We start from the raw sequence: 55,607 nt of genomic DNA, 5'->3' as shown, positions 1-55,607 counted from the left end.
TATTATGCCATCAATTTTAGAATCTTTTATTAATGGCAAAGCTGCTCCAACACCCATTCTAACTGCTTTTCCCATTCTCCTTAAAATATTTAATGGAATGTTTTCGTATTTAGGTTCAACAACAGACAGAATATTATTTACGGAAATATTTAATTTTTCTAAATCAACATCAGAGTATGTTTGCTGTGGTGATATGCATGTTGATTTATGAATATACATAATAAAATTATTTTTTAGAAAAAATAAGTGAACTGCAATTACCACCAAAACCAAAGGAGTTAGTCATAATATTGTCAAATGAATGCTTTTTGTATTCCAATTGTGGCGTTAAACCTGTGCTTTCAATGGGTGTGCTGAAATTGAGGCTTGGATAAATTTCCTGATTGTATAATGCCATTATACTAAAAACAGATTCAATTGCAGCAGCAGCACCTAAACAATGTCCGATTTTAGACTTTGTTGAGGCAAATGGTGGTACTGTTTCAAAAATTCTAAGCAATGCTTTACTTTCAACTTCGTCGTTATTTTCAGTACCTGTTCCGTGTGTGTTTACATAACCAATTTGTGAAGGAGAAAGATTGGCTGTTGTTAAAGCTCCTTTCATTGCTAAAAATGGTCCATCACCATTATCCGATAAAGATGAGGGATGAAAAGCATCATTGGAGTTATAATACCCGGAAAGCACAGCATAAATATTTTTATTTAAAGCATCGGATTCTTTTTCCATAACAACAAACCCTGAGCCTTCGCCAAGATTTAGCCCATTTCTATCTTTGTCAAATGGTTTACAGCTTTGAGGAGCTAAAATTCCCAATGAATTAAAACCGTTAATAGTGAATTTAGCAAGACTGTCAACACCGCCAACTATTGCACGTTTTGCGTAACCGTTGTTAATTAATCGTGCAGCAAACATTATGGCGTTGGCAGAGGAGGAGCAGGCGGTATTAATTGTATTGCAAACACCTTTGATTCCAAGTATGTTTTGTAAAAATAAAGTGGTTGATCCGCAATCATAAGAAGCTACAAATTCTGATGCATTCTCTTTAGAATTTGCATCCTGAAATAATTCATCAGTAAGACACATTCCGCCAACTGTATTTGCAACAATTAATGCTGTGTCGTAAGATGCAATTTGTGATTTTTCTAATTTGCTATTGTAAACAGCTTCATTTAATGCATGTAATGCAAGTAATGAGGTTCGTGTAACTCCTTTGAGGTTAATGTTTAAACGACTTTTTAATTGTTCGTTTTCAATCTTTATTTCTCCGAATTTTAGCAAGTCGGAATAAACAGTTTTAAATAATTGAAGTGAAGATAAGCCACATTTTGCTTTTACAAGAGCATTATGATTGGCTTCAACCGAATCGCCAAGTGCACTAATAACACCAAATCCTGTTATTACAATCCGGCTCATTAATAAAAATTATTTTGTACGGTGTTCCTGAATATAATCTAACATTGAATTAATGTCAGTTAAAACTTTTCTGCCGTCTTTAGGGTCCTGAATTTTTATTCCATATTCTCTTTCGAGCAAAACAATTAATTCAATAGAGTCAATCGAATCTAAGCCTAATCCATCACCAAAAAGTGGTTGATCGTCTTTAATGTCATCAGGAGTCATTTCAAGTAAGTTTAAGTACTTAATGATATGATTCTTTAACTGAAGTTTTAATTCTTCTCTTTCCATTATATCAAATTTTTTCTTTTTAAACCAATAAAAGCTATTATCTGAAAAACTACGATACTTGAAAGCAAAGGTAAAATATTTATTATTATATCATTTATTTTCTTGCTTTCTAAAAATAATGCATAGTATGACTGTAAACTCCAGTAAAATGGAGAACATTTTATTATAAACTGAAACGAATGTGGCATTGCAAAAGAGGGGACAAATACACCGCCAATGGCAGCAAGAATTACAATAGACACTGCTCCGAATCCACTCGATTGTTCCTGAGTTTCGGCAAATACTCCAATGCACAAAGCATAGCTTATGGCTGTCATTCCGCAGATTGTTGAAACCAGAAAAACTCCGAATATGTTTGACGGCATATTTAACGGAGGAAGATTTATCAGAGGAAAAACCCACACACCAATTGAAAAAATAAGCATTACTAAAACTAAAACAACTAATAAATAAATTATTTGTTTTGAGATTAAGCTGGCTAAATAACTTGTTGGTAATACTTTTAAACGAATAAAACTACCGCTTAATTTTTCTTTAACTATGTTACCTCCCAATGAAATAACCATAAAAAACATTGCAAAAACTGTCCATGCAGGAATATTATGCTGTGTTGCATTCGGAATAACATTATTATTGTCGTAGCCTGAAATTTTCTCTTTTATTGAAAGACCTTTTTGCATCATTTCACTTTCAAATTCAGCAGGTATTTCTTTGCCGTTTATTGAAAAGAATAATGATCTCACCATTAATTTATTCTCGGTAAATAGCAGCAAGCTTTGTAACGCACTTCTTATAGAATATCTATAACTTTCCTGAAGCACAGGGTTAAAAATTATTTCAAGAGAATCGCCTTTAATTATTGTGTTATTTATGGTTGAGTCTGTTTTTAATCCAAATTCTGTTAGTGCTTTTTTTGTCGAATTGTCTATTTTATTATTCAGATTAGTAGAATAGTTTTCTGGAATAATTAACGAAACCATTGCATCAACTTTTTTCATTTCAGTATTAATGTTACATTCATTAACAGTATTACTAATACTGATAATTTTAAACATATGTGTTTTTTGCAACGATTCAATTATCTCATTAGCTGTTTTCCCATTATCCTTATTGCACAAAATAAGAGTAATTTTTTTGTCGTTTAGTAGTTCAAATGTATTATTTTGTATACTTGTTATAACAACAACCAGAGCAATTGGCATAATAAACATAAGAGAGATCCCAACTCTGTCACGAATCAGCAAGCGAAATTCTTTTAATATTGATGCCCAGAATTTAAACATTAGTCTCTGTATGCTTTTCCTGTTAATTTTAAAAATAATCCTTCCAGATTTAAAACGTTATGTTCTTTAATAAGAATATCAAGACTGTTGTTAGCAATAATTTTTCCTTCATCAATTAACGCAATTCTATCACACAAGTCTTCAGCTTCATTAAGCAAATGTGAAGTATAAATTAAGGTTGTACCCTCAGAATTTAATTTTTTAAGATAATTTATAATAGCATGTCGTGTTTGTACATCTACTCCAACAGTTGGCTCGTCAAGAAATAATATTCTTGGTTTGTGAATTACTCCGATAGCAAGATTTACTCTGCGTTTCATTCCCCCTGAGAATTTTTTAACAGCAATTTTTCTGAAGTCTTTTAAACCAAGTATCTCAAGAAGCTCTTCAGTTTTAAGTTTAATTTCTTTTTTTTCTAATCCTGACCAGGCTCCAAAGAATTCTAAATTATCAATAATAGAAAGTTCTTCATAGAAGGCAAAATCCTGTGGAACAAATCCGAATAACCTTTTTACACCATTTTTGCGTTTTATTTTTCTTCCAAAAATATTTACACTGCCGGTTGTGTTTTGTAAAAGACCAGTCATTAAATAAAGTAATGTTGTTTTTCCTGCACCATTTGGTCCGAACAAGCCAAATCTTTCACCTTCGTTTATTGTTAAATTAATATCTGATAAGCATAAAGATGTTTGTCCTTTATAGCTGAAATCTAGATTATTAATTTGAACTGCTAACATATAATTTTATCGCCAGTTTATTTTTGATAAAGCAACAAAAGCTTTTTTTTCTATTTCCGCAACTTCCATTAAATAATTTCCCATATCGTTAAAATCCTGTTGAGACGTTATTCGACCTTTAAAAATACCAGCAGCCTGAACTGCAGATGAGCGCCATAAGTCACCCGCTTTTGTAAATTGTTCTGAGATTTTTAATAGTTCATCTTTTGGGTGAAATTGATATGCCTGTTGAAGAAAGGCAGCATAAATAAAACGAAAACCACCACCACCTGTTCCAATTTCTTCCTGCATTCTGACAAGTTGAGCTAAATATATTCCTGCTGTTTTAACTCCGAGTTTATCTCTCCATTTTGTTATTTTCCTTGCTGTATATTTAATTCCGCTGACTCCTGCTATTCCGCCGGGAATGTGTAACATGTCGCGAACATTTCTTTTAATTCCCTTTGTTATTGCAAATCTTATCTGATCATCTGTTACTTCTGTTTTTATTTTTGGATAATACAATTGTCCTTTTGGTGCGAGTGCGCCTTTAGCAAAACGAACCCTTTGTAATTCGTATGTACTAAGAGTTGTAGTATTATCCATTACCGGATCACTAATTAAATAATTGTCATCTTCTTTACCAAAAACAACTATGTTATGAGCGTTAAAATGGAATCGATATTCTTTAGGGAAGTATGTTAGGAAATAAACTCCAACCTGACATCCAACCGGCTGACCTGATTTTAAACAATCATCCAAAAAAACTTGAGCTTCTTCTGTAGATTTAAATTTTCTTCTTGTTACATCAATGGCTAAAGATTTGCATGTGCGTTTAAAAATTAATCCTGGCATTGTTCTGTAAGAAAATGCAGGTCCATTGTTGACTTTTAGGAGAGGTATATAAATAAAGAATAAACCAGATCCGATTCCAAAGGCTAGAGGTTCTGTAATTTTTTTTAAACCTTCGTGTCGTAACAAATTAGAAGTTACGCCATTTTCGCAGTGTGCAGATTGTATGTGCTCAAAGTTAATCTGCATTCAGACTTGGGTTTTTAAGTTCATTAATATTTACTTCAAAAAGCTGTGCGTATTTCTGCAATTTACTTTCTGGCAATTTGTTAAATGTTGTTGGTTTTAAATGTCGTTTTACCTGCCACTTCCAGAATCCGGTATAAGATGAAACAAGAGTTAAATCCATTAACTTTTTTTCCATATAGAAAAGTATCGGGCTTGCTTCTTTATTTTTTACAGCTTCAAACGCTTCTTTTAACCTTGTTTCAATATCTTTCCATGCAACATCAAGAGCTGTAGCTTTTACTTCCCATCCTCTGCTTTGTGTTGTGGTATACTTTCCTGATTCATCAGTTACATAGCATACTTCTGTAGTAAATTTATCTAAATGGCTGGGATCTTGTGGTAAGTCTTTTTTCTCCATTTAACAAACTGTCAATAAACCATACATGTATGAAAATCTTGCACTCTCAGGAACAGTTAAAAATATTTTATTCCCTTTTACCAGTTTACCACTATTGAAAAGTTCCTCAATCATTAAATAAATTGAGCCAGCTCCAACATTTCCAACATACGAAAGATTGGTAAACCATTTTTCTTGTGGTATGTGCATGCCATTCATGTCAAGCATTTCAGCCATTTTAGATCTGAAAAATTCACTGGACATATGAGGCAAGAAATAGTCTATATCTTCTGGTTTAAGATTATTCTTTTCGAATAATGATTTAATTTTGTCAAAACCAAAAGAAACAATTTTATTGCTTAGTAATTTTACATCTTGTTTTATACTAAGAATAGAATTGTCAATTAATTCGCTACTGGAATAATCCATATAGCTTTTTAAAGTTCCGTCTTCATTTTTTTCAGCAGCCATATACATACAAGGCTCAGCAAGATGAGCATATGAAACTCCGTCTAAAAATTCAATTTTAAGGCTTAATCCGGTTTCATTTTTCTTATTTGTAAGCTGAACTGCAGCCGCACCATCAGATAACATCCAGCGCAAAAAATCTTTGTCAAATGTTATGTATGGGTTTTTTTCAGCTTCTATTAATTTTTGTGTTTCTTCTTCAAAAACGTCAGAACGAAGTATTCTTGATAATCTTTCGGAACCTGTAGCAACAGCATTTGTAGCTTCTCCTAATTTTACCGACATCCATGCATATTTTAATGCATGCATTCCTGAGCAACAAACTCCAGAAGGAGAAACAACTTCAATTGCGCTGCATTCGGGTAACCAACCGTGAACCATTACTCCGTGTGATGGCATCATCTGGTCTGGTGTTGATGTTCCGCATGAAATAAGATCTATTTTTTTTAATTCTTCTACTTTGTTATCGAATAAGCTTCGAATTGCCAAAGCAGTCATTTGTGAGTTTGTATGCGTAAGAACTCCATTTTTATCAATTGCATAATATCTGCGTTTTATACCATTATTTCGCAAAACAATGCATTTTGATTTTGATACTTTTTTATTTATTAAACCTAAATAATCTTCCATTTCGTCATTTGAAACAGGATTATTTGGCAGAAACTTGGACGCTTTGTTTATGTAGACTTCGTTGATCATACTAAAATTTAATAATTTACAGAAAGATAATGAGCTTTTTGTTTTTTAATTTTATTTAAAAGAAATGGTTTGAAAAATAATATATAAATTAATAATAAAAAAGGTGATAAAACAAATAATACTATTATTAAATAATACTTAAAAAGATTTATCCAGAGTTTACGGTTCTTTTTCTTAAGAATTGCTTTAGCCCATATTTCGAACATCATATGTCCGCGAGACTCAATAAACAGTAAATCAGAGTGTATTTCAACAGCTTTTGTCCTGATAAGTTCTTTTTGCAACTTTTCAAGATTGTTATTTGAAAAATATTCTAAAACTAAAAATCCAATGGCTTTTGCCGATTCGATGTCTTTTTCTGAAATTCCGGGTTTTGGAAAAAATCCTAACCACTTATCCATTTTGCCTGTAAACATCCAGTATTGAACAGTAATAGCACTAACTAGATTTTGATGCCTGTCTCGTAAAACAATATTCCCCACCAGTTTTGCACCAGCAGATTTTAAAAGTATTTTTATCTCATCCTGAGACATTACCCACATATTTCTCGAGCCAATTAAAGTAATAACAGGGGTATTGTTAAGTCTTTTTTTGAATTCGTAATTATGAAGAATTGAAGTTGCCGGAATACTTGGTGATAAATACCATGGCTGGTATGCAAATACAATTAAATCATAAGATTCTCTTTTAAAATTTGGTTCTTGTAATTTAACAGGAATACCTGCAACACTTTCCGGCATTGCATCAAAAAATTGTTTGCTGGTCCACGGAAATGGAAAATCAGTGATGGGTTTTATTTCATAAAATTCAACATTATTTCCACTTTCAATAAATGGCAATGAAAAATTATCGACAATCTTTTTTAATTGACCAGACTGAGAATAATATACTATTAAAATATTTTTACACATTATTATTTACAGGTCGCTTACTTTTAATGCTTTGGATGTTTTACTGTAATCTGTTACAGCTAATTTTAGTTCATTTGTAAAATTACTATAAGATTGTCTGATAATAACTACGTCTTCATCAATTTTGCTGTTATATTGTAATATTGCAGGACAATTTTCCTGAATGGCTAATCTTAGGAAACGGTATTCGGCATTTTGTTTTTCTTTGGATATGGCTGCTTCTAAAAGTTTTCTGCCTTCCAAAAATAAACTTAATTTATTACTTATTGCACTAACAAGTCCGGCTTTTCTCATTAACAATGCACCAATATATGCTTTTTTCTCTGCAATTTGTGAAGCCGAAATCTGGCTAATTTGTTTATTTATTTTAACAGTATCAATAGATGAAAAGGCAGAATAGTAATCGGATTTATAATTTGTCGGATTATTATTTTTAATTTCATAATTATTGAAATTAAACAAAAGAAAATATATAATTGTGCAGAAATACATTAAAATATTTTAACTATTGCAAAAATAAGAATTAATGAAGAGAAAAACTCAGCTTAAAAACTGTTTTTAACAGGGTTGGCGTAAAGTTTTAAAAATAAGTTGCTTATGTCGTTAGCGTTACCTTCAATACATTTTAAGTTTCTGTCCTGATAAGTCAAAAATGTACTTTTTTCTGATTCGGTATATTTATCTTTGAATAATTGTGTGCCTTCTAATAAGTCGTAAGCAATATAGTTATTGGGCCATAATTTAAAATTTGCTGCTACTTCTTTATCGATATATTGTCCCATATCTTTAAAAAATTCAGCATTTGACTCATTCGAAAAACTATCAATGGCTTCTGAGGATAATGGTTTACCAAAAGCTAAGTGAATTCTTCCTTTGCTTTGTTTAATTCCTTTAATTACACTAACAGTATCTTCACCTGGTTTCTTTTCATATTTTTCGTTTTGTGAAGAATAATAAAGTTCTTTTACTTTTTCGGCATCACATGTTTCATATTCATATGACATTGAAATAGGAACAACATTTAGTTCTTTTACATTTTCCTGAACTGATTTTTCTCCACTTAAATTCAACATTTTAAGCAAAGCAATTTCAGTTTTGTCATTGCCGTCTTTTGTACGTCCGTTTCTTTGTGCAATCCAAACTGAGACTTTTTTCTGTAAAAGCACATATCTGATGTAAGATGAAAGTACAGAAGAATTCTTTAATATATCTCTTGGATTTCCACCACGTTTAACAATGAACATTTTGTTAGCTCTGCCAAGTTCTGATATTAATGGAACGTCCATCAGGTTGCTTCCAAATGCAATTTCAGTAGTTGGAAAATTATGTTCGAAAAGAATTTTTTGCAAAATAGCAGAATCAAGAATAATATCTCTATGATTAGAAATAAATAGGTAAGATGTTGTTGGAGAAAGATTTTCGATTCCACTACATGATAAGCCGTTTGAGGTAATATCTAAAATTACTTTAATTACTTTGAGCATGAATGAAGTCTGAAAATCGTTTGAAGTATGTGTGTTGCTAAGTAATTTGAAAATGTCCTGATGACTGCTTTTTGGAAAATATAAATCTAATACCTGAGTAAAAAATGGATTTGTAATCAAGCCGTTCAATACAGCATTTATTTCACTGTCATGAAACGGTCTTATTTCCTCAAAATCCTCTAGATACATATAAATTGTAACTGTTGTAAGAGCGCAAAGATAGAAAATAGAATGATAATTTGTAAATACATTATTACTAAAAGCTAATATTCAATTTTCATGACGTTATAAGTTTAAGATAATCAATGTGAAGTAATTTGTAAAGGAAACCTGGTATTGCAAAAAGTTGATATTTGGCATTTATTTCTATTTCTATTATTTTTGCACTGTCAAATTTCCTCTCACCATAAAGGATGTTTGAATTATAAAGAATGAGGCAAGAGAACAGGCTCTGTGAACCTCTGGCAACCGTCCAGCAATGGAAAAGGTGCCAAAACCTGCCCTAAGGGAATAATAATTTAAACGGTAAAAAAATGAAAAAACACGTGCAAGAAATTATTAAAGAACGAATACTCGTGCTTGATGGAGCTATGGGTACTATGATTCAGCGCTATAAGCTGACAGAAGAAGATTATCGCGGACAAAGATTTCAAAATCATTCATCTTCTTTAAAGGGGAATAATGATTTGTTGGTATTAACTAAACCAGCAGTTATTCAGGAAATTCATGAAAAATACCTTGAAGCAGGAGCTGATATTATTGAAACAAATACTTTTAATGCTCAAAGAGTTTCTCTTTCAGACTATAAAATGGAAAGTCTGGCTTATGAAATAAATTTTGAAGCCGCAAAAATTGCAAAAAACGCAACAGCAAAATATAATTTACCAGATAAACCCAGATTTGTTGCAGGTTCAATAGGACCGACAAATAAAACAGCTTCACTTTCACCTGATGTAAATAATCCTGCTGCCAGAAATGTTACATATGATGAATTAGTTATAGCATATTCAGAACAAATTAACGGATTGATTGATGGTGGTGTAGATTTAATTCTTATTGAAACAATTTTTGATACTCTTAATGCTAAAGCTGCGCTTTATGCAACCGAAGAAGTTTTCAGAGAAAAAAATATTCGTTTGCCGATTATGATTTCTGTAACTATTACAGATAATGCAGGGCGAACACTTTCAGGTCAAACACTTGAGGCATTTATTATTTCTATGTCTCACGCAAACTTGTTTTCTATCGGACTAAATTGTGCTTTTGGTGCAAAACAGATAGAACCTTATTTAGAAGAGCTTTCTCAGAAAGCATCATGTTATGTTAGTGTTTACCCAAATGCAGGATTACCAAATCAGTTTGGCGAATATGACGAGAGTGCTGCAGAAATGGCAAAAACTATAACAACTTTTGCAAAAAAAGGACTTTTAAATATTGTTGGAGGTTGTTGTGGAACTACTCCTCAGCATATAAATGCAATTGCAAATGCAGTTAAAGAATATTCACCACGTATTGTCCCTGTATTTGAACCATTAACTAAATTAAGTGGACTGGAAGCTTTAACAATTCGCAAAGAATCAAATTTTATAAATATTGGTGAACGCACAAATGTATCCGGTTCAATGAAATTTGCAAAGTTGATTCGTGAACATAAATATGAAGACGCATTATTAGTAGCGCGTCAACAAATTGAAAATGGAGCACAAGTGTTTGATGTTAGTTTAGACGATGGAATGATTGATGCAGAAACAGAAATGCCATTATTTTTGCGTTGGGTAAGCTCTGATCCTGATGTTGCAAAAGCTCCGATAATGATTGATTCTTCAAAATGGACTGTATTAGAAAATAGTTTAAAATCTGTGCAGGGTAAGGTTATTGTAAATTCAATAAGTTTAAAAGAAGGAGAGGAAGCATTTCTGGAAAGAGCCGCAAAGATTCGTCAATACGGTGCTTCTGCAATTGTTATGGCTTTTGATGAAGAAGGGCAAGCTACAACTTATCAAAGAAAAATTGATGTTTGCAAACGTGCATACGAATTACTTGTTAATAAAATTAATTTTCCACCAGAGGATATTATTTTTGATGCTAATATTTTAACAATAGGTACAGGATTAGCTGAACATAACAATTTTGCTATTGAATTTCTTGATGCAATAAAGTGGATAAAAGAAAATTTACCTTATGCCAAGACAAGTGGGGGAATTAGCAATCTTTCATTTGCATTCAGAGGAAATGAAGCAATAAGACAAGTTCTACATTCGGTGTTTTTATATCATGCAATAAAGGCAGGTTTGGATATGGGAATTGTTAATGCCGGTGCGCTTCCTGTATATGATCAGATTGATGAAAAAATAAAAAACTTAGCTGAGGATTTAATTTTTAATCGCAGAGACGATTCTACTGAGCGTATATTAGAGGCTGCTTTAAATCTTAAATCGGAACTTATTTCTGATACATCTGTAAATGAGTGGAGAACTCTTTCAGTTGAAGAAAGGCTTGCCCATGCTCTTATAAAAGGAATTGCCGATTTTATTGATGAGGATATTGAAGAAATGCTAAAAATTCTTTCGAAGCCTATTGATATTATTGAAGGTCCGTTAATGAACGGAATGAGTAAGGTTGGTGAACTATTTGGGTCCGGTCAGATGTTTTTGCCACAGGTAATGAAAAGTGCCCGTGTTATGAAAAAAGCTGTTGCCTTATTGCAACCTTTGTTAGAACAACAAAGTTTATCTGCAAGCAGTTCAAAAGCCGGGAAAATATTAATAGCAACAGTTAAAGGTGATGTGCATGACATTGGGAAGAATATTGCAGGAATTATTTTGGCTTGTAACAATTATGAAATAATTGATTTGGGAATTATGGTTCCTCGGGAAACAATACTTAATGAAGCCGAAAGATTAAATGTAGATATGGTTGGATTAAGCGGATTAATAACTCCTTCATTAGATGAAATGATTTATGTTGCAAAAGGGATGGAAGAAAGAGGAATGAAAATTCCGCTTTTGATTGGTGGCGCAACAACGTCCAAAATACATACTGCAGTTAAAATTGCAGAAGCATATTCGGGTGCAGTAGTTCATGTGAAGGATGCTTCATTAAGTGCAGGAATAGTTTCTGATTTACTAAGTACTGAAAGAAAAGAAGATTATTTAAGAAAACTTTATTCTGAATATGAAGAGTTAAAAACAAATCACTTAAAGAGGCAAGAAAATAAAAAAGAAATATCAGAACAGGAAGCATTGGATAATAAATTCAGGTATGATGTTACAAAGGCAGATATTGTAAAGCCATCGTTTTTAGGAGTAAAAGTTATTAAAAACATATCCATTAAAGAGTTGATTCCTTTAATCAGCTGGGCTTATTTTTTCCACCAATGGCAGTTAAAAGGTGCATATCCTGCTTTGCTTAATGATACAGAAAAAGGGAAAGAAGCAAAAAAATTACTAAAAGATGCAGAAACCTTTTTAAATAAAATTGCTGATGAGGGTTTATTAAGTGCAGATGCTGTTTTGGGATTTTTTCCTGCTTATTCTGAATGTAACAATGTTTACTTTAATTCTTCTGACAAGATTCATGAAATTGAATTTCCTCGTAACAAAGAACCAAAAGATGATAGTCAACCAAATCTTTGTCTTTCAGATTATATTGCACCAAAAGAATTAAATGTAACAGATTATATAGGAATGTTTGTCACTACAGCAGGGATGGGTGCTGATAAAATTGAGAAACAATATAAAGAAGCAGGTGATGAATATTCTGCACTCATGATTAGAATACTTGCTGATAGGTTAGCTGAGGCACTTGCCGAATATCTTCACGAAAAAGTTAGAAAAGAATTATGGGCATATTCTCCAAATGAAAATGTAAATATTGAAGAAATGCTCAAGGAAAAATATCGCGGAATAAGACCAGCACCAGGATATCCAAGTTGTCCGGATCATAAATTAAAGGAAGTAATATTTAATGAGTTAAATGTTACAGAGAATATAGGTGCTTTTCTTACTGAAAGTTATTCCATGTTTCCTACTGCTACGGTTTCCGGGTTTTATTTTGCTCATCCAGAAGCAAGATATTTTGGAACTTAAATATATATTTATATATTTGTATTATAACCAAAAATCAATATTATGAAAAATCTTACAAAATCAATGTTTTCATTAAGCCTAATAGCTTTATTTTTTGTTGCAGTTTCATGCGGCGGTGGTAAAGGTGATACAAAAGACGGTGCAGTAGTTCTTTCAGATAAAGGAAAATTGCTTACATCCATTAATTGGAAACTTGATCCAAATGCTACTTTAAAGGGTACTACAGATGTAATTAAGGATACAACAAGCATTACTGCTGATATTCAATTACAGGGTGATGTAAAGAAAATGGCTGATTTTTTAAGCGAAACAGTTGTGTTTGGTATTGATCAGACTGACCCTACAAAATTATCCTATTCAAGAACAATTGGAGAAGGTTTTTTATCTTCATCAGTACTTGGTTTTTGGAATTTTAACGAAGATGAATCTTCTATTATTATGAGAGAGTGGGATAACCAGTTAGGAAAAGAAAAAGCACCTGTAACATATAAAATTGTAGAATTATCAGCTGAGAAATTAGTTATTCAAAAAGAAGGCGATGCTTCACCAAATATTTATTTTCCAAAAAAATAAATTCATGTGAAAATAATTAAAGAGGAAGAATTATTTAATTCTTCCTCTTTTTTGTTAAATTTGGTTTAAAATTTAGTGAATATGAAAACATTAATTGCTTTTGTTGTTTTATTAATATGTTCAGTTAATCTTTTTGGACAGTCTAAAGCAAAAATTGGAATGAGCATGGATGAAGTGCAAAAGTTATATCCTAAAACTGAATCCGGGTCATACCAAAATACTATTACGCTTTCATTCATGGATACACTTTACGGTATTTCTGGTGAATGGGGCTACCGTTTTGAAAACAATAAATTAAACTGGATGCATTTTGATAAATACATTAATGAAATTAATCAGGCAAATTTTGACCTTTGTTTAAAAGCTACAAAGCAAATAATAAAAGATTATTCAAAAGTGTTTAATTCACCTGATACTTTAATTACAGGCACAACTTCTTTTGTTGATCCCTACAAAAAGCATCATTATGGATATGATGTTATGGAAGCCAGATGGAATAATTATAACGGAATGAAAATTAAAGTAGAATTTACTTTTTTTGGAGGAAAAGGAGATTATCAGTTTATTGTTATAATAAATTACTTTGATAAGGATTATCCTTATTTTGATTAAAATAAAGTATTATTTAATTACTTAGAAACAGCAAAGTTATTTTTCAGATTTTGGTATTCAATTAAATCACATTTTAAACTACCAACAATTAAATCGAATTGAATTCTTACGGGTAGAAAATTTTTATCGTTAGAAATCCATATTGTAACGTCATTCTCAGTATCAAAAATTCTTCCGGGTTCAACAACAGGGCAAAATTTTAAACAATTAATTTTTCCCATTTTTGTTTTTATAGTTTCTGTTCCTTTATAGCGAATCTCTAAAGTAAAAATACCATCATCAAAATAAGTGTCAATTTTTAATATGTCGCCTTGTTTTAAATCGCTAAACATAGCCCGACGTGCATAATAAAATGCAGAAAGAATATCTACTGTGTTTTCGGGAACTTTTACTTTCCCCTTTCTTTTTGTAATAACAAAATTTTCTTTACGATTAAAAAGAACTTCGTCGTAATATTTATATGTATCTTCTGTGATATCTCTAATAGCTTTTACAGGTAGACCATTATTTGCATCAATAAAAGTTTCATATACGTCTCGAACTTTAAAAAGCTTGTCGGTTACACCTACAGATTTTCCGATTGCTTTAGCGTGATGAATTTTTTTTCCGCTAACTTCGAGTTCTTCCATTGCAAGACTGGCAACACCTCCATCAATAAAACCAAAATGAACAAGATATTTTAATTGTTCACCTGATTTATAGGCAGTATTTGGTATTTCTTCGTTTTTTACTTGTGCATTGAGAAAAGCGGGAACGAAAAAAATTATAATAAATAATACTCTTTTTAACATATCCACAATTTTTAGCGGTTAAATTTTCAAATCGCATGCCGTAAATATACCAATTTTATTTAATTTATGAAGTAGGTGTAGTTAATTGGTGGTTAATGGCAGATAATTAAATTGTTGTAAGAATGATGGTGTTGTTAATTAAGACTAGAAAAATTTCTTGGTCGATTTTATTGCAACAAAATCTTTAAGATAAAAAGGTTCAAAATATGCAGTGTCGGCAAACTGATTTTTATTATAAAGTTCATTAGCTAATAATGCAACTGCTTGTGCAGAAGGTTCTATGTTTCCTGTAAAGGTGGCATTTGGCGAAGTAATAATATTTTTACATTTTTCAACTCCTGAGCCAAAGAAAATAATATTTTTTTCTTTCAATTCATCTTGAAAGCTGTATTCGTCAATAATCATTGCAGAAACAGGTTTAATCTCTTCAAGAGTTGTTGTATATAGTGCAGTATAAACTTCCATTCTTCTTGCATCTAACAATGGGCAGAGAAGTGTTTTGGAAAATTTTTTTGTTTCAGGATATAAAAGCAAATACTGTTGAGTCAAAGCCTTTAAAGTATCAACAGTAATAGTCGGAAGATTTAAACCATAGCAAAGTCCCTTAACTACAGAAACTCCAATTCTTAATCCGGTATAAGAACCAGGACCTATGCTTACAGCAATTGCATTTAATGATGTAATTTCAAAATTATTTTCTGCAAGCAAATCATTTATCATTACTGTTAATAAGCGTGAATGTGCATTTTGTTCGCTATTTTCTTTGGAGCAAATTATTTTATTGTCCGACCACAATGCAATTGAACAATTAGTAGTTGAAGTTTCTATAGCTAAAATATTTGGCATAGTTCTAATCAAATCTTTTTATTGATTCGATGTTAAGTTATTTGTCTCCTGAGAAAAGCATTTCAGCTGGAACCTTTTTAACGCGATCTTTATCTTTCAGCTTTTTGCTTATTATGCTGTAAGGAGCAGAAACTACTTCATCATTTTCTTTAATACCTGATAAAATTTGTATGAAGTTATTATCCTGAATTCCGGTTTTTATTTCAACCATCTCTACTGTTCCGGATTTACTGTCAAAACGAAATACATATTCTTTAAAGTCATTGTCAGCTTTCTTTACAACATCTTCTTCATTTTCTTTTTTGGGTTTATTAAAACCTGTTTTATTTAAACTGGAATCAATTCTTGTTGTAACCGATTGAATAGGTACTGTAAGTGTATTTCTTTCAATTTGAGTCTGTATGTCAACTGTGGCTGACATACCAGGACGAAATGGGTAAAATTTAGGATTATCTTTTGGAATAAGATTTAAATATGATTCTGCTAAGATCCTGATTTTTACTTCAAAATTTGTAACCTGATCTGTTGTTATTCCTGTAGTGCTACCTGTAGTGTTTGACGAATTTGCTATAGAAGTAACAATACCTTTAAATTTCTGATCGGGATATGCATCTATTTCAATTGATGAAGTGTCAAACATACTAACGTGTACAATATCATTTTCATTAACATTTACTTTAACTTCCATAATGTTTAAATTTGCAATACGAAGTAGTTCAGTTCCTGTCATCTGCATTGTTCCAACAACTCTTTCTCCATATTCCACACTCAACTTTGAAACAGTTCCTGACATTGGCGCATATATGCTTGTTTTAGTCAGATTTTCATTTGCTTCCTTTAATGATGCATCACCACTTTTTACATTAAAATCGGCACCAACAACTGTTTGTTTCGCTGCTTCAACATCTGCTTTACCCATGTTATAAGCTGCAAGTGCATTGTCGTAGTCTGCCTGAGAAATAGCTCCCTGTTCAAAAAGTTTTTTATTTCTGTTATATGTTAATTCGGTTTGAGTAAGTTGTGCTTCAACCTGAGCAAGACGTGCTTTGCTGTTAGCTAAGTTTGCTTTTGCAGAGTTTAACGAAGCTTCCATTCTTTCAAGACTGGAAATGTAAGTGTCAGGTTTTATCTTTAATAGCAAATCACCTTTTTTAACTTCGTCGCCTTCTTTAACATTAAGCTCAACAATTTCGCCCGACACATCAGAACTTATCTTAACCTCAGTTTCTGGTTGAATTTTACCATTTGCAGTTATTATTTCAACAATACTGCGCTTTGATGCTTTGTCGGTTGTTATTTCGTATTCAATACTATTTCCAAACCAGCCAAGTCTTTTTCCTACAAATGCTATAACAATTAGTACAATTACAGCTATAAGTAGTATTCGGAAAGTTTTTTTCCGGTTAATCATAATAATTTTATTTAAAGTTTTATTGGAATGCCACGATAAAAATCAAGAATTTTAATTCTGAAAACATATTCGTATTTTGCTTTAATAAGCTCTGAACGCGCTTTAGCAAGATTGTTTTTAGCAAGATTAAAATCAACAGTATTTATCATTCCAACATCAAATTTTTGCTGTATATAACGAAATGATTCCTGTGAAGCTGTAACAGATTTTTTTGCTGCTAAATATTTTTTTATTGAAGCAGTTGCGTCTGCATATGCCTGCTGAATTTCTTTTTGTAATTGTTTCTCGGCAAGGTCGTATGAGTATTTGGAGTTTAACGCATTTATTTTAGCTGAGCTAACAGAATAGTTTGTTTGCCAATTGTTAAATATAGGAATACTTAAACCAAATGAAATACTTTTGCTGACATTATCTTTTAACTGATCGTTAAAAGATGGTGTAACGTAATTGTAAGTATAGGTAGGTGAATAAACATCAAACTGATTCCCAGAACCATCTAATGCAAATCCTGTAACAACAGGCGTGCCTAAACTCATTCCTGTTACAGATTGTCTTTGTGATGAATAGCCTGTTGAGTAAACTCCACTTAAAGTTAATCTGGGACTTCTGTAACCTCTTGCTATTGCAAGTCCTTTTTCTGCACTTTTCATTCTTAACTCTGCACTTTTTATCTGAGGAAGTTTTTGAATTGCTTCCTGAAAGATTTCTTCAGGTGTTGTAAATGAAAAACTAGTTTCAGGCTCAGGGATTAATGGTTTTTCAATATTAAAACTATCTGTAAATCCAAGTTCCAGCAACTGATTTAATGTAAGGTAAGACATTGAAAGCTGATTTTCTGCACTTACAAGTTGCATTTCATCTGAGGCTAGTTGTGATTGCATTTCAAGATAATTTCCCTGAGCAATACTTCCTGCTTCATATAATTTTTTATTTCTTTCTGCTTGTTCTTTTGAGAGTTCAACCTGATTCTGGGCAACGTAAACAAGTTCGTCACTAAATAATATTTGCAAGAATGCAGAAGCAATATTTAGTGAAATATCATTCTTTGCTTTTTGTAAATCTTCTAATCCAGCCTGAAAGTTAAGTGAGCTTTGTTTTAAAGTGTTAATATTCTGAAAACCATTAAAAAGTGTAATCGAACTTGATAACGAAAAATTATTTGAACTAACATTATTTTCAGCAAATTGATTTGTAAGAGGGTCAATTGAACGACCAAGTGAATAATTCTGACCGGCAGAACCATTAAGATTTGGAAGAAAAGACATTTTACTTTTCAGGTAAGAAGCATTAGCATTTTTTGAAGAAAGTTCCTGAATTTTAATCTGAATATTATTTTCAATTGCATAATTAATACACTTTTCTAAAGACCATTTTTCCTGAGCACTTGTATTAGTGTAAATAATAATTATCAATAAAATAGCTAATGGCTTGATAATATACATATAATGAATTTTATAATTCATAAAGATAAACACAATAGTTTTAAAAATTATTCAAACTTGTTTTAGATTAGTTTTTTTAACAAATGGACACATATAATATTTTGAATTTTAAACATTAGATTTTAATATTTTTATAATTTAGCATTATAAATAATTAATATTATGAGAGCTATTATTTTGTTACTTTTTGTAAGTTTTACAATGTTTTCATGTCAGTCAACAAAAACTGAAACTGTAGATGTTGCAAAATCTAAAGCTGAAATTCTACAGGTTGAGAAGGATTTTCAAAAAATGGCAACGGAAAAGGGAATAAGAGAAGCCTTTCTTTTTTATGCCGCTGATAATGTTGCCATGAGCAGGTTCAATTTGATTTACAAGGGGAAAAAACAGGTGAATTTGTATTTTGATTATGTTAAAATAAATGATGCGCAATTAACATGGTCTCCTGATTTTGTTGATGTTTCTTCATCTGGTGATTTGGGTTATACATATGGAAAATATACATATACACATAAAGATTCTACCGGTAAGGTAATTGAAAGTAAGGGTGCTTTTCATACCGTTTGGAAAAAACAGGCTGATGGTAACTGGAAATTTGTTTGGGATTAGTTTTAATTAATCTCAATATTTTTAACCGCGTTATCTATTCTGTTTATAATTTCCTCTTTTCCCAACAACTCAACTATTTCAAACATTCCAGGACCTGATGTTGTTCCAACTACAGCAATTCTGAAAGGAGTCATTACTTGTCCTAAGCCAATGTTTTTCAACTCAAAATGAGTTTTTACTTTTTCTTCTAATGAATGAACTTCTAAAGTTTCTGCTGATGCAATAATTTCTTTTAGTTCATTAAGTATTGCTGGTGTTTCAGGTTTCCAGCGTTTTTTTATTGCCTCTGCGTCATAATTTTCAGGAGCTTTAAAAAAGAACATACTTTCTTTTAAAATATCTTTTACAAAAGTTGCACGATCTTTAAGTAGCTCACAAATTTTTTCGATAAGAGAAATTTCTGCATTAATACCTTCCTTTTCAAGTTCCGGTTTTAGCATTAAAGCAAGTTCGCTATTACTTTTTATTTTTAAGTATTGATGATTGAACCATTTTGTTTTGTCCGGGTCGAAACGTGAACCAGCTTTTCCAACCCTCTCAAGTACAAAAATTTCACATAATTGTTCTAGTGAAAAAATTTCCTGTTCTGTACCTGGATTCCATCCCAATAGCGATATCATATTAACAAAAGCTTCGGGAAAATATCCCCATTCACGATAACCAGAATAAATTTCTCCCTCGGCAGTTTTCCAGTCCGTTGGAAAAACAGGAAATCCAAGTTTATCTCCGTCTCTTTTGCTTAGCTTTCCTTTACCGTCCGGTTTTAAAATTAATGGTAAATGTGCAAATTCAGGCATAGTGTTATCCCATCCAAAAGCACGATATAACAACACATGCAATGGCAATGACGGTAACCATTCTTCGCCACGAATAACGTGAGAAATCTCCATTAAATGATCGTCAACAATATTTGCTAAATGGTAAGTCGGCATTCCGTCAGATTTGTATAAAACTTTATCGTCAAGAGTATTTGTGTTGACTTCAACTTTGCCACGAATAATATCATTCATGTGAATAATTTCGTTTTCGGGCATTTTAAAACGAATAACATAATGCACGCCTGAGGTTAAAAGTTCTTTAACTTCGTTTTCAGGAAGCGTTAAACTATTCCGCATATTTTTGCGGGTAAAAACATCGTATTGAAATTGTTGCTTTTGTGCTTCTTTTTCTTTTCTGATATTATCAAGTTCTTCCGGTGTGTCAAAAGCATAGTAAGCACTTCCGCAGTTTATCAAAGTGTCGGCATATTGGTGGTAAATTTCTTTACGATCAGATTGTCGATATGGTCCGTATTCGCCACCTTTTACTACATCTTCGTCGAAATTTATTCCGCACCATTTTAGCGATTCAATTATATATTCCTCGGCTCCGGGAACATATCTTGTCTGGTCAGTATCTTCAATGCGAAGTATTAATTTACCGTTATTTTTTTTTGCAAACAGATAATTAAATAAAGCAGTACGAACACCACCAACATGTAATGGACCTGTTGGGCTAGGAGCAAAACGAACACGAACTGGACGACTCATAAAAATTAATTTTTTGCAAAAATAGCTAAAGTTTTTGCGAATAAATAAAATCGGGAAACGTCAATTTGGCATTATTTCGAATATAAACAAGACGGAATGTCTTTGCATGTGTTTAATAAACAGACATAATAACATGTTTTTATGTTTGCATTTTATTTGAAATAAATTATTGAAAAATTTTAGTAAAAAGCTTAACAAAATACAATTATGAATTTTAATAATTTTACGATAAAATCACAGGAAGTAATCCAGCAGTCGCAGTTGCTGGCAAAAGAACATAATCATCAATTTATAGAAAATGCACATGTTTTAAAAAGCATTTTTGATACTGATGAAAATGTTTTGCCCTTTATTCTTAACAAATTAAACGTAAATATTCCGGTTTTTAAACAGGTATTGGAAAGCATCATAAAAAGTTTTCCGAAAGTACATGGAGGCGAAACATTATTTTCTGCAACAGCTGCTGCCATGCTAAGTGATTCTGTAATTTTGGCAAAAGAAATGAAAGATGAGTATATCTCAATTGAACATCTTTTAATGGCTATGAGTAAGTTAAAATCAGAGATTTCTCAATTGTTAAAAGATAATGGTATAACAAAAGAAAGCTTAAGAAATGTAATTTCTGAGCTTCGCAAAGGAAAAACAGCCGACTCGCAAACAGCTGATGAAAATTATAATTCATTGTCACGATATGCTAAAAACCTCAACCAACTTGCGAATGAAGGTAAGCTCGATCCGGTTATTGGCAGGGGCGAAGAGATTAGAAGAATTTTACAGATATTATCAAGAAGGACAAAAAATAATCCCATTCTTATTGGTGAGCCGGGTACAGGTAAAACTGCTATAGCCGAAGGATTGGCAAACCGTATTGTTAAAGGAGATGTTCCAGAGAACCTGAAAAATAAAAATATTTATTCTTTGGATATGGGAGCTTTAATTGCAGGAGCAAAATATAAAGGTGAATTTGAAGACAGGCTAAAGTCATTAATAAAAGAAGTGATTTCGGCAGAAGGAGAAATTATTTTATTTATTGATGAAATTCATACACTTGTTGGCGCAGGTGGGGGCGAAGGCGCAATGGATGCAGCAAATATACTTAAGCCGGCTCTTGCACGTGGAGATTTACGTGCTGTTGGCGCAACAACACTAAACGAATACCAAAAATATTTCGAAAAAGATAAGGCACTTGAACGAAGGTTTCAGAAGGTTATGGTAAATGAACCTAATAGGGAGAGTGCAATCTCAATCTTAAGAGGAATTAAGGAAAAATATGAAACACATCACAAGGTCAGGATTCAGGATAGTGCAATAATCGCTGCTGTTGAATTATCACAGCGATATATTACAGATAGGTTTTTGCCAGATAAAGCAATAGACCTTATAGATGAAGCTGCATCAAAATTAAGAATGGAAATTAATTCCAAACCCGAAGAACTTGATTCGTTAGACAGACGAATAATGCAGAATGAAATAGAAATTGAAGCTATAAAAAGAGAAAATGATAAAGCAAAATTAAAAGAGTTGCAAAAAGAACTTGCCGACTTAAAAGATAATAGGGACAGCGTTTTTGCAAAATGGAAAAATGAAAAAGAGCTTGTTGAGAACATACAAGCAACAAAGAACAAGATAGAGTTACTAAAAAATGAATCGGAAAAAGCTGAACGTGATGGCAATTACAGTTTAGTTGCAGAAATTAGATACGGAAAAATTCCGAAGGAGGAATCTTATCTTAACAATATGCAGGAAAATTTAACGATTAATAAAGATAATTTTCTAATAAAGGAAGAAGTTACTGTTGAAGATATTGCTGAAGTTGTTGCTAAATGGACTGGAATACCGGTTTCGAAAATGCTGAAGAGCGAGAAAGAAAAATTACTCTTTCTTGAATCGGAATTGCATAAGAGAATAGTTGGTCAGGAAGAAGCTATACAGGTTGTGGCTGACGCAGTAAGGCGTTCAAGAGCTAATTTGCAGGACAGCAGGCGACCAATTGGAACATTTTTGTTTCTTGGAACTACCGGTGTCGGTAAAACCGAGCTGGCAAAAACACTGGCAGAATATTTATTTAATGATGATAATGCAATAACCAGAATAGATATGAGCGAGTATCAGGAAAAGCATTCGGTAAGCAGGCTCATAGGAGCACCTCCGGGATATGTTGGTTACGACGAGGGAGGACAGTTAACCGAAGCTGTAAGAAGAAAACCTTATTCTGTTATATTGCTGGATGAAATAGAAAAAGCTCACCCTGATGTTTTTAATATTTTGTTACAGGTTCTTGATGAGGGGAGGCTTACTGATAACAAAGGGCGTTTAGCCGATTTCAGAAATACAATAATAATAATGACGTCAAATTTAGGCTCAACTATTATTCAGGAAAGGTTTGAAAGTATTGGAAATAAAAACAAAGATGCATTTGCTGAGGAAACAAAAACAGAGATAATGACATTGCTTAAGAAAACTATAAGGCCAGAATTTTTGAACAGAATTGATGAAATAACAATGTTTACACCATTAGATATTAACGAGGTAAACGAGATTGTGAGAATTCAGATAAAATATCTGGTCGATTCATTGGCAAAAAAAGAGATCAATATATATTTTTCAGATGAGGTAATTTTATTCCTTGCAAAAGCAGGTTATAACCCACAGTTTGGAGCACGACCAATAAAAAGAATTATACAGAAAGAAGTATTAAATAATCTTTCAAAAGAAATAATATCGGGTAAAATAAATACAGGAAGCAGAATTAACGTTACGGTTGAAAACAATAAATTAATTTTTAATGTAAATTAATTGCCTTATTATCTGGCTCGTGTTTTCACGAACCAGATAATAAACACAAAAGAATGAACCAATAAAGTTTCATTGAAAAATAACAATGTGTAATCATATTAAAATATTAGTGGTATAACTTTCAAATAGTTTTGTGAGATTTAGGCTAGAATGATTCGTGAGAGCACGAAGCTGAGAACACATTATTAAAGTTATTCTTTTACCCTAATTTTTTATAAATTTTGTAAAATAAACTTTAGTACTTGTGTTTATTTTAATTGTATATAACCCAAAAGGATAATCTTTAATATTAATTTCCAATAACTGATTTTTTGGAATAATCGTATTTATAAACTTTCCTTCATTAGAGTAAATTTCAATATTTCTGGTGTGCTCAGGTAAATTAATCCAAATCACATTATCTGCAGGATTTGGGAAGCTTAATAATTTTTGAATTTGTACAATGTTCTGTAGTGATAACGAAGAAACAAAAGTGTTATGTGTAGAATTTGTTACAACAGCAGGGTTATAATCAAAAAAGATATATGCTTTATTCTCAACAATAGTAGAATCTGTCAAGTTAGGTTTCGGTTCAATACTATATTTAACAAAACCTTGGCTGCCAAAATTGTTTACATTACTATCAGGTAACAGAATGTTATAAAAAGTAAAAACTATTTCATTATTGTTGTTTATCTCCCAAATAACAGGGTGGCTACTAGTTAAAACCTGAAATGTTTCGATATTAAAATTTGTGTTAATAGTATCACGAATTATAACTTTAAAGGCAGTATCTGTACCTGTATTTTGGAACCGAATAGTGTAACTTAATTTAGTGTTATGCAAAACCAATCCTTTTTGACCAATTCCCATTGGTGACACTATTTTATCATTAGGGTCATAAGAACCTGTTACAATTTGAAAAAGTGTGTCGTAATTATTTGCAATATTACTGTCTGGCAATAATGGTGTTATCCATGCATTAGAAATTAATGTGTCGCCAAAGTGAAGTGTATCTGCTGGCATATGAAAATTTACTCTAATTATATGACTTGTTCCAGGTCCTAATAAAATGTTATTCCAGGTAAGGGCATTTCCAGTTTGAATTATAGGAGTTTCGGAACTATTGTTAAATGAAATTAAAGAATCATGCGCGAAATTTAAATTAACTGTTTCAGTAACTGTTCCCCAATTTTTAACAGATAACCAATAGTCAGTGTCAAAACCTGGTCTAACTGGTGAGCCGCTTATATAAACAGCTTTATCATGAGTATTTAATTTTGATTTAAGAGCAAAGTTAAGTGTATCTATTTTTTGTGATAAACTGTCAAGTGAAATATGATAGTCATACACATTGTTAGTAGAATACCAGTATGGTTGTGGAAGATATGAAACTGAATAATTTCCGGTATCAGCGGATGCAAAATAATAAGTTCCATCATTATTTGAAACAGCATATTCTGGACCTGGTAACAACTTAACCATTTGACCTTTTATTCCTTGTTCGTTATTATCGCATATCCCGTTATTGTTTAGGTCATTAAAAACCTTTCCTGAAATAGAAGGAAAAACTAGTTTTATAACCCAAATATCACGGTTTCCATGGTTAGAATAAACATCACCATCAAAAGAATTGGTTAAACCAGCCAATACCATTTCCTTTTCAGAAATTAAAACTGGTAAAAAGAAGCCATCGGTTAAACCACCACCAAAGCATTTCTGCAATTTAAGGTTTAATAAAGAATCTGTTTTTAAAATCCAACAATCATAGTTTCCACCATGAAATCCTGTAACATCTCCATTTATTGAATTAGTTCCACCAGTTGCAATATAGCCATGATCTTGGGTGCTATTTATAGACACACAACCATCAAAATTAAACCCACCAAAACATTTTTGATTAGTAATATTACCTATAGAATCTGTTAGTAAAATTGTTACATCAAAATCTCCATGGTTACCCCAAATATCACCGTTAGTAGAGTTTGTAGATAAACCAACTAGATATTTTTTATTTGATAATTCTTTTACGTATAGGGTTCTATCATCACCAGTTCCACCAATACATTTCTGCCATTGAATATTTCCAATGGAATCAGTTTTTACAAGCCAACCATCATAATATCCATGAAACTGTGTAACCTGACCATTATTTGACATAGTCCATCCGGCAATAATATATCCTTTGTCGCTTGTTTGTTGGACTCCAGTTGCTACATCAGAAAAACTTCCACCAAAACATTTCTGCCATTGAATATTACCTGCTAAATCTAATTTAACCATCCATAAATCATCATCACCGTGATTTCCTGAAATATCTCCATTATTTAATTGAACATTTCCAACAAAAACATATCCACCATCAGTTAATTGAATAATATCATGGGCTTGATCACTTCCTGTACCTCCAAAACATTTTTGCCATTGAATATTGCCTATAGAATCTAATTTAACTATCCAACAGTCTGAATTCATACTATGGTTTCCTGAAATATCGCCATCATTTGAACTAGTATAACCTGCAATAATAAATCCATGATCATTTGTTACACATATAGATCCTGGAAAATCATAATTACTTCCACCAAAACTTTTTTCCCACTCTAAACTTCCCAATGAATTTAATTTAATTACCCATATATCTTCATAACCCATACTTGTTGATATATCTCCATTTGTAGAGTTGGTGCTGCCAACAATGACGAAACCACCATCCCAACATTTTTTAATAGAATAAGGCTCTTCTGTTGAACTTCCTCCAAAAGAATTTTGCCATTGAATAACAGGCTGAGAAAAAAGATTGTTAAAAATAAAAAGTATAACAATAGTAAGAAAGCTATATCTTAGTTTCATAAATAATGTAATTAACACAAAGTTATTAAATGTTTTGTGCTTTTATATATTATTAAGCTATTTTTTTGTTTTTAAAATTAAGGGAATGTTTTTTAGATATCAGAATATTCATAAATAACAATAAGTCTTTAACCAACAGTTCTCCAGATTTTTGTATATTTGTTTAATTAGTTACCATAAGTGGTTATAAGGGTGACATGAATAGAAGTTAGCCATGCTTCGAGGGCCTCATCATGACCATCTTTAGGTGTTTTTATAAAATCGTTATAATTTTGAGGCAACCTTTTGTAAATATTGTGTTCTTATATTGAAAATAAATAAAATGCTTCCTGAGGAACTGCTAATAGAACAGTGTAGAAAAGGAAAGCAGGCTGCGCAAGAAGAACTGTATGATCGTTTTTCTGCAGCTATGCTTAGCGTTTGCACACGTTATAGCGGAAATAAAACAGAGGCAGAGGATTTATTGCAGGAGGGTTTTATTAAAATTTTCAAATATATTTATGACTTTAAAGCAAAAAATGAAGGTTCTCTTGCTGCATGGATAAAGAGAATAATGGTAAATACTGCTTTAAGTTATTTAAGAGAAAAAAAGCGTTTTTCGTTCATTGAAGATATTGAAACAGTTCCAATTCAGGATCACGAGGATGTTTTATTTGATGAAAATGAAATAGTCTCACCTGGCAGCCAGGAGCTTATGAAAATGATTTCTGAATTACCAGAGGGTTATAAGTTAGTGTTTAACCTTTACGTAATTGAAAATTATGGACATAAGGAAATTGCCGACATGCTTGGCATTTCTGAAGGAACTTCAAAATCGCAACTTTCTAAAGCAAGAGCATTTTTGCAAAGAAAAGTTGTTGAATGGGAAACACGAAAAAAAAAACTTTTAGTAGCAGTATAAAATAGAAAATAAGATATGGAAGAGAATAAACATCCGGTAGATAACCTTTTTTCGAAAGGAATTGAGGGTTTCCAAATGGAACCTTCGCCGGAAATTAAAAGGAAAGTCTTCGCTTCGCCATCGGCAATTAAGCCTATTAAGCCATGGTTTATAGGAATTAACTGGATGTTGATTACAGTTTCTGTTATTGCAACAGCTTCTTTTATTATTTATTTTGGATTTAATAACAATATACAATCTAATAATACTGCAGAATTAAATAAAAATAATATTACAAATTCAGCTATTGAAATTACTAATACACAAAATACAAATTCAAATATTGAGAATGAAAATGCTATAAAACAAGAGAATAAAAAAGTGGTTGTTGCCCTTAGCCAAAGTCCAGAGCATGTCGATGGGGGAGTCAAAGGGTCAGCCACAGAAAACAATGAAAATGATGTTAAAATTAGCAAAGCAAATAACAACATAAAGAATATTAATGAAACTGTAAAATATGAAAATATAAATACGATTGCTCCTGAGCCTATCGACAAGCTAAAAACAAATTATAAAACTGAAAATAAAAATATAGAAAATAAACAAATTGCAGAAAATAACAATAAAGAAATAAGTAAGGATAAAATAACTACTAATTCAGTTGCAGAGAAGAGTAATACAGATAAGCAAGTTGTTGAAAATAACAGTTCTGATTTAGCAAACAACTCAGCAAATACAAAAGATAAATTTGAGTTAAGCCTTAGTTCCAGCAGCCAGATTGAATTTCAAATTGAAAAAAGTTCTATCTTACTTTTTATGGAAAGAAAAACAATTTTACTTTTATCGCAACAAATTGCTGAATGTATGAAGTTGCTTTCAGAAAAACCTGCTCATTTTAATAAAGGATTATGGTATGCAGAAATAAAAGTCGGAGCTTTTGATTCTAAATATAAAGTTAAATCAAAAAGTGATGAATTTAAACCTGCCGCTGATGCAAAACAGGAAATGTTAAAGCCATCAATTGGTTATGATTTTGGAACTAATGTAGTTTATCAACGAAATAAATTAATTTTTAAAGCCGGATTAAATTATAATAATTATGGTGAGAAATTGTCTGGAAACCTATTTTTAACAAATCCATATAACAGTGAGCAGATAAATTTTGTAAACAATCCTTATGATGTAATAGTTAATGGTAATTATTATAACTACGATACTTTAGGGAGCTATTATCATTATACTTATGTTCAAACAGACCAGATCATTAAAGTTGATTCTGTTCTTGCCTGGCATGTTCAGAAAGTTTTGGTTGATATGTACGATACAACAAATGTTACAAAATTTGACACTTTACCAAAAACAACAATATACAATAACATTAAATATTTTGAAGTCCCATTATCTTTTGGTTATGTTTTTCCTATGAGAAGATTTAATATTGCTGTAAATGCAAACATAGCTCCCGGTTACTTCATAGCAGTTAGCGGTTCACAAATGAATACTGAGAATTATCCTGCACTTGAACCTTATTCAAAAACAACAATACAGAAATTTACACTTTCAGCTGGAGTTTCTTTTGAATTGGGTTATATGATAAATGAAAGTTTAACATTAATTGCAGAACCTTATTACAAAAGATCACTTTTACCAATGTATTCAAGTAAAAGCAATATTAATCAATCTAATCAAAACTTTGGTTTTAGAATAGGGATAAGAAAATTATTATAATAGAATAATTATGAAAAAATATTTTATTGCAATATTATTTGCAGCTATTAGTATCCTTTCAAGTGCCCAGTGTACAGTCGGCTTTCAAGCAGTAACTAGTCCATCCGGAAATGTTGATTTTGTTTCAACTTCAACAATTAATGACTCTTTAGATTATCCAATAAATTATACTTGGAGTTTTGGTGATGGAAGTTCTGGAACAGGAGCAACCCTAACACATTTTTATAATAATACTAATGGAATATATTCAGTATGTGTAACAATGCAAACAGCTAATGGTTGTACGAGTACATTTTGTGATTCTGTTGTGTTTAACCCTATAAGTCAATGTCAGTCTTCATTTGATTCATTGCAAACTACAACAAACACTTTTTCGTTTACGTCAACTTCTTTAGCAGATAGTGGAAATGTAATTGTTAGTTATTTGTGGGATTTTGGTGATAGTACAACATCTTCATTACAAAATCCAATTCATATTTATCCAAGTCATGGGTATTATAATGTCTGCTTAACTATTGTTACATCTGGGGGATGTGTAAATACAAGTTGCGGACTAATTCAAGTACTTCCTGCTACCCTTTGTCAGCCTAATTTTATTTCAACTTTAGATAGTTTGAGTGTTCCTGCAAATAGTACATTTATTTTTACAGACCAATCCCTTCCTGGCATTAATGATTCAATTATTGCTTGGAACTGGTTTTTTTATGGAGAATCACCTTATATATATTCTGATTTGCAAAATCCTGCAATAACTTTTACAAATCCAGGTTCTCATTTAGTTTGTTTAACAATAAATACGTTTAGTGGATGTGCAAGCACATATTGTGATTCGATATTTATAAATCAAATAACTCAATGTCAGGCAAATTTTTATTCTTATCTTGATTCTATCACTGTTCCACCAATCTCTCCATATGTTTTTATAGATCAATCAATTCTGGCAAATAATGATACGATAATTAGCTGGAGCTGGACATTCTCGGGAGGAAATCCATCAACATCATCATTGCAAAATCCTTCAGTTGTTTTTGCAAATCAAGGTTCTTATGAGGCTTGTCTAACAATAGTTACTTCAACAGGGTGCACAAGTACATTTTGCGATTCAATATATGTAACTGGTGGTTGCCAATTGTCAGTGAATCTAAATACTCAAAGCCCAACTACAATAGGAGGCAACGATGGCTTTATTGAGACTTCTGTTGCAGGCGGAACGCCACCGTATTCTTATTCCTGGAGTAACGGACAAACTACAGCTAATATTTATAATCTGTCAAGTGGTGTATATACATTAAATATTATTGATGCAAATAGTTGTAATTTCACATATTCAACTCAGCTGTATGAGCCTTACGATACGTTAGGTGGTTCGATAGTCGATACTTTAACAACAGGCATTATAGATTCATGTCTTAACTTTGTTCCAGATAGTTTTTATATTGCAAACGTTGTTATTGACTCAATAAATAATATTGCAACAATAACATGGACATTTACTAATGGGGGATTAACCTCTTCGATAACTGTTCAATATACATATTATTATTCGGGCAATAATGCAGTTTTACTTACTCTAAATTGCGGAGCTAAAACTCTTGTTACTTATATGAGTTTTATTAATATTACTGCATCGGTAGGTGTATCTGATAATATTGAAGAAAAACTAGAAATAAACGTATATCCTGTTCCGTTCAACGATAAATTAAATATCGTATTTAATTCTAAAAAATCGGGAATCGTTAGCCTAAATGTGATTGATGTTATGGGAAGGGATTTAGTTATGAAACAATTTTCAGTAAGTTCAGGAGATAATAATATTGAATTAAATACTTCAGAGTTTCATTCAGGCATTTATATTCTAAATATAGAAAGTGATGGAAAAGTATTCCATAAACAGATAGTTAAATAACCAAATTCTATATAAGATTAAAACCCGGAGGCAATTGCTTTCGGGTTTTTTTCTTGTCATTCAGAACTCCGCTCAAGCAGAGTGAAGAATCTAGACACGTATCCAGATCCTTCGTCCACCGCTGCGGATGCTCAGGATGACAAAAGAGGATTATAATATTTAGAGTATTGTGAAAAACATAAAAAGAAGTAAAAATTATATTGAATATTAGTATTTTATACTATTTTTACTAAATTATTTAAAAATATAAGGCAACCATTTTAAAATTATGTGTCTTTAAGACATAAATAACCATTAAAAATCAAAAATATGAAAAAGCTCTTTACAATTTTTTTATTTGCAATTGCAAGCTTGGCTGCTAGTGCACAATGCGGTGTTGGCTTTCAGTCAATGGCTAGTCCCGCTGGTAGTGTAGACTTTTATGCTTCGGTGTCAGTAAATGACAGTATTTCTTACCCAATTACTTATACCTGGTCATTTGGTGATGGTACCACAGCAACAAGTACTAACTCTAATATTTCTCATCAATATGGTGCAATGGGTGGAGGAGTTTATGTTGCCTGTGTAACAATTCAAACAGCTACCGGATGTACCAGTAATTTTTGCGATTCAGTAAATACTACAGCACAATCAGGTTGCTATGCAAGTTATTTTGCTATGGCAGATTCTGTAAATACTTTAAATTATACTATTTCTTTTGTAGATAATTCTACACCTGATAATGGTGAAACAATAACCAGTTATACATGGGATTTTGGAGATAGTACTGCAAATTCAACCCTTCAAAATCCAGTTCATACATATGCTGCACCTGGAAATTATTGGGTATGCTTATACATTGCAACATCAAGTGGTTGTGTAAGTACTTCCTGTGGTGAAGTTATAGTTGGAACTCCATGTCAGCTATATGTTAACTTAAACTCTTATAGTCCTTCAACAATTGGTGGAGCTGATGGATATATCGAATCAAATGTTTATGGCGGTACACCTCCTTATTTTTATAACTGGAGCACTGGACAAACTACAGTCAATATTTATTATTTAACAAGTGGTAATTATACTTTGAATGTAGTTGATGCTAATGGTTGTGCAAATTCATTTACAACTCAACTTTATGAACCTTATGATACACTTGGTGGTGTTATAGTAGATACTTTAACTGCAAGTATTATTGATACATGTCTAAACTTTGTTCCTACTACTTACTATGCTTCTTCAGTAATTGTAGATTCAATTGGAAATACAGTAACTGTTGTTTGGACATTTACCGGTGGAGGACAGACATCTACAATTGTTGCAACATATACTTATACTTATAATGGAAATAATATAGTTGTTCTTTCATTAAATTGTGGTACAAAAGCAATTGTAACATATCAGACAATAATTCATATTGGTAGTACTACAGAAGTTCCTGTTTATGGATTTGAACAGGGGTTGTTTGCTTATCCTGTTCCTCTTGGCAATAAATTGAATGTCGATTTTACAAGTCAAAAATCTGAAGATGTAATTATTACAATAATGGATGCTTCGGGCAGACTTGTGTTAAGTAAAAAAATAAATTCAAAATCTGGAATTAACAGTACCGAGGTTAATACTTCGCAATTACCTTCAGGAATTTATATTTTAAATGTTCAAAACTCTGATGGTGTAGTTAGAAAACAAATAGTTAAATAATTATTTCTGCGCTCTTTGTAAAAAACCCGAAAACGAAAGTTTTCGGGTTTTTTGCTGGTTGTAAAAGTTCATAATTTTTAGGACAACGTATTTTTTTATTACGTTACTTTGCATGTAATAAGAGAAATGTATTCTTTTTTGGAAATGGCAGAGATAGAATTGTTATTAAATTTTTCGTGGGTAATTACATTCGTTTTTATTCTTACTGTTTTAATAGTACCAATAAGAGCTAAGGCATTTTTTACATTAACTGCAGTTGTTTTAAATGCGCTAATTACAAGCTGGTTAGCTGTCTCCGCCTTGAGTGGAGTTTCGATCGATTATCTTATAAATGCAGGCTCGTTTTTAGGAAATATTCCCATTCGGGTTGATGGATTATCAGCATGGTTCATAATAATAATAAATTTAACCTCTGTTACGGGTGTTATTTATGGAACGGGTTATTTAAAAGCATATTCAAATTCATCATCAAAACTTAGTTTACATTGGGTTCTTTTTATCTTATTTCATCTTTCTATGATTTGGGTTTGTTTGTTGCAAAATGGAATAGCCTTTCTTATAGCATGGGAAATAATGTCATTATCATCCCTATTGTTGGTAATTTTTGATCATAATAATCAAAAAACATTAAAGGCGGGTATTAATTATCTGGTTCAGATGCATATTTCTGTAGTGCTTTTAACCGTTGGTTTTATAATGGTTTTTTTTAAAACCGGCTCATTTGATTTTGAGGCAATCGGAACTTATTTAAATTCAAATAATAACATCTTGCTGTTTATTATTTTCTTTTTAGGATTTGGTTTAAAGTCGGGGTTTATTCCTTTGCATAGTTGGTTACCGCATGCACATCCTGCTGCTCCTTCTCATATCTCAGGTGTAATGTCGGGAGTTATTGTTAAACTTGGTATTTATGGTATATTAAGAGTAATAACATTTTTAAAATTTGATTTCTTATTAATCGGAGAAATTGTTTTAACAGTTTCGGTTTTAACCGGATTATATGGAATTTTAAATGCAGCGGTAAATCGTGATTTTAAAAGAATGCTAGCTTATTGTACAATTGAAAATATAGGAATTATTGGAATCGGAATCGGAATAGGATTGATGGGTTTAGGTAATGGAAATGCAATGGTTTATTATTTAGGTTTTGGAGGTGCGTTACTGCATGTGTTAAATCATTCGTTATTTAAATCTCTGTTGTTTTATTCTGCAGGTTCGGTGTATCAGCAAACCCATACCCGAAATATGGATAAATTAGGCGGACTTATTAAAACTATGCCTAAAACTGCTGTAATATTTCTTATTGGTGCTATTGCAATTGGAGGAATACCACCTTTTAACGGATTTATTTCTGAATTTATAATTTACAACGGTTTAATAGAGGGTATAAAATCTAATAGTCTGACTCAAATTATTTTATTTGTTTTAGCATTTGCAGGGCTAAGTATTATTGGAGGAATTTCGATATTAACTTTTACTAAAACATTTGGCACAATATTTCTTGGAACTGAAAGAGAAAAGCTGCAACACAAGCCAAAAGAAGTTTCATTTCTAATGCTTTTTCCACAGTATTTAATTATTATTATAATTCTAACAGTTGCTTTTATTCCACAGTTTTATATAGGTACAATAGGTAAAATATTAAATAATTTTATGTTTAGCAATAATGTAACAATAGATTATAATTTGTTGCTAAGTTATTCCAATACTATTTTTAATATAAGTATGTATTCGTTACTTTTGATTGGAATTATTGTGTTTTTATGGGTAATTCGTTTAGTTATATCAAAAAAACATGCAAAAGTTTTTCAGCCAACATGGGGATGTGCCTATGTTGCTCCTAATAGCAAAATGCAATATTCAGGAAAGTCATATTCAAAAACAATAGGCAAAATATTTAACTTCTTTTTAATAGAAAAGAATAATTACAAAGAACTAAACAGAGGCGAAATATTTCCCGAAAAAAGAAAATATGAATCTAATTATTTTGATTATTTTGAATTTCGTTTTTTTGATAATATTTCACATAGATTAGTGTATACGGCTAATTACTTTAAGTTTATACAAAATGGTCGTGTGCAATCTTATGTTATTTATGGTATTTTGTTTATATTGGCAATCTTTTTAATAACAGCGTTAGATATAATATAATGAATTTGATAATTTCATTCATATTAGTTATAATCTGTGCAATAATTGCAGTACCTTTTTTAAAGGTTAAATGGAAGGGGGTAGTTGTGTTTTCTGCAATTGTAATTAATGTTATATTGTCAGGTTATTTTGCAGTTAATTCTCTTTTAGGGCTAAACTATGATTTTCTTTTTTCAGGAAGTTATATAACCGGATTAATACACATTAAAATAGATGCGCTTTCAGCATGGTTTATAATAATACTTAATCTTATTTTTATTACCGGTGGTTTTTATGGTTTGTTTTACATGAAATCATATAAAAACATGCAGAATAAATTGTCAATACATTGTATTGCTTTTATTTTACTTTATGGTGCACTTATAAGTGTTTGTGTAATTCAGAATAGCATTGCTTTTCTTATTGCATGGGAAATATTGGCTTTGTCGGCATTTCTTACAATTATTTTCGAAAATGAGAAAATGGCAACAATACAAGCCGGTATTAATTATTTAATTCAGTCTCACATCTCCATAGTTTTTTTAATGATTGGTTTTATGTGGGTTGCACATAAAACAGGAAGTTACGATTTTAGTGCAATAACTCAATATGCTAGTGCCAATAATGGAAATGCCTCAATTGTTTTATTCTTATGTTTTTTTGTTTCTTTTGCAATAAAAGCAGGACTTGTTCCATTTCATACTTGGTTACCCTATGCACATCCTGCAGCACCGTCACATATTTCAGGAATTATGTCGGGTGTTATTGTTAAGATTGGAATTTATGGCATTCTTAGAATGTTACTTTTAATTAAACCGGATTTTATAACAATTGGTTATTTTATATTATTTATTTCTATTGTTTCCGGATTATATGGTGTAATGTTAGCAATCATTCAGCACAACTTAAAAAAGTTATTGGCATATCACAGTATTGAAAATATCGGAATAATTGGAATCGGAATAGGTATAGGATGTGTAGGAATTGGTTCGGGTAATCAAATAATAGCATCTTTAGGTTTTGCAGGAGCAATGCTTCATACGTTAAATCATGCTTTATTTAAATCTGTGTTATTTTATACCGCTGGTAATGTGTATCAGGCAACACATACTTTAAATATTGAACATTTGGGTGGTTTAATTAAAAAAATGCCACAGACAACAATATTGTTTTTAATTTCAGCTATTGCAATTTGCGGAATTCCTCCGTTTAACGGGTTTATTTCAGAGTTTTTAATTTATACAGGCTTATATCAATGGTTAAAAGATGCAGGACTTTTTTCATCAATTACAGTTGTTGTTTCTGTGTTAAGCCTGGTAATGATAGGCGGTCTGGCAATGCTGTGTTTTACTAAAGCATTTGGAATAATATTTTTGGGAAATGCACGTAAAACATTTACACATGAAATAAAAGAAGTTTCCTTTCTACAGTTATTGCCGATTTATACAATTACTTTTTTAATAATTTGTATAGGATTGTTTCCTAAATTGTTTTTAACCTTATTATATAAACCTGTCGCATTATTTACAAATATTGATTCTGTTTCAGTAACTCCGTTTTATGGACAAGCATTTGATATAATGCAACCAATAAGTATTGTAATGTGGATATTTGTTATATTAATATTTGTTGTATATGTTGTTAGACAATTAATAACCGGTAAAAGAGTTTCGCCAATTCAGCCGACTTGGGGTTGTGGTTATGTTGCTCCAACATCAAAACTACAATATACGGCAAGCTCCTATGTTAAGTCTTACAATAAAATATTTGGAATGTTTTTAATTAATTCTAAGAAAGAAACTGAGATTCATGGAATATTTCCTGATAAAGCTCACTTAGAAACTCATCCATATGATAAAATTGAAAAATGGCTTATTGATAATCCAATAAGAGCCTATAAATCTTTTATGGGAAGATTTCTTTTTCTTCAGAACGGGAAATTACAGTTTTATCTTTTATATGGGATAATATTTATTGTTTCAATAATATGTGTGCCTTTATTTTATGAAAAATTTTGTCAGTTAATTGATTTTTTAAAACGGTTATAGATATGCTTAGTTTATTGTTAATATTAATTGCAGCATTCTTTTTTACGGGTATAATAATACGTACCAAGAGCATTGCATCAGGAAGAAAAGGACCCGGAATATTTCAACCAATAAAAGATGTAAATCGGTTGTTTAAAAAGGGAGCTGTATATAGCGAAACCACAAGCTTTGTTTTTCAGATTGCTCCGACTATTTATTTCGCATCTGTTGTTATGGCAATGCTTGTTGTTCCATTTGGTCATTCAAAGGGGTTAATAAGTTTTAATGGTGATTTTATTTTCTTTGCATATGTATTGGCATTGGGTAAGTTTTTTAGTATAATATCTGCAATGGATACAGGAAGTAGTTTTGAGGGAATGGGAGCCAGTCGCGAAGCATTATTTTCAATGTTTGCAGAACCAGCTTTTTTTGTTTTAATGGGGTCCTTAGCACTTCTAACAGGGCAAACTTCATTTCAGGAAATATTTCAGGATTTACATTTAGGTTCATATATAAGTTATGCGCTTACCACACTTGCAACATTTGTTTTGGTAATGATTGCAATGATTGAAAATAGTCGCATGCCTATTGATGATCCCAAAACGCATCTAGAGCTTACAATGGTTCATGAAGTAATGATACTTGATAATAGTGGGTTTGATTTAGGACTAATATTAACAACTGGTTATTTAAAGTTTGCAATTTATGGAGCATTAATAGTAAACCTTTTTATTGGTAGTATTGATTATCAGTATGCAATTCCAATGTTCTTTGTTATACAGTTTTTAATGGCTGTGTCAATTGGTTTAATTGAATCTTTTATGGCAAGATTCAGAATGAATCATAATGCTCAGTTTATAGTTGTACTTACTTCTGTAAGTTTATTAATCTTTTTTGGTGTGTTATTAATGTTAGGAAAGTTTATTTAATAAAAAAGAAAATGATACATGTATTTTTAATCATCTTTTTAATTTCACTCTTCTATATGGCAATAGCCAATCGTATGCTAACATATATAAGGGTTATTGCTTTGCAAGGGGTATTGCTTTTCTTTGTTGTTTTTTTACAACTTAAAGAAATTAGTACGTTAAACCTTGTTCTGATACTTTTAGAAACAATAATTTTTAAATCTTTGGCCGTTCCTATGTTCTTAAGGTACATATTAAAACGAAATAAAATAACACGCGAAGCAGAACCATTTTTGCCAAATTTTGTGTCGTTAATTATTATTACTGTAATTGTTGTTGTAACAATATTACTTTCGCATTCAATTAAAGATGTAAATCTTGATAAAATATTTTTCGTGGTTGCTTTATCTACCTTGTTTACAGGGTTATATTTTATTGCATCACGACGCAAAATTATTACACATGTAATGGGTTATCTCGTTATTGAGAATGGAGTATTTGTACTGTCACTTGCAGTTGGAAATGAAATGCCAATGCTTGTTAATCTGGGTATAATGTTAGACATTTTTGCCAGTGTTTTAATTCTTGGGATATTTTTAAATAAAATTGGCGATGTGTTTAAAGAAGTAGATGTAGATCAGTTAACTAATTTAAAAGATTATTAAAAATAAATTAAAGAGAAATGATATTAATATATTTGATAGGAGCTTTTTTGATTGTAATTGGTCTTTTTGTTAATAGAAACAAAATTATTAATTATAGTCTCTTAGGGTTTTTTATTTTGTTGCAATGGACCTTTACAATTTATTCTCTTTATCATTTTCGAACAACAGAGTTAGATTATTTTAGTTTTGATTCGCTTGGTATATTGTTACTTGTAACATTGAGTATAGTTGCTATTCCTGCAGCAATTCACAGTTTTATTTACATCGAAAACCACCCCGATAATCCGGAAACACGATCAATATATTTTGCTGCATTAGTCGGATTATTAACAGCAACTGGTGTTGGTTATCTTTCAAATCATATAGCTGTAACTTGGATATTTACAGAAATAACCACATTATGTGCGTCTGCCTTAATATATCATCATCGCACAAAACTTGCATTAGAAGGGACTTGGAAATATGTTTTTATTTGTGCAATTAGTATTACGTTTGTGTTTATTGGAATTTTGTTTTTAAGTTTATCATTGACACATGCCGGATCTGATGATTTATCATTTAAAAATTTATATGCAAATAGTGCAAAATTAAATCCTTTCTGGTTGAGGTTATCTTTCTTATTTATTTTTACAGGATTTACAGCAAAGTTAGGTTTAGTGCCAATGTTTACTGCTGGTATTGATGCTAAAGATAAAGCTCCCGCACCAGCAGGTGCTTTACTTGCAAGCGTTTTGATGAATTTAGGATTTGTTGGAATATTTCGTTTTTATATTGTTATTGCAAACACACCTTTACATCATTGGGCAAATGTTGTTATTGGAATTGCAGCGTTTTTATCTTTATTTGTAGCAACAGTTTATATGATAAAAGTAAAAAATCTGAAACGAATGTTTGCATACTCTGGTATTGAGCATATGGGATTGGTAATGTTAGGTGTAGCAGCAGGCGGCATTGGTTATTATGCAGCAATTTTACATGTTATTTTACATGCATTTGTTAAGTCTGCTGTATTCTTCCAATATAATCAGATATACAGAATTTATCAGAATAAAAGTATTTATCATATAGGGAATTATTTTAAGTACAATACCACAGGAGCAATTGTGATATTATTAGCATTTATAAGCACTTCGGCAATGCCACCTTCTGGTTTGTTTGTAAGTGAATTTCTAATTTTCAGATCTTTATTTGAAGCAAATCAGGTTTTGGTTTTAATTGCTGTATTATTATTGCTAACGATGATTATATGGGCTTTTGGTAAAAATATTTTCAAAATATTGTTTATTCCTCCAGTCGATTTTGATGACAGTAATTTACCAAAAATTAGCCCTTGGGAATCTTCTACACAGTTTATTTTATTGGCAGGTGCTGTATATTTAGGGTTAAATCCTCCAGCTGAATTTGTTCAACTTATAAAAGAAAGTATAATGTTATTACCACATTAATATGAATTACATTACAATATTTAATAATCAGACAATCCCTGTTTCATCAATTCCCGAAGTAGATTACAATACTTTACTTGAAACAAATATTAATTTGGTTTCGGGTAAATCAGAAAGGCATTGTGTAAATTATTATGGCTATAATATTGGCAATAAAATAAAATTAATTTGCTGTATTGCAGACGATAATACTCATGAAATATTCGTGTCTTCAAGCAAAGTTCAACAAAATGAAAAATTAAATTCCTTTACTGCAAAACTTTTATGTTTCGAAAAATTTGAAAGAGAAATTCACGAGAATTTTGGTATTGGTTATCACGATCATCCTTGGTTAAAGCCGGTTCGATATTCTCATAACCGTTTTGACAAATCAAAACAAATTGCAAATTATCCGTTTTATTCAATTGATAGTGATGAGTTGCATGAAGTTGGGGTTGGTCCAATTCATGCCGGAATAATCGAACCCGGTCATTTTAGGTTTATTTGTAATGGTGAACAAATTTTGCATCTTGAGATTCAATTAGGTTTTCAGCATCGAGGAATTGAAGATTTATTTATTCATAAGAAAAATATATTGCAACGTGCAACAATTGCTGAAAATATTGCAGGAGATACAGTAGTTGGTCATACCACCGCTTTTTCGCACGTTTGGGAAAGTTTATGTGGTTATAAAACAAAAAGTGATGTAGAATTTGGAAGAACAATAGCTCTGGAATTAGAAAGAATCGCTGTACATACAGGTGATATTAGTGCTGTATGCACAGATATTGCATATCAATTGGGTAGCTCTGTCTTTGGCAGATTAAGAACACCTATAATAAATTATTTTCAGGAGTGGGGCGGTAATCGTTTGGGAAAAGGATTAATAAGACCTGGCAGAAATCAGTTTTCTTTTAATAAGTTGTTAGGAGAAAGGTTAAAAGAAGTATTAGATAAATTCGAACCCGATTTTACCGAAATGAATGAAGAGCTTTTTAGTTTGCCAAGTGCTTTGTCCCGTTTTGAACGCACAGGAGTTGTTTCATTTGAAGATGTCTCATCGATAGGAGCAGTTGGAATGGCAGCCAGAATGAGTGGGCTAAATAGAGATGTCAGACTTTCACATCCGTATGGTTTATATTCCGAGTTAAATCATGAACCAATAATAAAGCATCATGGCGATGTTTATTCTCGTGTGCAAATTAGAAAACATGAGGTTTGGCAATCAATTAAACATATTAGAAATTTACTTAACAATATTCCTGAAGAGATTTCAACTGATACAGAATTAAATAAACCAAAACAGGATTCTTTTACAATTTCATTGGTTGAGGGTTGGAGAGGAGAAATTTGTCACTGTGCAATTACAGATTCTTCAGGTGATTTGTTACATTATAAGGTAAAAGACCCTTCTTTCCATAACTGGCTTGCATTAGCATTAGCTGTAAGGAATAATGAAATCTCTGATTTTCCGGTTTGTAACAAAAGTTTTAATTTGTCATATTGTGGACACGATTTATAATTGAATAATTATGCTTAACAATGTAAAAATATTATATCACCAAGGGAAACAGTTTATTCCTGATGTTACAACTGTTAATGTTCCTGGCATTTTTAGGGGCCGCCCAATAATTAGTCCAGAAAAAGTTGATGAAAATAAATTGGCTGAGATTTGTCCAACCTCTGCAATAAATAAAAATCCTGTCAGTATTGATCTTGGTAAATGTACTTTCTGTGGTGAGTGTGCGAGGGTATTTTCAAATAAAATTTCTTTTACTAAAGATTATAAGTTATCTGCTAACAAAAGAGAAAATTTAATAATAAAAGAAGGAGTGGATAAACCTATTGAATTAAATTCGGAATTAATTCGAAAAGAAATTCACAAGATGTTCGGGGGTTCACTAAAACTGCGGCAAATTTCTGCAGCAGGTGATAATAGTTGCGAAGCCGAATTAAATGCAGCCGGAAATGTTAATTTTGATATGGGTCGCTTTGGAATTGAATTTGTTGCCTCTCCACGTCATGCAGATGGGATTGTTATTACCGGTCCAATTTCAGAAAATATGGCAGAACCTGTGCAAATTTGTTATGATGCAACACCTTCTCCCAAAATTATTATACTTGCCGGAACTGATGCAATAAGTGGCGGAATATTTTCTGATAGTCGTGCTATAAACAGAAGTTTTCTTGAAAAATATCCAATTGATTTATATGTTCCTGGAAACCCAGTTCATCCGCTTACTTTTATAAATGGGGTTTTGAGTTTAATTGCAAAGAGGAAGGGGAATTAGAACAGTTGACAACCATTTGCGCAAGTTTTAAACTTGTCAAATATTATCAATCTTAATAAATTATTCGAAAAATTATACAAAAAATTTAAGAATAGTGAACTAAATCACAGACTTGAGCCTTTCATTGTTTTTTATTCTGTTAATCATTTATAAACCTCAATTAATCAATCAAATTAAAAATAGTAGCTATCTTAAATTTAAAACCGTACCTTTGCAAACTTTTTTAGGAACACATTATTAGTTAAAAAACATGCCAGACATTAGAAATATTGCAATAATTGCACACGTTGACCACGGAAAAACAACATTAGTTGACAGAATACTTAATCAGGTTAAATTGTTCAGAGACAATCAGAATATGGGTGATTTAATTCTCGATTCCAATGATTTAGAACGCGAAAGAGGAATCACAATTCTTGCAAAAAATGTATCTGTTCGCTATAAAGGAATAAAAATTAACATTATTGATACTCCGGGACATGCCGATTTTGGTGGAGAAGTTGAAAGAGTTATAAATATGGCAGATGGAGTATTGCTATTAGTTGATGCGTTTGAAGGTCCGATGCCTCAAACACGTTTTGTATTGCAAAAGGCTATGGAAATTGGTTTAAAACCAATAGTTGTGGTTAATAAAGTTGATAAGCCAAATTGTCATCCAGATGTTGTTCACGAACAAGTATTTGATTTGATGGTAAGCCTTGATGCAAACGAAGAACAACTAAGTTTTCCAACTGTTTTTGGTTCATCAAAACAAGGATGGATGGGTCCTGATTGGAAAAATCCAACAACAGATATTAGTTATTTGTTAGATACAATAATTGATTATGTGAAAGCTCCTGTTTTTGAAGAAGGTCCTTTACAGATGCAGATAACATCGCTTGATTATTCTTCATATGTTGGTAGAATTGCTGTAGGAAGAATTACACGTGGAAGTATTAAAGCAGGAACTACTGTAGCATTGATAAAATCTGAAGGCGAAATTGTCAGAACACAAATAAAAGAACTTTATCTTTTTGAAGGATTAGGTAAAGAAAAGGTAAAATATGAAGTTCATGCTGGTGAGATATGTGCACTAATTGGACCGGAAAATTTTGATATTGGTGATACAATTGCAGATTGGGAACATCCTGAAGCAATTGCCCGCATTAAGGTTGATGAGCCAACAATAAGTATGGTTTTTGCAACTAATAATTCACCTTTTGCAGGTAAGGAAGGAAATTTTGTAACTTCAAGACATTTACGCGAGAGATTATTCAAGGAAACTGAAAAAAACCTTGCTTTAAAGGTTGAAGAGACTGATACAGCTGATAAGTTTTTGGTATATGGACGAGGAATTCTGCATCTTTCAATACTTGTTGAAACAATGCGCCGTGAAGGGTTTGAATTTCAACTAGGACAACCTAAGGTTGTTATAAAAGAAATTGACGGGGTTAAAAATGAACCTATGGAATCATTAACCATTAATGTTCCTGAAAACTTTGCAGGTAAAGCTATTGAAATTGTTGCCCGTCGCAGAGGTGACTTAATGAAATTTGAAACCAGAAATGATAGAGCAGTATTAAAATTTGATATTCCTGCAAGAGGATTAATAGGTTTAACAAATAACATATTAACTGCAACCGAGGGTGAGGCAATAATGGCACACAGGCTTAAAGGTTTTGAGCCCTGGAAAGGTGATATTATTACACGTATTAATGGATCTTTGATTGCAATGGAAACAGGTCAGGCAATAGCTTTTGCGATTAACAAATTGCAGGATAGAGGTAAGTTTTTTGTAAATCCAGGCGAAGAAACATATGCTGGTCAGATAATCGGCGAAAATACTCGCGAAGATGATATGGTTGTTAATATTAATAAAAAGAAGCAGCTTACCAATATGCGCGCAAGTGGAACAGACGAAAAAATGTTTATAACACCTGCTATTAAATTTTCTCTCGAAGAGTATATGGAGTATATAAAGGAAGACGAATATGTAGAGATAACTCCAAAATCAATGAGAATGCGCAAAATATTACTTGATGAGAATGCGCGAAAACGTGCAAAGAATGCAGGTCAGTCGGGACAATAAATATTGCAAGTTGTTAGTTAAGATTCGTTGTTAAATTTCGAGAAGAAAGGAAACAAAATTTCAACTTTTGTTCCTTTTGGGTTATTGTTAATATCGTAAAGATCTACATAATTAATCTCAATTTTACGATTAAACATTTGATTAATTATCTCAATTCTTGAGTTTGTGATTTTTGTTCCAAGAGATTTATGCTCAGGTTTATAAAGTGCTTTAATTTCTTCAGCCCGTTTTCTTCCAATTCCGTTATCTTCAATATAGCATAAAAGAATGTTGTTTGAGTTCTCAAATTTAACATTGATTCTACCTTCCTTATCATTTTCTAAATGCATTAATCCGTGCCATATTGCATTTTCAATATGTGGTTGTATAATAAGCGGAGGAATATATGTAGATTCAACATCAATGTCGTTATCAATAATTAGTTCGAATTGAAATTTGTTTTTATATCGTACTTGTTCTAATTCAAGATATAACTGTAAGGCTTCTATCTCAGTAAATAAAGGGATAAGGGTAGTTTGAGAATTATCAAGAGTAAGTCTCATTAGCTTAGAAAATTTTGAAATGTATTTACTCGATGAAATTTTATCGTTGTTTAATAAATAGTATTGAATAGAATTTAAAGTATTAAAAATAAAATGAGGATTCATTTGTTGATTAACAGCTTTTTGCATGTATTGAATCAAGTCTTTTTCTAATTTGCCTCTTTTTTGTTTTCCTTTATAAAGAACTAATATGTAACTAAATATTATTATAACAATTAGCATAATACCTGCACTTAATAACCAATAGGTAATTACCTGATTAGTTTCCAGCTCTTCTTTCTTTTTATTAGATTCAAGTGTTTTTATTTTATTCTCATTTATAAGATAAGAAATTTGTTTTTCTTTTTTTTCTGTTTCGTATTTTATATTAATATCTGCTATTTGTTTTCTTAGATCTTCGTTTAATAAACTATCTTTTGCGACTATTAGAAGTTTCTGATAATATAAAGCTTTTTTAAAGTCATTAACGTTTTCATATGCAATAGAAAAGTATTCATAAGCATATCGTTTTTGTGGAAGTGAATTAATGCTATTTGCAATTTCAAGCATCTCGTTTAAGCAGGATAGTGCCTCTTTATTTTTATTTAGCTCAATGTACATTGAAGCAATATTTCCTAATGTTATTGCTATTCCTTCTTTTTCATTAAGTTTCTTTTTTAAATCTAGTGAGATAGAGTAATTTTTAATTGCCAAGTCATATTTTTTTACATGTCCATATGTGTTCCCTAAATTGTTATAACTTACAGCAACACCCTTAATGTTTCCACATGTTTCTCTTAGTTTTATTGCTTCTTTATAACACTTTATAGCTTGATTGTAATTTTTTTTATCGTTATATACAGTGCCTAGGTTATTATAAATATTAGCAATCTCTGAGAAATTATTAGTGTTTTGTAATAAATGTAAAGATTTTAAATAATATTCTTCTGCTTTACCTAAGTTAGACATGTAATAATGTACATTTCCAATACTTTGCAGAGCAAGTGCAATTTTTAAGGTGTCTTTAACTTTATCACTTTCATTATATGATAATTGAAAAGCTGAAATTGCTTCTAAGTATTTTCCCTGCCGGTTTTTTATATTTCCTATATTTAAATATGTTGTAGCAATGTTTTTTGTGTCTTTTACTGATTTGAATTTTTTTAGTGCCAAATTTAATACACTGTCTGCTTTAAAATAATCACCTGATGCTTTATATTCAATTCCAAGAAATCTTAGGGCAGTTGCCTCAAAATGTACGTTGTTAATTTTATTTGCTATTAATGCAGAATGTTTGTAACAAAATATAGCAGAATCGTTATTTATTTGCTCATAATAACTGCCTATGTTTAATAATGTTTTAATTCGAGTAGTATCTGTTGTAGATTTATTGTAACATTGCCATAGGCTGTCTATCTTAATGTTATCAGCATTAACATTAAGACAATTAATTGTAAAAACGATAATATATAAAAATAAAAACTTCAATAATTTTCTTGTATTAATCAGAATATTTGTAAAAGTACTAAAAATATTAGCAAAACTTAACAATATTGTTTAATTTCTTTTGTAAAGAAAGTTCTAGTTGTAAAGTTTTTTTTATTCTTAAATATTTTAATAAATTTGTAAAACAATTAACCAAAATTTAAATTTATGAAAAAAGTATTTTACGTATTTTTATTAATGATATTGGGAGCAAATTTTACTTTCGCCCAATTATCAGACAGAGTAAACAGTCCAAGCACCTTTAAAATTGGAACAAGACCAGTTGCAGGTAATTGGGGTATCGTATTTGCACCTGGATACCAGGATTTTAAAGATATAGTGAATCGTATTGATGGAAAAGATTCAACTAATGTTGCAAATGTTTTACCTGTTATTGCATTAAGAATGTACAAATCTGACAATTTAGTTTTAAGAATCGGACTTCGCACAAAATCCAGTAATCTTAAAATTGCAGGTACAGTTGTTCCACCAACTGGAGGCGGTAACTTTATTAGCGAATTAAAATACCAGAGAAGGAATGCTGAATTATATCTAACACCAGGACTTGAGTATCATTTTTCAAAATCAAATATTCTTGATGTATATCTTGGAGCATGCTTACCACTCGGTTATTTTAAAGAAAATGAAACAGACTATATGAAGATGTTAGACCTAACAGTTGACTATACAAGTTATGAAAGAAAAAGATTTGGATTTGCATACGGTTTTGAAGGATTTATCGGAGTTCAGTCATTTGTAGCCGATCTTCCATTTTCAATTGGACTTGAACTTGGTAGTACTGCTTTAGGAAAATTAGGGAAAAAATGGAAAGTTGATTCATACAGAGTTGCTGGTGGAGTTGCAACTAATCAAACATATTATACTGTAAACTTAGACAATGATGACAAGATTGATCCTACTTTTGTTGGCTTAATCGTTACAGGTGAAGATTACAGTAAGCTTTCAGCCAAATCATTTAACATTGATGGAATGGCAAGACTTACATTAAGTTATTATTTTAACAAGTAATTATTCAATCTAAATTTTAGTTTATGAAAGTATTAAATAAAATATTTATACCACTTGTTTTAATAACGTTGCTTGCATCATGTAGCGTTAAAACAAACAAGCTGATGAGAACAGGTACATTTATGCCTAACGATATTCAATTACATCAAACCATGAGTGATTTCGAATATCTTGGAGAAGGTGAAGTGTCTGTTGAATATGGACGTTATTTCTTCTTCTTTTCTCATTTAAATTTAATTAATGGAAAAGAAGTAGCACGTAGAAACCAAACTATTATTAATTTTAGTGGTAATGGTAATTTCAGTTACACTCTATTACCTAACATGAAAATCAGAAGAGCATTATATGAAATGCATGTTAAATATCCAACTGCTGATTTCTTGGTGCCGGTAAATATAATTACAGAAAAGCAGGGAATGTTTCTTGGTAGTAAAGTTAAGCAGACCATGAAAGTCAAGGCATATAAAATAAAAGACAAATAAATTTTTAAAAATCCCTGTCGTAAGATGGGGATTTTTTTTATTTTTGCTTATTAATAATCTTATATACTGTGCGATCATTATTCTTTTTTATAGCTCTCGCTTTTTTTTCTTTTTCGTGTAGAAAGGAAAAAGAGCCGTTGTTGATTTTTATTAGTCCAACTCAAAGTACTTATAACCTTAGTCCTGAAGATATTTTCAGAGTAGAGATTACTAGCTCCTCAGGGTATGAACTTAAAAAGTTGAAAATTACTCAAAGGCAGGTTAATTCAATATCAACTAATATTTTAGATTCAGCGATTTCTGGAAGTAAACTATCTTATACTTTTGAATATAAAGTTCCCGCTGGAAATGATACAACACAGTATGTAATTGAAATTTCAATTTTCGATGTGTCAGGAGAAAAAATTTCAGCAGGATTAGTAGTTAATGTTTTTCCAGAAGATTTATTACTTGAAGAAACTGCTGGTCATGAAATGTTTTCGCGGGCATCTACAGGATTTGATGCTTATAATTTAGCAACTGGTAATCCATTACATTCTGAATCTTCTGATTCCTCAGAAATGAATATTTTGGATTTAACAAATGACACAATAAATCCGAATGTTCTTTTACGAAAGTGGGGATCTCCTGCTGGTAATAAGTTTGTTCGTTTTACAGATTTTGATTATCCAAATGCTACATTTAGTATGTTACGTAATTCGTATGATGCTGGAATAAAAAATACCTTTATGGAAAATATTTCAAACGGAGATATTATACTTACTAAAATTGGTAATCCAGCAATTGATACAGGTTATGTTGCCATAAAAGTGGTTCTTATATTAGATGAAGATTCAACTCAGCTTGACAGATATATTTTTAATATTAAAAAGCAAAAAAGATGAAATATATTTTCATTATTATAATATTATTTGTTAGTATTGTTGTTTATTCTCAGTCAATTGATGTAAGAAGATCTGTTTGGGGTGCCTCTTCTGCAGATGTTAAAAAAGTTGAGCTACCTTTAGTTCCTTCTTTAGAAAAGGATAGTAATTGTATTTCTCAGAAACAGGCAAATAAAATAATCTCATATTCAAATGTAGTAGTTGAAAAACAACTTGCACAAATAGATTATTTTTTTAGAAATGATAAATTAATTGCAATTAGTTTTACAATTAACCAAAATAAAGACTCTGTATATTCAGGTCTTTATTCTAAAATTAATAAAGTGCAGGGAATTTTTAATAAATTTGTGCAGGTAAAAGGTATGAAGCCTGTTTATTGCTGGACATACGACAATGGAAGCTTTAAACAGCAATCAAGAAAAACAGCATGTACATTTTCTGACAAAACAACAGCAGAAGAATTAGAACAATATGGTTTAACTATACAAATTGTAAATAGGGCATTATTTGTTCTTGGAAATGACAGGTCATTGGCTTCTTTTGAATTTGATGTTAAAGATAAAGAACGGAATGTTCTTTGCTGGATTAATTTTACTCCAACAAATACTGTTGAACAACAAATACTATCAACTGATTTTTAAAAATTTTTTAGCTATGAAAAAATATATAATTATTCACTTGGCGCTTTTGTTTCCCGTATTACTTTTCAGTCAATCTTATATTGAAGCAAAATGGGAAAAATATTTTGGAGGTAGTTATGACGATAAAGCCAAAACTGTTATTTCTACCGAGACTGGATTTTTGCTTGCTGGTTGGACGCGTTCTTCTGGTAACGGAGGAAAGGATCTGTTAGTTGTTAATCTTGATAAAGAAGGAAATAAAATTTGGGAAAAAACTTATGGATCAACAGAAGATGATTCTGCAAATGTTGTAGTTTCGAATGGGAAAGATGGTTTTGTATTAGCAGGAGTAACCACAGTTAAAGAATCCGGTTATACTCACATCTGGTATATTGGTATTGATAAGAACGGAGAAAAAAAATGGGATAGAATTCAGGGTGGTGCAACTTTAGATTGTGCAAAAGAAATAATACCAACAAAAGATGGAGGATGTCTCATTATTGGAGCCCTAGAAGCTAAAGGCGATCATGATCGTGATATGTTGGCTTTAAAAGTAGATAGTAAAGGAAATAAAGAATGGCATGCAACATTTGGAGGCAGATATTATGATGATATGGCTTATGGTGCTGTTCCTTTAACTGATGAAGGTTTTATTCTTGTTGGCTATACAAAATGTAAAGGTGCTGGTGAAGAAGATCTGTACGTTGTTAAAATTGACAAGTATGGAACAATGAAATGGGAAAAAACATTTGGTGGTGCCGGTTCAGATATTGGACGTGATATTTCAGCCACTTCTGACGGAAGGTTTATAATTTGTGGGTCTACCCGTTCTAAAGGTTTTGGAGAAGAAGATATGTATGTTATTAAAATTGATAATATAGGTAACATTGAATGGGAGAAAACGTTTGGTGGATCTGCAACTGATATTGCTAATGCGGTTGTTTGTACAGCTGACAAAGGCTGTGTTGTTGCCGGTTATACAAAGTCGAAAGGTAATGGTAAAGAAAACTCTTATTTAATCAAACTTGATAATAAAGGTGAAATTTGTTGGGAAAGAAGTTTTGGAAAAAAGCAATGGGATGTTGCAGAATCAATAATTTTGCTGCCTGATAATGGATATCTCGTTGCAGGTTGTTCTGAATCTATGGCAGGTGGAGAGTCAGATATGTGGGCGCTTAGAATTTCTGATAACACTGAACCTGTAATTAAAATGTATGTTGAAAAGAAATTATCTGATTGGGAGAAAAAGGGACCTGGTGAATCTGATCAGGATCTTGCAGCAAGAATATCTCCGTTAAATAAAGAAAACAAACTAACAGAACTTCGTAAAGAAGCCATGATATTTTATAGTAATGAAGATGGATCATTAGCTCAAAATACTGCCACTCAGAATCAAAACAATATAGATGAACCATTGTACCGTGGTGGTGGCGATCCTTTAGCTGGTATGAATGTAAAAAGTACTGCTAACAAACAACCTATTCAAATAGGAAATTATTATGCGTTAATAATTGGAATTGATAATTATACAGGAGAATGGGCAAAACTAAAAAATGCTGTTGCCGATGCAAAAGCGGTTGAGAATTTATTAAAAACAAAATATCGCTTTAATAGTTTCCGTACTTTATATAACGAACAAGCAACACGAGATAATGTTATTAAAGAATTTGAATGGTTAGTGAAAAATGTTAAGGCAACAGATAATTTGCTGATTTATTATTCAGGTCATGGTGAATTTAAACAAGAACTTAATAAAGGTTATTGGGTTCCAGTTGATGCTGCTACAATGTCTACATCTAATTTTATTTCGAATAATGATATTCAGACTTTCTTAAGTGGTATAAAGTCAAAACACACTCTTTTAATTGCTGATGCTTGTTTTAGTGGTGATATTTTCAGAGGCAAAACAGTTTCTGTTCCTTATGAAAATTCTGATAAGTATTATGAGAAAGTGTATAATCTGCCATCAAGAAAAGCAATTTCATCAGGCGGTATAGAACCTGTAATGGATGGTGGAAGAGATGGTCATTCTGTTTTTGCATATTATTTATTAAAGACACTTAATACAAATACAAGTAAATATTATGATGCAAGTCAGCTTTATGATAATATAAAAATTCCAATAGTAAATAATTCGGAGCAAACGCCTAATTTTAATCCTATAAAGGATAGTGGCGACGAAGGTGGACAATTTTTATTTATACTTAAATAGAATATGAGACTGCCACTTTTGGCAATATTGTGTAATTTGTTGTTAGGTTGCTTTACTGTCTCTGCTCAGCAAAATAATTTCAGAATGTTTTCTTTAGAAGACGGGCTTCCTCAATCAGAAGTCCGTTCTATTTTTGAAGATTCGCGAGGCTATTTATGGGTAGGCACAAATTCAGGTGGCGCTGCAAGATTTGATGGTATTCATTTTACAGTTAAAAATAAAAAGTCCGGACTAATTGGGAATACCATCTATTCAATGATAGAAGATAATAAAGGTCAACTATGGTTTGGTACAGATGAGGGAATTTCTGTTTATGATGGATTTAGAATCATAAATTATTCGGTTAAAAACGGACTTTCAAATAATCTTGTTTATAAGATTTTTGAAGATTCTAATGGAAATATCTGGGCTGCAACAACAGGCGGGGGTGTTAATATAATTAGTGTTAAGTCAAATGATTCTTTAGATGTAACAATTCTCAATAAAGATAATGGACTTTCTGGAAATTTTGTTTTTGATTGTGTCGAAGATAAGTTTGGTAGAATATGGTTAGCTACTTATGAAGGTGGAATCAGCGTTGTTACAATTTCAAAGAATAAAAAAATAAGTATTAAGATAGTTCCTGAACAAAAACTTCCTTCACCTAATTTACTTTCTTTTGGAAAGACTCCTGATGGAGATATTTGGGCAGGGACAGTTAATATGGGTGCATTTCTTGTTTCTTATTCTGATACCATAAATTTTTCTGTAAAAAAGAAAATAGATTTTTCAAATGGTTATGAAAACAACAGAACCTGGAAAATTTATACAGATGAAAAAAAGAGAACCTGGTTTGCAACAGATAAATCAGGTGTTATTAGATTAAATGAAAATGGCAGCTTAACTTCTTTCTCCGACAAGCAAGGTTATCCAAATAATCAGGTTCTTACTATATTTGAAGATTCTGAAAATAATTATTGGTTTGGAACAATGGGCAGTGGCTTATGTAAATATTATGGCGATTATTTTGCACATTACACTGCAAAAGAGATTCTAACAGAGAAGATATATGCTGTTGCTCAATCAAAAGATGGAACTTATTGGATTGGTACTGGTGGTAAGGGTTTAGTTAAACTAAAATTTGATAAAAATAACAATCCGGTTATTAAAATATTTAACGAAAAAGATGGATTGTATGATCCTTCAATTAACTCAATTGCAATTGATAAAAACGGCGTGTTATGGCTTGCAACATCAAGTGGTATTTTCAGCTATAATAATCAGGTTTTTACAAATTTTACAACAGATGATGGTTTAGTTGATAATCGTGTAAATTGTGTTTTTATTGATTCCCGAAATCGCTTGTGGTGTGGAACAATGGGAGGACTTAGTAAATATGATGGCAAGTTTTTTAATATAGATGAAGAAAAATATGGATTAATAAATAATGAAGTTCAAACAATAACAGAAGACAAAGAAGGTACTGTCTGGATTGGAACACTTGGTGGAATCGCTCGTTTTAAAAACAATGAAATGACTGATTTTGATGAAGAGGAAGGGTTAATGGATAAAAAAATTAAATGCATCGTTTGTGATCCAACAGGTAATGTCTGGATAGGCTCATTTGGAGTAGGTGTTTACTTATATGATAAAAGAAAAGAAGGCCAAAAGAAAATTGTTCTAAAGGCGGATGAAGATTTTTTAAATACAGGAAATATTTATTCTTTAATCTTTTCAAATGATACTACTTTAATTATTGGTACCGAAAATGGGATGAAGATGATAATAATGGATAGAAATTATAAATTTAAACGAATTTATAATTTTGATAAAACTAATGGTTTTATTGGTATTGAAAATAATCTTAATGCTATTCTTAAAGATAATCAGAACAATATTTGGTTTGGTACCGCAAAAGGGTTAACTCGATTTTCGCCCTCACTATATCATGCTAAGAATGTTGCACCTAAAACCCATATTGTTGATTTAAAGTTGTTTTACAAATCCATTGATTGGTTATCAAAAGCAGATTCTGTTACTCAGTGGTCTAAAATACCAAATGATTTAGAACTTTCATATACTGACAATCATTTAACTTTTTGCTTCGAAGGGATTTCACTCACAAATCCGGAAAAAGTAAATTATCAATGTATGCTTGAAGGGGTTGATAAAGAGTGGTCGCCGCCAAGGCAAAACAATGAAGCACAATATCCTGGACTGGAACCTGGCGAATATACTTTTAAAGTAAGAGCATCAAATGAATTTGATACATGGAATAGTGAACCGCAAATATTTCATTTTGTTATAAATCCTCCTTTTTATCGCACATGGTGGTTTTATACTATATGTTTAATTTTTATTGTGTCAATAATTATTTTGTATATTAAATGGCGTGAAGCAAAACTAAAGCGCGACAAAGCAGTTTTGGAACAAACTGTAAAAGAAAGAACAGCCCAGGTTGTTAAACAAAAAGAGATTCTTGAGGTTCAAAAGCAAGAAATAACAGACAGTATTCATTATGCAAGTCGTATTCAAAGAGCAATACTTCCAGCAGAATCATTAATAAACTCAATTCTAAAAGATTATTTTATTCTTTATAAACCACGTGATATTGTTAGTGGTGATTTTTTCTGGACAACCTTAAAAGACGATAAAATTGTGCTCACTGTTGCGGATTGTACAGGGCACGGAGTACCCGGAGCTTTTATGAGCATGTTGGGGGTATCCTATTTAAATGAGATTGTAAATGAAAAAGGAATTGTTAATCCTGACGAAATTTTAAATAACCTAAGAGCTAATATAATTAATGCTCTTCAGCAAAAGGATACAATGGGTGGGAGTAAGGATGGGATGGATATTGCCCTTGTGTCTATTGATATAAAGAAGCAAATTATTAATTATGCAGGTGCTAATAATTCATTATTAGTAGTTCGCGAAAATCAACTTAATGAGATAAAGGCGGATAAGATGCCTATTGCTATTTATCTTAAGATGGATAGTTTCTTAAATCATGAGATACCTTATCAAAAAGGTGATGTTATTTATCTGTTTTCGGATGGTTATACTGACCAGTTTGGTGGTCCAAGAGGAAAGAAATTTATGTCAAAACATTTTAAAGAGTTTCTACTTTCAATACACGATTTACCAATGATTACTCAACAACATAAGTTGGATCAGAAAATAGAAGACTGGAAATTGGAAAGCAGCCAATCACAAAACGATGATATTTGTGTTATTGGTTTAAGGTTATAAGATTTGTTAATTCAACAAATTCATCAACTGTAAGTTGTTCGGCGCGTTTACTAAGCAAAGGATGCGAAAGTGCATTTGAAGTACCGATTGCTTTTAAACTGTTTGATAATGTTTTTCTTCTTTGGTTAAATGCTGCTTTAACAACACTAAAAAACATTTTCTCGTCACAGTTAAGGTTTTCACGATTATTTCTGGTTAATCTTATAACAGCAGATTTAACTTTTGGTGGGGGAGAAAAAACTTTCTCGTTAACTGTAAATAAATACTCTATGTTGTAAAATGCCTGAAGAAGTACACTTAAGATACCATAAACCCTGCTTCCAGGCTTTTCTGCAATTCTTTGAGCAACCTCTTTCTGAATCATGCAAATTACTTCGTCAATCTGATTTCTGTTTTCAAGAACTTTGAAGAAAATCTGGCTCCCAATATTGTATGGGAAGTTTCCAATTATTGCAAAATTATCAGAAAAAAGATCTTTAGTATTTATTGTTAGGAAGTCAGCATGAATGAGCTGCTCAGGTTCCAGTTTAAAGTTTTCATTAAGAAACTGTATCGATTCCCTATCAATTTCAACGAGTTTAAAACTTTTATAATTTTTTTCGAGAAGGTATTTGCTTAACACACCTTTACCAGGGCCAATTTCGAGAATATTCTCTTTGTGATTAAGGCTATCTACAATTTTTCGGGCAATATTCTGATCAATTAAAAAATGTTGTCCAAGGCTTTTTTTAGGTCTAACATAGCTCATAATATATTTTTACGCTGTACCCCTTAATACGTCTTTAAGTTTTTCATTTTGTGAAGGACTCCCGAGTACGAATAACTTGTCGTCGCTATGAATTAAAGTATCTGCAGAAGGGTTAATAATATAATTTCCATCACCGGTTCTAATTCCAAGAATATTAGCGCCTGATGCATTTCTTACATCAAGATCGCGTATAGATTTATTAATAAAAACAGAATGTGAACAAGAAACCTCATCTACTTTAATATCTCTTTTTTGCTGTAAGAATATATGTTCCATAAATTCTACAACATCTGGCTGTACTACCAGTTTTGCCATTCTGTTTCCACCAATTTTATCAGGCATAATTACATTATTAGCACCAGCTCTTTTTAATTTCTTTATAGCATGATTATCGCTTGCTCTTGAGACTATTGTTATTTTGTTGTTAAGTTCTTTTGCTGTTAGCACAATATAAAGATTGTCTGCATCATTTGGCATAGTTGTTATTAGTGCTTTGG

Annotated in this window: 42 protein-coding genes, 1 pseudogene and 1 riboswitch (1 of these 44 only partly in view); of the genes and pseudogenes, 23 read left to right on the top strand and 20 right to left on the bottom strand. The window is 31.4% G+C overall.

Features of this window, described 5'->3' with window-relative positions; genetic code table 11:
* From HY951_04030 to HY951_03980, 11 genes are all read right to left on the bottom strand, one after another.
* A partial coding sequence (locus tag HY951_04030; GenBank protein MBI5539201.1) for a hypothetical protein occupies window positions 1-219 on the bottom strand: 219 nt, incomplete at its 3' end.
* A 7-nt stretch (window positions 220-226) separates the two neighbouring features.
* Window positions 227-1,414 carry a beta-ketoacyl-[acyl-carrier-protein] synthase family protein gene (locus tag HY951_04025; protein ID MBI5539200.1) on the bottom strand — a complete coding sequence of 396 codons (1,188 nt, stop codon included), beginning with the start codon at window positions 1,412-1,414 and terminating at the stop codon, window positions 227-229.
* A 9-nt stretch (window positions 1,415-1,423) separates the two neighbouring features.
* Window positions 1,424-1,687, bottom strand: coding sequence for an acyl carrier protein (locus HY951_04020; protein ID MBI5539199.1), 264 nt, complete (start codon window positions 1,685-1,687; stop codon window positions 1,424-1,426).
* The gene (locus HY951_04015) at window positions 1,687-2,970 is read right to left on the bottom strand and encodes an ABC transporter permease (GenBank protein MBI5539198.1); all 1,284 of its coding nucleotides are present in this window, start codon (window positions 2,968-2,970) and stop codon (window positions 1,687-1,689) included. Before HY951_04015 ends, HY951_04020 begins: the two co-directional genes overlap by 1 nt.
* Entirely contained in the window at window positions 2,970-3,707 is a 738-nt protein-coding gene (locus HY951_04010; protein ID MBI5539197.1) for an ABC transporter ATP-binding protein, read from the bottom strand. The genes HY951_04015 and HY951_04010 overlap by 1 nt, the downstream gene beginning before the upstream one ends.
* 6 nt (window positions 3,708-3,713) lie before the next feature.
* Entirely contained in the window at window positions 3,714-4,727 is a 1,014-nt protein-coding gene (locus tag HY951_04005) for a BtrH N-terminal domain-containing protein (protein MBI5539196.1), read from the bottom strand.
* Window positions 4,717-5,124, bottom strand: coding sequence for a hypothetical protein (locus tag HY951_04000; GenBank protein ID MBI5539195.1), 408 nt, complete (start codon window positions 5,122-5,124; stop codon window positions 4,717-4,719). Before HY951_04000 ends, HY951_04005 begins: the two co-directional genes overlap by 11 nt.
* Entirely contained in the window at window positions 5,125-6,270 is a 1,146-nt protein-coding gene (locus HY951_03995) for a beta-ketoacyl-ACP synthase III (protein ID MBI5539194.1), read from the bottom strand. It lies immediately after the preceding gene.
* A gap of 8 nt (window positions 6,271-6,278) precedes the next feature.
* Window positions 6,279-7,181, bottom strand: a complete 903-nt coding sequence (locus tag HY951_03990) for a hypothetical protein (protein ID MBI5539193.1) — start codon at window positions 7,179-7,181, stop codon at window positions 6,279-6,281.
* A gap of 6 nt (window positions 7,182-7,187) precedes the next feature.
* Entirely contained in the window at window positions 7,188-7,673 is a 486-nt protein-coding gene (locus HY951_03985) for a hypothetical protein (GenBank protein ID MBI5539192.1), read from the bottom strand.
* A 53-nt stretch (window positions 7,674-7,726) separates the two neighbouring features.
* Complete coding sequence (locus HY951_03980; GenBank protein ID MBI5539191.1) at window positions 7,727-8,854, bottom strand: 1-acyl-sn-glycerol-3-phosphate acyltransferase; 1,128 nt, start codon at window positions 8,852-8,854, stop codon at window positions 7,727-7,729.
* A 230-nt stretch (window positions 8,855-9,084) separates the two neighbouring features.
* Window positions 9,085-9,185: riboswitch (SAM riboswitch) on the top strand.
* Window positions 9,186-9,198: 13 nt separating this feature from the next.
* On the opposite strand from HY951_03980, the pseudogene metH reads away from it, so the two are divergent.
* From metH to HY951_03965, 3 genes and pseudogenes are all read left to right on the top strand, one after another.
* Window positions 9,199-12,875, top strand: a pseudogene (gene metH, locus HY951_03975) (methionine synthase).
* The gene (locus tag HY951_03970; GenBank protein ID MBI5539190.1) at window positions 12,796-13,326 is read left to right on the top strand and encodes a hypothetical protein; all 531 of its coding nucleotides are present in this window, start codon (window positions 12,796-12,798) and stop codon (window positions 13,324-13,326) included. The pseudogene metH and the gene HY951_03970 overlap by 80 nt, the downstream one beginning before the upstream one ends.
* Before the next feature lie 81 nt (window positions 13,327-13,407).
* Complete coding sequence (locus HY951_03965; protein ID MBI5539189.1) at window positions 13,408-13,938, top strand: hypothetical protein; 531 nt, start codon at window positions 13,408-13,410, stop codon at window positions 13,936-13,938.
* A 17-nt stretch (window positions 13,939-13,955) separates the two neighbouring features.
* Here HY951_03965 and HY951_03960 read toward each other — a convergent pair whose 3' ends face one another.
* The 4 genes from HY951_03960 to HY951_03945 all read right to left on the bottom strand — a co-directional run bounded on the left by HY951_03960 (window position 13,956) and on the right by HY951_03945 (window position 18,428).
* Window positions 13,956-14,729: a DUF3108 domain-containing protein gene (locus tag HY951_03960; GenBank protein ID MBI5539188.1), complete on the bottom strand. Its 774-nt coding sequence runs from the start codon at window positions 14,727-14,729 to the stop codon at window positions 13,956-13,958.
* Window positions 14,730-14,873: 144 nt separating this feature from the next.
* Window positions 14,874-15,575, bottom strand: coding sequence for a tRNA (adenosine(37)-N6)-threonylcarbamoyltransferase complex dimerization subunit type 1 TsaB (gene tsaB / locus HY951_03955; protein MBI5539187.1), 702 nt, complete (start codon window positions 15,573-15,575; stop codon window positions 14,874-14,876).
* Window positions 15,576-15,612: 37 nt separating this feature from the next.
* Window positions 15,613-16,986 carry an efflux RND transporter periplasmic adaptor subunit gene (locus tag HY951_03950; protein ID MBI5539186.1) on the bottom strand — a complete coding sequence of 458 codons (1,374 nt, stop codon included), beginning with the start codon at window positions 16,984-16,986 and terminating at the stop codon, window positions 15,613-15,615.
* Between the two features lie 11 nt (window positions 16,987-16,997).
* Window positions 16,998-18,428, bottom strand: a complete 1,431-nt coding sequence (locus HY951_03945; protein ID MBI5539185.1) for a TolC family protein — start codon at window positions 18,426-18,428, stop codon at window positions 16,998-17,000.
* Between the two features lie 162 nt (window positions 18,429-18,590).
* Here HY951_03945 and HY951_03940 point away from each other — a divergent pair, with 162 nt between their 5' ends.
* Window positions 18,591-19,037, top strand: coding sequence for a DUF4440 domain-containing protein (locus tag HY951_03940; protein ID MBI5539184.1), 447 nt, complete (start codon window positions 18,591-18,593; stop codon window positions 19,035-19,037).
* A 2-nt stretch (window positions 19,038-19,039) separates the two neighbouring features.
* Here the strand turns inward: HY951_03940 and HY951_03935 are convergent, their stop codons facing one another.
* The gene (locus HY951_03935) at window positions 19,040-20,566 is read right to left on the bottom strand and encodes a glutamate--tRNA ligase (GenBank protein MBI5539183.1); all 1,527 of its coding nucleotides are present in this window, start codon (window positions 20,564-20,566) and stop codon (window positions 19,040-19,042) included.
* Window positions 20,567-20,773: 207 nt separating this feature from the next.
* On the opposite strand from HY951_03935, the gene clpB reads away from it, so the two are divergent.
* Window positions 20,774-23,362 carry an ATP-dependent chaperone ClpB gene (gene clpB, locus HY951_03930; protein ID MBI5539182.1) on the top strand — a complete coding sequence of 863 codons (2,589 nt, stop codon included), beginning with the start codon at window positions 20,774-20,776 and terminating at the stop codon, window positions 23,360-23,362.
* 204 nt (window positions 23,363-23,566) lie between these two features.
* On the opposite strand, the gene HY951_03925 is transcribed toward clpB, so the two are convergent.
* Window positions 23,567-26,194 (bottom strand): T9SS type A sorting domain-containing protein, encoded by a 2,628-nt coding sequence (locus tag HY951_03925; protein MBI5539181.1) that lies wholly within the window; start codon window positions 26,192-26,194, stop codon window positions 23,567-23,569.
* A gap of 322 nt (window positions 26,195-26,516) precedes the next feature.
* Between HY951_03925 and HY951_03920 the strand changes: the two genes are divergently transcribed.
* The 12 genes from HY951_03920 to typA all read left to right on the top strand — a co-directional run bounded on the left by HY951_03920 (window position 26,517) and on the right by typA (window position 43,898).
* A complete protein-coding gene (locus HY951_03920) occupies window positions 26,517-27,095 on the top strand; it encodes an RNA polymerase sigma factor (protein ID MBI5539180.1) in 579 nt (192 codons plus the stop codon).
* A gap of 15 nt (window positions 27,096-27,110) precedes the next feature.
* Window positions 27,111-28,802: a hypothetical protein gene (locus HY951_03915; protein ID MBI5539179.1), complete on the top strand. Its 1,692-nt coding sequence runs from the start codon at window positions 27,111-27,113 to the stop codon at window positions 28,800-28,802.
* 10 nt (window positions 28,803-28,812) lie between these two features.
* On the top strand, window positions 28,813-30,708 hold the full coding sequence (locus HY951_03910; GenBank protein MBI5539178.1) for a PKD domain-containing protein: 1,896 nt from the start codon (window positions 28,813-28,815) through the stop codon (window positions 30,706-30,708).
* 309 nt (window positions 30,709-31,017) lie between these two features.
* A complete protein-coding gene (locus tag HY951_03905) occupies window positions 31,018-32,385 on the top strand; it encodes a PKD domain-containing protein (GenBank protein ID MBI5539177.1) in 1,368 nt (455 codons plus the stop codon).
* A gap of 144 nt (window positions 32,386-32,529) precedes the next feature.
* Complete coding sequence (locus tag HY951_03900; protein ID MBI5539176.1) at window positions 32,530-34,536, top strand: hypothetical protein; 2,007 nt, start codon at window positions 32,530-32,532, stop codon at window positions 34,534-34,536.
* Window positions 34,536-36,563 carry a hypothetical protein gene (locus tag HY951_03895; GenBank protein MBI5539175.1) on the top strand — a complete coding sequence of 676 codons (2,028 nt, stop codon included), beginning with the start codon at window positions 34,536-34,538 and terminating at the stop codon, window positions 36,561-36,563. The genes HY951_03900 and HY951_03895 overlap by 1 nt, the downstream gene beginning before the upstream one ends.
* Before the next feature lie 2 nt (window positions 36,564-36,565).
* Complete coding sequence (locus HY951_03890) at window positions 36,566-37,471, top strand: NADH-quinone oxidoreductase subunit H (protein ID MBI5539174.1); 906 nt, start codon at window positions 36,566-36,568, stop codon at window positions 37,469-37,471.
* A gap of 11 nt (window positions 37,472-37,482) precedes the next feature.
* Complete coding sequence (locus HY951_03885; protein MBI5539173.1) at window positions 37,483-38,115, top strand: hypothetical protein; 633 nt, start codon at window positions 37,483-37,485, stop codon at window positions 38,113-38,115.
* 17 nt (window positions 38,116-38,132) lie between these two features.
* Window positions 38,133-39,560: a hypothetical protein gene (locus tag HY951_03880; GenBank protein ID MBI5539172.1), complete on the top strand. Its 1,428-nt coding sequence runs from the start codon at window positions 38,133-38,135 to the stop codon at window positions 39,558-39,560.
* Window position 39,561: 1 nt separating this feature from the next.
* On the top strand, window positions 39,562-41,061 hold the full coding sequence (locus HY951_03875; protein ID MBI5539171.1) for an NADH-quinone oxidoreductase subunit C: 1,500 nt from the start codon (window positions 39,562-39,564) through the stop codon (window positions 41,059-41,061).
* Between the two features lie 10 nt (window positions 41,062-41,071).
* Window positions 41,072-41,830 (top strand): NADH:ubiquinone oxidoreductase, encoded by a 759-nt coding sequence (locus HY951_03870; GenBank protein MBI5539170.1) that lies wholly within the window; start codon window positions 41,072-41,074, stop codon window positions 41,828-41,830.
* A gap of 250 nt (window positions 41,831-42,080) precedes the next feature.
* Entirely contained in the window at window positions 42,081-43,898 is a 1,818-nt protein-coding gene (gene typA / locus HY951_03865; GenBank protein MBI5539169.1) for a translational GTPase TypA, read from the top strand.
* Between the two features lie 17 nt (window positions 43,899-43,915).
* Here typA and HY951_03860 read toward each other — a convergent pair whose 3' ends face one another.
* The gene (locus HY951_03860) at window positions 43,916-45,907 is read right to left on the bottom strand and encodes a tetratricopeptide repeat protein (protein MBI5539168.1); all 1,992 of its coding nucleotides are present in this window, start codon (window positions 45,905-45,907) and stop codon (window positions 43,916-43,918) included.
* Window positions 45,908-46,072: 165 nt separating this feature from the next.
* Here HY951_03860 and HY951_03855 point away from each other — a divergent pair, with 165 nt between their 5' ends.
* From HY951_03855 to HY951_03830, 6 genes are all read left to right on the top strand, one after another.
* Window positions 46,073-46,933, top strand: a complete 861-nt coding sequence (locus tag HY951_03855; GenBank protein ID MBI5539167.1) for a hypothetical protein — start codon at window positions 46,073-46,075, stop codon at window positions 46,931-46,933.
* Between the two features lie 23 nt (window positions 46,934-46,956).
* Window positions 46,957-47,415, top strand: coding sequence for a hypothetical protein (locus tag HY951_03850; GenBank protein ID MBI5539166.1), 459 nt, complete (start codon window positions 46,957-46,959; stop codon window positions 47,413-47,415).
* 140 nt (window positions 47,416-47,555) lie between these two features.
* Window positions 47,556-48,299, top strand: a complete 744-nt coding sequence (locus tag HY951_03845; protein MBI5539165.1) for a hypothetical protein — start codon at window positions 47,556-47,558, stop codon at window positions 48,297-48,299.
* A complete protein-coding gene (locus HY951_03840) occupies window positions 48,296-48,940 on the top strand; it encodes a hypothetical protein (protein MBI5539164.1) in 645 nt (214 codons plus the stop codon). Before HY951_03845 ends, HY951_03840 begins: the two co-directional genes overlap by 4 nt.
* A gap of 13 nt (window positions 48,941-48,953) precedes the next feature.
* Window positions 48,954-51,131, top strand: a complete 2,178-nt coding sequence (locus tag HY951_03835; protein ID MBI5539163.1) for a caspase family protein — start codon at window positions 48,954-48,956, stop codon at window positions 51,129-51,131.
* 3 nt (window positions 51,132-51,134) lie between these two features.
* A complete protein-coding gene (locus HY951_03830) occupies window positions 51,135-54,362 on the top strand; it encodes a SpoIIE family protein phosphatase (GenBank protein MBI5539162.1) in 3,228 nt (1,075 codons plus the stop codon).
* Here the strand turns inward: HY951_03830 and rsmA are convergent.
* Together rsmA and HY951_03820 are read right to left on the bottom strand one after the other, a co-directional pair.
* On the bottom strand, window positions 54,343-55,110 hold the full coding sequence (gene rsmA / locus HY951_03825) for a 16S rRNA (adenine(1518)-N(6)/adenine(1519)-N(6))-dimethyltransferase RsmA (GenBank protein MBI5539161.1): 768 nt from the start codon (window positions 55,108-55,110) through the stop codon (window positions 54,343-54,345). The genes HY951_03830 and rsmA overlap by 20 nt on opposite strands.
* A gap of 9 nt (window positions 55,111-55,119) precedes the next feature.
* On the bottom strand, window positions 55,120-55,607 hold the end of the coding sequence (locus HY951_03820; GenBank protein MBI5539160.1) for a potassium channel protein. The gene runs 526 nt beyond the window's last position; only the last 488 of its 1,014 coding nucleotides appear in the window; its start codon lies off the right edge, out of view; its stop codon occupies window positions 55,120-55,122.

The sequence above is a fragment of the Bacteroidia bacterium genome (assembly GCA_016218155.1).
GTDB lineage: Bacteria > Bacteroidota > Bacteroidia > Bacteroidales > GWA2-32-17 > GWA2-32-17.
The sequence above is the reverse complement of the archived record's forward strand: the minus strand, read 5'-3'. Positions and strand labels throughout refer to the sequence as shown.

Bases quoted from the DNA above. Each gene is read 5' to 3' on its own strand.
- HY951_03840 (MBI5539164.1), top strand. From the start codon at position 48,296: ATGAAATATATTTTCATTATTATAATATTATTTGTTAGTATTGTTGTT.
- HY951_03985 (MBI5539192.1), bottom strand. From the start codon at position 7,673: ATGTATTTCTGCACAATTATATATTTTCTTTTGTTTAATTTCAATAAT.
- HY951_03895 (MBI5539175.1), top strand. From the start codon at position 34,536: ATGAATTTGATAATTTCATTCATATTAGTTATAATCTGTGCAATAATT.
- HY951_04000 (MBI5539195.1), bottom strand. From the start codon at position 5,124: ATGGAGAAAAAAGACTTACCACAAGATCCCAGCCATTTAGATAAATTT.
- HY951_03950 (MBI5539186.1), bottom strand. From the start codon at position 16,986: ATGATTAACCGGAAAAAAACTTTCCGAATACTACTTATAGCTGTAATT.
- HY951_03855 (MBI5539167.1), top strand. From the start codon at position 46,073: ATGAAAAAAGTATTTTACGTATTTTTATTAATGATATTGGGAGCAAAT.
- HY951_03995 (MBI5539194.1), bottom strand. From the start codon at position 6,270: ATGATCAACGAAGTCTACATAAACAAAGCGTCCAAGTTTCTGCCAAAT.
- HY951_03990 (MBI5539193.1), bottom strand. From the start codon at position 7,181: ATGTGTAAAAATATTTTAATAGTATATTATTCTCAGTCTGGTCAATTA.
- HY951_04015 (MBI5539198.1), bottom strand. From the start codon at position 2,970: ATGTTTAAATTCTGGGCATCAATATTAAAAGAATTTCGCTTGCTGATT.
- HY951_03910 (MBI5539178.1), top strand. From the start codon at position 28,813: ATGAAAAAATATTTTATTGCAATATTATTTGCAGCTATTAGTATCCTT.
- HY951_03925 (MBI5539181.1), bottom strand. From the start codon at position 26,194: ATGAAACTAAGATATAGCTTTCTTACTATTGTTATACTTTTTATTTTT.
- HY951_03960 (MBI5539188.1), bottom strand. From the start codon at position 14,729: ATGTTAAAAAGAGTATTATTTATTATAATTTTTTTCGTTCCCGCTTTT.
- HY951_03965 (MBI5539189.1), top strand. From the start codon at position 13,408: ATGAAAACATTAATTGCTTTTGTTGTTTTATTAATATGTTCAGTTAAT.
- HY951_03940 (MBI5539184.1), top strand. From the start codon at position 18,591: ATGAGAGCTATTATTTTGTTACTTTTTGTAAGTTTTACAATGTTTTCA.
- HY951_03920 (MBI5539180.1), top strand. From the start codon at position 26,517: ATGCTTCCTGAGGAACTGCTAATAGAACAGTGTAGAAAAGGAAAGCAG.
- HY951_03880 (MBI5539172.1), top strand. From the start codon at position 38,133: ATGATATTAATATATTTGATAGGAGCTTTTTTGATTGTAATTGGTCTT.
- typA (MBI5539169.1), top strand. From the start codon at position 42,081: ATGCCAGACATTAGAAATATTGCAATAATTGCACACGTTGACCACGGA.
- HY951_03970 (MBI5539190.1), top strand. From the start codon at position 12,796: ATGAAAAATCTTACAAAATCAATGTTTTCATTAAGCCTAATAGCTTTA.
- HY951_03885 (MBI5539173.1), top strand. From the start codon at position 37,483: ATGATACATGTATTTTTAATCATCTTTTTAATTTCACTCTTCTATATG.
- HY951_03980 (MBI5539191.1), bottom strand. From the start codon at position 8,854: ATGTATCTAGAGGATTTTGAGGAAATAAGACCGTTTCATGACAGTGAA.
- HY951_03935 (MBI5539183.1), bottom strand. From the start codon at position 20,566: ATGAGTCGTCCAGTTCGTGTTCGTTTTGCTCCTAGCCCAACAGGTCCA.
- HY951_04005 (MBI5539196.1), bottom strand. From the start codon at position 4,727: ATGCAGATTAACTTTGAGCACATACAATCTGCACACTGCGAAAATGGC.
- HY951_03830 (MBI5539162.1), top strand. From the start codon at position 51,135: ATGAGACTGCCACTTTTGGCAATATTGTGTAATTTGTTGTTAGGTTGC.
- HY951_03870 (MBI5539170.1), top strand. From the start codon at position 41,072: ATGCTTAACAATGTAAAAATATTATATCACCAAGGGAAACAGTTTATT.
- rsmA (MBI5539161.1), bottom strand. From the start codon at position 55,110: ATGAGCTATGTTAGACCTAAAAAAAGCCTTGGACAACATTTTTTAATT.
- HY951_03905 (MBI5539177.1), top strand. From the start codon at position 31,018: ATGAAAAAGCTCTTTACAATTTTTTTATTTGCAATTGCAAGCTTGGCT.
- tsaB (MBI5539187.1), bottom strand. From the start codon at position 15,575: ATGCCAAATATTTTAGCTATAGAAACTTCAACTACTAATTGTTCAATT.
- HY951_03850 (MBI5539166.1), top strand. From the start codon at position 46,957: ATGAAAGTATTAAATAAAATATTTATACCACTTGTTTTAATAACGTTG.
- clpB (MBI5539182.1), top strand. From the start codon at position 20,774: ATGAATTTTAATAATTTTACGATAAAATCACAGGAAGTAATCCAGCAG.
- HY951_03875 (MBI5539171.1), top strand. From the start codon at position 39,562: ATGAATTACATTACAATATTTAATAATCAGACAATCCCTGTTTCATCA.
- HY951_03915 (MBI5539179.1), top strand. From the start codon at position 27,111: ATGGAAGAGAATAAACATCCGGTAGATAACCTTTTTTCGAAAGGAATT.
- HY951_03890 (MBI5539174.1), top strand. From the start codon at position 36,566: ATGCTTAGTTTATTGTTAATATTAATTGCAGCATTCTTTTTTACGGGT.
- HY951_03835 (MBI5539163.1), top strand. From the start codon at position 48,954: ATGAAAAAATATATAATTATTCACTTGGCGCTTTTGTTTCCCGTATTA.
- HY951_04020 (MBI5539199.1), bottom strand. From the start codon at position 1,687: ATGGAAAGAGAAGAATTAAAACTTCAGTTAAAGAATCATATCATTAAG.
- HY951_04010 (MBI5539197.1), bottom strand. From the start codon at position 3,707: ATGTTAGCAGTTCAAATTAATAATCTAGATTTCAGCTATAAAGGACAA.
- HY951_03945 (MBI5539185.1), bottom strand. From the start codon at position 18,428: ATGTATATTATCAAGCCATTAGCTATTTTATTGATAATTATTATTTAC.
- HY951_04025 (MBI5539200.1), bottom strand. From the start codon at position 1,414: ATGAGCCGGATTGTAATAACAGGATTTGGTGTTATTAGTGCACTTGGC.
- HY951_03900 (MBI5539176.1), top strand. From the start codon at position 32,530: ATGGCAGAGATAGAATTGTTATTAAATTTTTCGTGGGTAATTACATTC.